This window comes from Vibrio sp. E14, assembly GCF_020515785.1.
Lineage (GTDB): Bacteria > Pseudomonadota > Gammaproteobacteria > Enterobacterales > Vibrionaceae > Vibrio > Vibrio diabolicus.
In genome coordinates this window covers 458,936-516,606 of the sequence record NZ_JAHPJI010000004.1, presented here as the reverse complement: position 1 = coordinate 516,606, position 57,671 = coordinate 458,936, and the positions used below count along the sequence as shown (strand labels likewise).

Genomic DNA, 57,671 nt, shown 5'->3' with positions numbered 1-57,671 from the left:
GTTTTCATGGTTCTTCCTTAAGCAATTGTTTTCAAAAATAAGCTTACCACTAATTATTGGCGTTTGCCGCTTAGCTTGCAGATTAAACCACTGACGCCTCGAATCAGCCGCTCACTACTGCAATCAACCATTCGCCATTTTTAAAAACCGCTCAAGCAGTATATCGACCACTCAGTGCTCTATTCGACCACTCATCTACTAACCGAATGCATTTAACACAAGTGACGCATAACATGCATCCTGAGATTAAAAAATTACCCTACCCAACTAAGACCAAGGACAATTGCTATGATGTGGTTTCTAACCTGTGTCGCAGCCCTAATCGGCGGATACTTCATCTACGGCGCTTTCGTCGAGAAGATTTTCGGCATCAATGAAAAACGCCAAACGCCTGCTCACACCAAATCGGACGGTGTTGACTTCGTTCCAATGTCAACAAAGAAAGTTTATCTAGTTCAGCTACTTAACATCGCTGGTGTTGGTCCAATTTTCGGCCCAATCATGGGTGCACTATACGGTCCAGCGGCAATGCTTTGGATTGTTGTCGGTTGTATTTTTGCTGGCGCAGTACACGATTACTTCTCAGGCATGCTTTCAGTGCGTAACGGCGGCGCATCTGTACCTACTATCACAGGTCGCTACCTAGGTAATGGCGCAAAACACTTTATGAATATTTTTGCCATTGTCCTACTGCTTCTTGTTGGCGTAGTGTTCGTTTCTGCTCCTGCAGGCATGATTACTAACCTCATCAATGATCAAACAAGCTTGAGCGTAAGCATGACTACTATGGTTATCGCTATCTTCGCTTACTACATCATTGCGACGATTGTTCCTGTCGATAAAATCATTGGCCGCTTCTACCCACTGTTTGGCGCCCTACTCATCTTTATGTCTGTTGGCCTAATGACAGCCGTTGCTTTCTCTAGCGAACACACAGTAATGGGTGACTTCCAAGTTTCGGACATGTTCTCTAACCTCAACCCAAATGACATGCCGTTATGGCCTGCATTGTTCATCACTATTGCATGTGGCGCTATCTCTGGCTTCCACGCGACTCAGTCTCCACTGATGGCGCGTTGTATGGAAAACGAGAAAAACGGTCGTTTCGTTTTCTACGGAGCAATGATTGGTGAAGGTGTTATCGCGCTAATCTGGTGTGCTATCGCTCTGTCTTTCTTCGGCTCTCTAGACGCACTATCAGAAGCTGTGAAAAACGGTGGTCCTGGTAACGTGGTATACAGCGCATCATTTGGTCTGCTTGGTGTGTTCGGTGGTATCCTTGCGTTCTTAGGTGTGGTAATCCTACCAATTACGTCTGGCGATACAGCGTTCCGTTCAAGCCGTCTGATCCTTGCTGAATACTTCAACATGGAACAAAAGACGCTACGTAACCGCCTACTGATGGCACTTCCACTGTTCGTTATCGGCGGTATCTTAACTCAAGTAGACTTCGGCATTATCTGGCGCTACTTCGGTTTTGCTAACCAAACAACAGCAGTAATGATGCTTTGGACTGCGTCCGCTTACCTACTACGTCACAACAAGCTGCACTGGATTACCACTATCCCTGCTATCTTCATGACCACGGTATGTGTCACGTTCATCTTAAACAACAGCTCGCTAGGTTTTGGCCTGCCAATGCAACTATCAACTATCGTCGGTATTGTGTTTGCCCTAGCAGTGACTGGTTACGTTATCAAAACCTCTAAGGGTAAAGGTGAAACTGAACTGGCTGACGAAGAGAAACCACAAGCCGTATCAGAAACAGCGTAATACTCGTCGCATCCGAGTGACTAAGATAAGAGCCTGCCAATTGCAGGCTCTTTTTGTTTTATACCCAAGTCACTTTAAGATTCAGAACTCGGAGCGCAGCGCCATGTATTAAGCTGTCTTTATTTATCTGAGCCAAGCATCTTGAAGTGACTTAGGTATACAATAACAACATTGATTCTAGGTTAGGTTCACTATGGAACTGGTCGTTTCCCTTTTACAACAGATGTGTGTTTACTTAGTTTTGGCTTACATGCTAAGTAAAACGCCAATCATCTTACCTTTGCTGAGTATTTCTTCGCGCTTAAGCCACCGCCTAATTTGTTACGTACTTTTCTCTGGCTTTTGTATTCTCGGCACCTATTTCGGTCTGCATATCAACGACGCTATTGCCAATACTCGAGCGATCGGCGCGGTCATGGGCGGGCTGTTTGGTGGACCTGTTGTAGGTTTCGCCGTCGGATTTACTGGTGGCATCCATCGATACTCTCTTGGTGGCTTTACTGACCTCGCCTGCGCAATTTCAACCACCGCCGAGGGTGTAATTGGTGGCTTGCTCCACGTTTATCTTATCAAGCGAAATAAAGGCGCATTGCTGTTTAATCCAAGCGTTGTATTCAGCGTCACGTTTGTTGCAGAAGTGGTGCAAATGATTTTGCTGCTCGCCGTCGCGAAACCTTTTGATCAAGCCTATGAACTGGTGTCCGCCATTGCAGCACCTATGATCATCGCAAACTCATTTGGTGCGGCGTTGTTCATGAGTATCCTGCAAGACAGAAAAGCGATCTTTGAAAAGTTTTCTGCGACGTTTTCGCGTCGAGCACTCACCATTGCTGATCGCTCAGTGGGAATTCTAAGCAACGGCTTCAACACCGAAAACGCAGAGAAAATAGCACGTATTATTTACGAAGAAACAAAAGTGGGCGCTGTCGCGATTACCGACCAAGAAAAAATCTTAGCGTTTGTGGGCATTGGCGATGATCACCATAAACCGAACACGCCGATTTCATCGCAAAGCACATTAGACTCCATGGAGAAAAACGACATCATTTATCTTGATGGCGCAGAACGTCCATACCAATGTTCCATCGCAAAAGACTGCAAACTTGGCTCCGCGCTGATCATCCCACTACGTGCGGGAAAAGAGGTCATTGGTACCATAAAGCTGTATGAACCGAAGCGTAAATTGTTCTCCACGGCCAACATGTCAATGGCGGAAGGGATAGCTCAGCTTCTCTCTAGCCAAATCCTGTATGGCGATTACCAACAACAACAAGCCTTACTCGCTCAAGCAGAAATCAAACTGCTTCACGCTCAGGTGAATCCACACTTTTTGTTTAATGCACTCAATACTATTAGTGCGATTACTCGTCGTGATCCTGACAAAGCGCGCGAGCTAATCCAAAATTTATCGCACTTCTTCCGCAGCAATTTAAAGCAGAACATTAATACCGTGACGCTAAAGGAAGAGCTTGCACATGTGAACTCGTACTTGAGCATCGAAAAAGCTCGTTTTACGGACCGCTTAGAGGTTGAAATCGATATTCAACCTGAATTGCTGGACATCAAATTGCCAAGCTTTACACTCCAGCCTTTGGTTGAGAATGCCATTAAACACGGCATTTCAAACATGCTTGAAGGTGGTAAAGTTCATATATACAGCGAAGCACACCCACAAGGTCATTTGATTACCGTCGAAGACAATGCAGGCAGTTTTGAACCGCCAAAAGAAAACCACTCCGGGCTAGGTTTAGAAATTGTCGACAAACGTCTCACTAATCAATTTGGGCGTGATGCATCGCTAAAAATTACGTGCGAGCCACATCAATTTACTAAAATGAGCTTTATCATTCCCCCAAAATCATAAAAGCACTCTGAAGCAATAAAGGTAATGTTGGATGTTAACCGCACTCGTCATTGATGATGAACAGTTTGCTCGTGAAGAGCTGACAGAGTTATTGGATGAAACAGGCCAAGTTGAAGTGGTGGGCAATGCCTCAAACGCGATCCTTGGTCTAAAAAAAATCAATGAGCTCAAACCTGATGTGGTGTTTCTCGATATCCAAATGCCTCAAGTTACTGGGATTGAACTACTTGGAATGCTTGATCCAGAAACCATGCCTTATGTGGTTTTTGTCACGGCTTACGACCAGTATGCAATTCAAGCATTTGAAGACAATGCCTTTGATTACTTGCTCAAACCTGTCGACCCATGCCGTTTAACCAAAACGGTCAAACGGCTAAATAAAGTCATTAGTCAATCCGCCCTAACTCAACAGCTGTCTGCTATTACGCCCGATACTTTAGATCAGATTCCGTGCATCGGGCACAACCGTATCGTTATCATGGCCACCGACACGGTAGAATGTGCATACAGTGACATCAGCGGCGTGCATGTACGCTCCACCAGCCAAGCCGCGAGCACTCAACTGACATTAAAAACGCTAGAAGAGAAAACCCCACTGGTACGCTGTCATCGCCAATACTTAGTCAGCATTAAGGCCATCAGCGAAATCAAATTACTCGAAAACGGATTAGCAGAAATCATCACCAAAACTGGCTTTGAGATACCAGTAAGCCGCCGCTACCTTAAAGTGCTCAAAGAGATGCTGGGCATTAGCCACTAACACAAAAAGTTCACACATCACCGCTGAGTTTCCGCTAGCGTATAAATAAGACGCTCCGAAAAGACGAGGCGATGATGTATAAAGTTTTGTTCATATGTAAGCACAATGCTGGACGAAGTGTGCTCGCTGAGTCGATCGCAACCCATATCCTGCCAGCAGATTTTAGTGTCGCCAGCGGTGGGTCTCATCCCACAGGCACAGTTCACCCGGTGGTGCAAAAATATTTAGATGACCACCAACTTCCCATTCCACATATCCACACCCACTCATGGGAAGAGCGAACTCAGTTTCTTCCTGACATCGTGATTATTCTCTGTGACTCTTTACATCAAGAGGCAGCTCCTCAATGGCTTGCGGGGGGCGTTCGAGTAAACTGGCAAGTCGATGCCTTTCCGACTGAAGGTTCTGATGAAGAGGTGTACGCACATTGCGAAAGGGTTGCTCAGTCGCTTGAGCGAAGAATCACGAAGATGTCCGATATGATTATCGATGGTTTAGGGAAAGACCAAATTCGTGATTACCTAAATGAACTGAGAGAGATGTAAAAAAGGCGACCCACTGGTCGCCTTTTGAATATTCGATAAATGGAGATTAATCCACTTGCTTGATTTGCAGTTCTTTGGGTACTTCAAAGAACATATTCTCTTCACGACCAAGCACTTCATCGACCGCTTCGGCACCGACGAGTTCTTTGATTCGCTCTAGAATCTGATTAACGAGCTCTTCCGGAGCAGATGCCCCCGCAGTCACGCCGACCTTTGTTTTGCCTTCGAACCACTCTGGTTTGATATCTTCCGGACAGTCGGTTAAGTAGCCAGGTGTCCCTAGCTTTTCAGCTAGCTCTTTAAGACGTGTAGAGTTTGATGAGTTTCTAGAACCCACCACAACCATCACATCTACGTCACCCGCTAATTCACGTACGGCATCTTGGCGGTTTTGTGTCGCGTAACAGATATCGTCTTTACGTGGTCCTTGGATATCTGGGAAGACGCGGCGTAGCTCTTCGATAACATCGGCAGTTTCATCTACAGAAAGTGTCGTTTGGCTTACGTAATGAAGATCTGATGGATCTTTCACAATCGACTTCAGTTTCTCAACGTCGGCAGGGGTTTCAACCAAGTACATACCACCCGTTTCACTCGCGTACTGCCCCATTGTGCCTTCCACTTCAGGGTGACCTGCGTGACCAATCAGAACCACTTCCATATTGCGGCGGCTTGCTCGCGCTACTTCCATATGCACTTTGGTTACCAAAGGACACGTTGCGTCAAATACGGTCAAATCTCGCTGCTTGGCTTCCTGACGAACCGCCTGCGATACACCATGAGCAGAAAAAATCACAATGTTGTTGTCTGGCACTTCATGCAGCTCTTCAACGAAGATAGCACCACGTTGTTTTAGCCCTTCAACCACAAAACGGTTATGCACCACCTCATGACGAACATAAATCGGTGGCTGATACATCTCTAGCGCACGCTCTACGATGCTAATCGCACGGTCTACACCAGCACAAAAGCCGCGTGGGTTAGCTAATAGGATTTTCATTTCATTGCTCATGGAAATTATCTTTATTGGGTTCGCTATTCTACTGACAAAATTTCAACTTCGAAAGTCACGTCTTGTCCCGCTAGAGGATGGTTGAAGTCCACAGTGACTGAATCGCCAGCAATCTCTGTAATAATGCCCGGGATTTCCATACCATCAGGACCACTGAACGCCATGATTGTACCCACTTCTACTTCTGCATCACCTACAAACTTAGTGCGATCCATATGGTGTACATGGTCTGGGTTTGGCATGCCAAACGCGTCTTCTGCTTTTAACTCAATCGCTTTTTGGGCGCCTGTTTCTAAACCCATCAAGCACTGCTCAAAGTTTTCACTCAAGCTGCCATCACCCATAACAAATTTCGCTGGTTTACCCATGTTATGAGTACTATCCGCAACCGATCCGTCTTTCATTTTAATCGTAAAGTGAAGGGTTACTACAGATGCATTGGTTATTGTTGTCACGTTACTGCTTCCTTGTTCTTGGGTTATTACGCTGTCAGCTTGGTCTTTTTATACATTGATGTGCTGATTGGCGCTCCAACATAATAAAAAGCGTCGCCCGAATCAACGGGCGACGCTTAGGGTTATTCAACTTTTCGCAATATACACTGCCACTACTTAGGCTTTCGCCTCGTCTTTCTTTCGAAAGCCGTCAAGAATAATCATCGCGGCACCAATACAGATCGCCATGTCTGCAAGGTTGAACGCTGGCCAGTGATAATTACCCCAGAAAAAGTCCAAATAATCCACGACAAACCCATGTATTACTCGGTCGAATACGTTGCCTACTGCGCCACCAATAATCATGGCATAAGCAATATTATTCCATTTCTCTTTCGCTGGTAGTTTGCTCATCCAGTAAGTCAAAAGACCTGTAACGATAAAAGCAATACCTGTAAATAACCAACGTTGCCAGCCCGCTTGATCACTCAAAAAGCTAAAAGCAGCACCATAATTATGCACGTACAAAAGATTAAAGAATGGCAAAATTTCTATGCGGTTTGCCCAGCCATATCCCATGTTGTTCATTACAACATACTTAATGCCAATATCAGCTAAAAAGATAACCACCGCTAACCATAACCAGCGAATACCAGATTGCTTTAAAGACAGTGCTTTTTCACTCATTACTTTACCTACAAACAGCCCCAGTAAATACTGGGGCTGTTAATTTTAAAAAAAGTTCAGTCGTTCTAGGTAATTACGCGAATTTACGTACTTCACCTTCGCCTTCTACGTTAGACACACAACGACCACAGATTTTCTCGTGACCTTCAATTGTGCCTACGTCTGGCGTGTGGTGCCAACAACGATCACACTTCTCGCCTTCAGCTGCTGCTACTTCAACAAACAAGCCTTCGATATCCGTGGCTTGTGCTGCATCAGTCTTCTCACCTAGAGGCTTAACTTTCGCCGCAGAGGTTAGTAGAACAAAGCGCAGTTCATCTTCAAGTTTGTTGATCTTCGCCGCTAAAGCGTCATCAGCAAATAGAGTCACTTCAGCTTGTAGTGCACCACCGATGGTTTTCTCTTTACGCGCATCTTCTAGAAGTTTGTTTACTGCACCACGAACCGCTTGGATCTCAGCCCAGAATTCATTGTTCAGCTCTTCACCTTCAGCAAGGCCGAATAGACCGTCGAACCACTCACCAGTGAATACGAACTTGTCGCGCTGACCTGGCATTTCGTTCCAGATTTCATCGGCAGTGAACGACATGATTGGCGCCATCCAACGAACTAGCGCTTCTACGATGTAGTAAAGTGCAGTCTGACAGCTACGTTGAGCGTTGCCGCCACGTTTTGCTGTGTACTGACGGTCTTTAATTACGTCTAGGTAGAAAGAGCCCATTTCGATCGAACAGAATTGCATTAGACGCTGAGTCACACCGTGTGTGTTGTACTCTTCGTATGCTTTAACAATCTCTTCTTGTGCTGCTAGCGCACGACCAACTGCCCAGCGATCTAGCGCAACCATCTCTTCAACAGGAACGATGTCTGTTTCAGGGTTGAAGCCGCTTAGGTTAGCAAGGAAGAAACGCGCTGTGTTACGGATACGACGGTAAGCATCTGCGCTACGTTTTAGGATTTCATCAGAAACCGCAACTTCACCAGTGTAGTCTGTTGAAGCAACCCATAGACGAAGAATGTCAGCACCTAGCTTGTTAGTTACGTCTTTTGGCGCAACCACGTTACCGATAGATTTAGACATCTTACGACCCTGACCATCAACCACGAAACCGTGTGTCAGTACTTGTTTGTAAGGCGCTTCGTCTTTCATCGCGATAGATGAAATTAGAGAAGACTGGAACCAACCACGGTGTTGGTCAGAACCTTCTAGGTATAGGTCTGCACTGTTGCCGTTGTACTCTTCACGAGCATCAACAACGGAGAAGTGAGTGACACCTGAATCGAACCATACGTCTAGCGTATCTAGTACTTTTTCGTATTGGTTAGCGTCAGCACCTAGTAGTTCAGCGGCATCTACATCCCACCATGCTTGGATGCCTTTCTCTTCAACCAGCTTAGCGACTTTCTCGATCAGCTCTAGCGTGTTTGGATGAAGTTCTGCTGTTTCTTTATGAACAAACAGAGCAATTGGCACACCCCAAGTACGTTGACGAGAGATACACCACTCCGGGCGACCTTCGATCATACCTTCGATGCGGCTTTGACCCCACTCAGGCATCCACTCTACGTTCTTGATTGACTCTAATGCTTTAGCACGTAGGCCAGCTTGGTCCATAGAAACGAACCATTGAGGTGTAGCACGGAAGATGATTGGAGTCTTATGACGCCAACAGTGTGGGTAGCTGTGCTCGTAAGCGTGGTGGTGTAGTAGTGCACCTTTTTCTTTCAGTACTTCTACTACGGCATCGTTCGCTTTAAATACGTGCTGACCAGCAAATAGCTCAGTGTCTGGAAGGTAAACACCGTTTGAGCCAACTGGGTTCGCTACTTCTAGGTTGTACTTGTTACCAACCGCAAAGTCTTCTTGACCGTGACCAGGTGCAGTGTGAACAACGCCAGTACCTGAATCAGTCGTAACGTGATCACCCAGGATCGCCGGTACAGTGAAATCGTAGAATGGGTGTTGGAATTGAGAAAGCTCAAGCTCCGCACCTTTAGCAAAGCCAAGGTTGTGGAAGTGCTCGATACCCGCACGGTCCATAACGTCTTTCGCTAGTTCAGCTGCAACGATGATACGTTCAGGTTGCTCGCCTTCGACTTGGATAAGTACATACTCAAGGTCATCACGTAGACACACAGCACGGTTCGCGGGAAGCGTCCAAGGAGTTGTCGTCCAGATGACAATAGAGATATCGCCTTTACCTTCATGACCTTCAGTCAGCTCAAACTTAGACAACAGTGCCGCTTCGTCAGCCGCTTTAAAACGAACGTCGATAGATGGCGATACTTTATCTTTGTATTCTACTTCCGCTTCAGCAAGAGCAGAACCACAGTCTGTACACCAGTGAACAGGTTTGAAACCTTTTAGCAGGTGACCATTACTTGCGATCTTACCTAGAGCACGAATAATGTTCGCTTCAGTTGCGAAATCCATAGTGCGGTATGGCTTGTCCCACTCACCCATGATACCAAGGCGTTTGAAGCTCTCTTTCTGACCTTCAACCTGACCTGCTGCGTATTCACGACATTTCTCGCGGAATTCTGCTGCCGTCACTTTTTGGCCTGGCTTGCCTACTTTCTTCTCTACCATCAATTCGATAGGTAGACCGTGGCAGTCCCAGCCTGGGATGTAAGGTGCGTCAAAACCTGAAAGTGTTTTGGATTTAATAATAATGTCTTTAAGAATCTTGTTTAGTGCGTGACCAATATGAATGTCACCATTTGCGTAAGGAGGGCCATCGTGCAATACGAATGACTTTTTGCCTTTCTTAGCTTTACGGATTTCACCGTAAAGATCTTCTTTGTACCAACGCTTAAGCATTTCTGGCTCACGATTGGCCAGATTGCCGCGCATTGGAAACCCTGTTTCAGGTAAGTTCAGGGTATCTTTATACTCACTCATCGATTCTTAATTCCGTTATATTGGGCGAAAATTAGACATTATGTTGAACGGTGGAATAAACCGCTCAACGCTTAAGCTGACGCAGCCACACCCTTGCTGCTTCAGCATCCAATTCGATTTGTTGTTTAAGTGCTTCAAACGACTCAAACTTTTGCTCATCTCGAAGTTTATGCAAAAGTTCCACTTCTAGTTGCTTGCCATATAAATTGGCATGAAAGTCGAATAAGTGTACTTCTAACTGCTGGCGAACGCCATTGACAGTCGGTCTTTGACCAATATTAGCGACACCACCAATTGGCTTATTTCCTAAGCCAAGCGCTTGAACAACATAGACTCCGGAGACCGGAGAAACACAGCGTTTCAAAGGAATATTCGCAGTAGGAAAACCTATCGTTCTTCCCAGCTTTCTTCCGTGAGAAACACGACCGCTGATGCTGTAGTTTCTTCCCAGCATCTGTTGCGCGGAATGCAAATCGTCACGCGCCAGCGCTTGACGGATAGCCGTACTGCTGACACGTAATTGTTGTAAACAAAAGCTCTGGGTACTCACGACATCAAAACCGTACTTTTCCCCTGCTTCCTGCAGCATTGCAAAGTTACCTGTACGGCCTTTGCCAAAGCAGAAATCATCACCAACGACAAGAAACTTAACACCCAAACGCTCGACCAACAAGTCACGGATAAATTCTTCCGCGGTTAAACTTGCAAAATGACGATTGAAATTGACGCAGAGCAAGCGATCAATATCGAGCTTACTCAATTGCACGAACTTATCGCGTAATCGCGTCAACCGTGCAGGTGCCTTATCTTTGGCAAACAGCTCCATCGGCTGAGGTTCAAAGGTCATCACAACAGAAGGCAATGATAGCCTGTCCGCTTGCTCAGACACTTGCTGCAATACTTGTTGATGACCTTTATGGACACCATCGAAATTGCCAATAGTCAGCACACAACCATGATGTCGCGGGGTGATATTGTGAATGCCTCTAATCAGTTCCATTGGATACTGCTTTCTGCCTCTGTTTTTACTTTACACTGTGTGAAACTGACGGATTATATACTAATCACCCTTAGTCTGTCCCAGCTTTTAGGTCTTTTAAGCGTGCACCCGTTAAAAATAGAACCACTAGGTAAACCACGGCTCCTAGACCGATCAACATTCCTAGTACACCGCTGCGGTGAGCAAAGCTCCAATCGAGCCACACTGACATGTCTTCCAATTGCCATAAGATCGCAGCCACCATCGCCGCACCTGCAATAACCAAACGTATAATAAAGAAGACGGTTCGTTTGGTGATTTGGTACACCCCTGCGATATGTAGACCACGATACAGCAATGCCATATTCACAAACGCCGAGAGTGCCGTCGCGATAGCCAAACCAACGTAACCATAAAAGTACGCAAAAATTGCGTTAAATACCATGTTGGTCACCATCGCAATGATGCCGTACTTTACTGGCGTTTTAGTATCTTGACGCGAGTAATAACCTGGCGCGAGCACCTTAATCAACATGAAGTTCAACAAACCTGAAGCGTAGGCAAAAAGCGATAATGATGCTTGATGTACGTCTTGAGGAGAAAATTCACCTCGCATAAACAGAACCATCAGCATAGGTTTTGCCAGTACCATCAGACCAAGCATTGCAGGAAGGCCAAGCAAGATCACCATGCGCACCCCCCAATCCATGGTTTGCGCGAAGCCTTCACTTTGTGCGTCAACGTGTTTACGTGAAAGCGCGGGTAAAATCACAGTCGCAATCGCAATACCAAACAGGCCTAAAGGAAATTCCAATAAGCGGTCTGAGTAATACAGCCAGCTGATCGAACCGGTTTGCAAAAAACTGGCGATGAACGTATCAAACAACAGGTTAATCTGACTGACCGATACACCAAATAAAGCGGGGATCATCAAAGTACGGATTTTTACCACACCCGGATCGCGCCAGCCCCATTTTGGCTTAACCATGACGCCAGCTTTAATAAGGAAGGGAATTTGGAATAAGAACTGGACCAAACCACCTAAGAAAACACCAATGGAAAGCCCTATTTCTGGCATTTCCATTTGCGGCGAGATAAACCACGCCGCCAAAATAATCATCACATTGAGGAAAACAGGGGTAAAGGAGGAGACAGCAAATTTACCTAATGTATTGAGGATAGCGCCCGATAGAGCGACGAAGGTAATGAACCATAAATAGGGAAAGGTGATTTTGAGCATCACGCTAGCAAGCTCAAACTTTGCTGCAGCCGGGCCACCATGCATCCAGTCAAGGAACCAACCAAAACCAAACACTGCAGTGACCACGCCGGAGCCTAGGACACCTAAAATGGTAACAATAGAGACTATCACCCCTAACGTACCCGCCGCACGAGCAATGAGCTCCCGAGTTTTATCCATGTCGCCTTGAGCATGGCTTTCCGTTAAAACAGGTACAAACGCTTGGGAAAAAGCACCTTCAGCAAACAAACGTCGTAAAAAATTAGGAATTTTATTGGCGAAGAAAAAGACATCTGCGCTTGCTCCTGCCCCCATTAAATTTGCCACTACAACATCACGAACTAGGCCAAGAACGCGGGAAATAAATGTCATAGCACTGACGATCATGCCAGACTTGAGTAGTCGTTTACTCACTGTAACCTCGGAATATCACCATAAGACAGCTAACCCTATACTGTTTCTCTGACAAGTGCTGTAAATAGACGTCAAAAATCTATCCGCGGGTTGTAAGGAATAAGTGTGCCTTTCGCGGATAATTATTAGCATTGGTATAAAAATGCTGTTAGAATCCCCGCCATCTTAACCGCGATAACCTCTCTTACCAAAATTTGTTTTGGCTTAGATCGGTTTTTGCACAAATCATTTGACATTTAAGCGCAAATGAGGGATATTCCTCGCCCTTAAATTGTCACAGAACTAAGTTTTTGGGAGTTAGACCCTTGGCAAATAGTAAATCTGCTAAGAAGCGCGCTATCCAAGCTGAGAAACGTCGTCAGCACAATGCTAGCCGTCGCTCAATGATGCGTACTTACATGAAGAAAACTGTTGCTGCTATCGAAGCAGGCGACAAAGAAGCTGCAACTGCTGCATTCGCTGTAGTTACACCTATCCTAGACCGCATGGCAACTAAAGGCCTTATTCACAAGAATAAAGCAGCTCGCCATAAGTCTCGTTTCGCTGCACAAATCAAAGCTCTTTAATAGAGTCCTGGTTTTACAGTGAAGAAAAAACCGACCTTGCGTCGGTTTTTTTATATCTACAAAATTTTCTTAATAAAAAAGCTGGCAATGCCAGCTTTTCTTTTTTCTGCACGCCTATTCAAAGGCGTCAGCTTATTACCTTATAAAGCTCAAACTGGAAAGCACCAATAAAACACTTGAGAACAAAGCAAATTGGTCGATGCGCAGCAACTCTACCATCAAAAGTTTAACGCCACTCTCAAATATTCCAACGAGTTAGATTCACAGCCTAAAATGAACGATATATTAGGTATATGTAATTAACGCTAAGCGCTTTCAGCACAATAAAGACTATGCAGTGTTTTTATTAACGCTTTCACTTCATCACTCTTTAATGTGTAGTACACGGTTTGTGCTTCTTTCCTTGTCGTGACTAGCTCATCACGGCGAAGCCAAGCAAGATGCTGAGATAATGCCGACTGGCTTAGCTCTAACTTTGCACACAGCTCTCCCACGGACAGCTCTTGGTTATGCAGCATACAAAGGATTTGTAGGCGTCTCTCGTTTGCCATCGCTTTGAGCAACACGACGGCTTTTGCGGAGTTCTGCTCCATTTCTTGTAGATTCATGTGTTGGACCTCTAGCTACAACTTACTTATTCCAACCCTGGCCAGCTTGTTGTGTTGCACTGATTTATATATCTAAGAAAATCAAGATACACTTCCAGAGTCTTCATTATTAGAACCTCTAATTTAGTTGTTAGTGATACACCAATATTATCCACCAAAGTGGAGAATTGATGCGCCATCAATAATTAATAGTTTTGCTCACTAAAACAAGTATCTTGAGTTACTTAGGTATTATTTAGAATTATATTTTTATTGATAGTAATCTATTTATTTGCGCAACGATACGGGTTTACTCAAACATTTGACTGAAATCAGCATCACAAACATTTTTTACCGCTGGGTGTTGGATCATTCGTTCCGCAAAAATCACGTAGTACTCTTCTTTTAACCCATCGACATGACCAATTAGCTGTAGATTTCGGTCGTCCTCAATCTCCGACATGTATACGGTCGGCGCTAAGAAAATCACATCATCGTGATACCGTGCGAAAGCCTTCATCAACGCAACATCATCAAATTCTCCCAACACATTAGGCTGAAGACCTTGACGATCAAACCACTGAATAACCTTACGCCCCATTGCTGTTCGGCTTGCAGGAATCAAAAGCTTTTTCTGTTCCAGAATCTCAGGGAAACGCACATTTTCAATTTCAGAAGAGGCGAAAAAGCTCATGCTGCTCTCACCTAGCTTTTTGCTATAAAGGCCAGGGCTTTGAGTTGAGTCAACGGGACAATCCGAGAGGATCATATCCAGCTTGTGCTGAGACAGTCGTTCAAGTAGCAATTCGTGGGTTGACTCATAACAGCGTAAATGAATACTGTTATCTTCCGGGACAGTCGTCATTAGTACTTTACTGACCAAGCGCTTAGATAACGCATCGGCTACGCCAACTTCAAACAGAATGTTCGAGTGCTGACTGTAATTGACGATATCTAACATCTCATAACTCAAACCAAACATTCGGTCGGCGTACTTAAAAACAAGTTGCCCTAACTCAGTTGGCTCAACTGTACGACCATTTCGTTTGGTTAACTTTCCTTTCATGCGTTCTTCAAGCGCTTTAATCTGCCCTGTCACGGTTTGCGGTGTCAGGAAAAGCGCATCGGCCGCTTTAGTTACAGAGCCCTGTTTGCACACCATCCAGAAATAATATAGATGGTTGTAGTTTAGATGTGACATGATCAAGTCCCGAAAAGAAAGTGATGCTTTTTATACCAAATGTGACAGAGACAAACAATAAACTCGACAAAACCATACAATACATTACAAAAACATAAGTTTTACCGAATATATAAAATTAACACTGTCATAAAAGTTGAACTGAGGCGCATTTTCTTTCTAAAGAAAACGCAAAAACCACACAAAACAAAAGTCAAATTTATTCATTAAATTCAAAGAGTTAAAAACCATCAACTTTCCCTACTCACACCACTATCAAAAAGAACAATAAAAATTACTCACAGCAAGGAATCTGTAATATTACTGAAATATTTGTTCTCTAACATCGCCCGCAGTTTCAACTACAGACCGAAAAATGAACTGAAAGGTCAACGGAGAAAATTATGATGAACCAAGCTACTTCAACAGTGGCGCCAATTTCGAGCACTGCTCGTTGGTTACGCTGGGCTAACTTGGCATTCATGTTGTATCTGCTTCTTCTAGCAGTATCTATGGTTGGTAGTGGCTTCAAATGGGCAACTGGCGATCAAGCTAAGGTGCTATTTGAGTTTGCCGCTCACCCTGTTGCAGGTCTAATGATCGGCTTGGTGGCAACAGCCTTAATTCAGTCCTCAAGTACTGTAACGTCTATTATTGTAGGTTTAGTTGCAGGTGGCTTACCAGTAGAAACCGCGATTCCGATGGTGATGGGTGCCAATATTGGTACCACAGTGACTAATACGCTTGTTTCTCTTGGTCACGTACGTTGTAAAGAAGAGTTCAAACGTGCATTTGCAAGCGCAACTATTCACGACTTCTTCAACTTACTTGCTGTTGCTATTTTCCTTCCGTTGGAAATGATGTTCGGCATTTTAGAGAAAGTTTCTCATTGGCTTGTTTCTCCACTACTTGCTACTGGCGATATGAGCATTAAAGGCTTCAACTTCATTAAGCCAATAACAAAACCAGTTGTGGGTGCAATTAAAGAGCCACTTTCAACATTCGGTGATACTGTTGGTGGCATCATGCTTATCGTTTTGGGTATTGCGACAATCTTCGTTGCAATTACGGTAATGGGTAAGCTAATGAAGAGCCTAATGGTTGGCCGCGCACGTGAAATTTTGAAAAACGCGATTGGTCGTGGCCCTATTCACGGTATTGTATCGGGTTCAATCGTGACTGTGTTGGTACAATCTTCATCAACAACAACTAGCTTGATGGTTCCACTTGTGGGTACAGGCGTTCTTAAAGTTCGTGATATTTACCCATTCACGCTAGGTGCAAACATTGGTACTTGTATTACGGCGCTACTAGCAGCAACAGCCGTATCGGGTGAGTTTGCGGTATTCGCGCTTCAAATCGCTCTGGTACACCTAGTATTTAATATCATGGCAACGCTGTTTATCTTTGGTATTCCGTTCCTACGTGAAATTCCAGTGAAAGGCGCTGAGATGATTTCTGAAATGGCTATCAAGAACAAAGCTGTTGTCGGTGGCTACCTAATGTCTGTATTCGTTATTTTACCAGGCGCGATCTTAGCCCTAACGACATAACAATAACTTACATACCATCGCTTATTGTTTAGGCTCCACATTGTGGGGCCTTTTTTGCGTTAATGACGCTGTTCAAATTCGTTGTCTGGTGATAATTTGAGCCATACCAGCATACTTATGCTGGGCTACCTCATTTGGAGTCGACAACATGACGCAGCTTAATGGCACTATTTCTGATCAGCTACTCGCAATAGACGAAAACCTAACTCAACTGGTTGCTGATATTGATATCCTCAGTAGCGTGAATCCTCTCAATTATGCTCAGGAAAGAGAGCGCTTTATTAAGAACAAATACTCTCAAGAGCCTAACTTCCAATACTCAACTACCAATATAGATACTCACAGCGCAAAGCGACGTCTGTATGAACTGCCTTTAGAAAATATTCAAGACACCCAATTACAAAAGCTGTACGCGGATGTGATTCAGTCTTACGCAGATAAATTGGATCAAGTGAATACTATCGGTACACAAGAGTTTCTTTATAACTCCTTGCGCTATTACGGAGAGCCGAGCGCCAAAGATATTGCCAACGCCCATTTCATTTTACACCTTCCCACGGAAGAAGAGAGCAAACCGCAGCATGATAGCCGCGCGATAGCACACTTCATGCAAAACTTTGCTCAACGTAATGGATATGAGTGTGAAATACAGGTGTTGGATGGGATGTTAGCAAACGCACTCGTTTCGGGATCTCGAGTCAAAATTAACCACGCAGCATACATCACGACCGATGAGTTAGAGGCTCTCGCACATCATGAAATGGGTGTACACCTTCTTACTACGCTTAACGGTCGTCAACAACCGCTAAAGGTCCTGAGCTTAGGGTGCCCAGCTAATACAAACACCCAAGAAGGGCTGGCTATATTGTGTGAATATCTGTCAGGACATTTCAGTATCAAACGCCTAAGAACCTTAGCCTTACGAGTCCTGGCGGTAGAGTCGATGATCAAGGATCGCGATTTCCGCCATACGTTCATGCTATTAAAAGAACAGTATAAAACGTCTGACCTTCAAGCATTTACGACGACTGCTCGTGTGTATCGAGGAGGCGGTTTGACGAAGGATTACTTGTACCTTAGGGGGTTCCGAGAGGTGCTCAATGCCTACGATAAACTGGGCAATGACTTTTCATTGTTGCTATGTGGGAAAACAGAACTGAAGTATTTTGAGCTTATCCGCTCATTAGTGAGGAAGCAAATATTCACCCAACCCAAGTTTATTAGCCCGGCACTGTCTGCACCGAAGCAGACCAACCCTATTCACCGCTATATTGTCAGTGCACTCAAGTAATATCTTCAAAGTACGAAAAAGCAAAAAAGCTCCATTTGGAGCTTTTTTCATATCTTGAAGAACAATACTGGTTACACTGAGAATGGGTAACGAATAGGGTCGTGATGCTCGTATCCTTCAACCCAAAAGTCATCCAGTGTGACCCATGTTTCCAGATCTTCTAGAGATTTAATCTCTGGATTGATGTGGAACGTCGGCGCTTTTAATGGTTCACGTTTCAACTGAACATCACGCATCAGTTCAAGCTGATCTTCATAAATGTGCGCATTCACAATCTTATGAAATGCCTGACCAGGTTTCTTGCCCGTGATTTGCGCCATGATCGCCAAGAACACGTAAACTTGAACCATATTGAAGTTTAAGCCAAGCGGTACATCACACGAACGCTGAGTACTGTTCAGGTAAAGCGTATCATCTAGCAATGAAAAATGGTGGCTATACATGCAAGGACGCAAGCACCCCATGTGGAATTCACCCGGGTTGTAGAAGTTCAAGATTTCACCGCGATCATCAACACCACGCGTTAAGTCATCCACTATCTTGCGTAATTGGTCAACATGCCCGCCATCAGGCTTCGCCCATGCGCGCCCTTGGACGCCGTAGACACGGCCCATGTCGTCTTCACCTTTACGGTATGGATTATTTAACCAAGCATCATTTAGGTTGGCATTGGCATCCCAGGTTTTCGTGCCCAGATTACGAAAATCTTCCGCATTATCGTAACCACGAATGTACCCTAGTAGCTCTGCAACGGCCGCTTTCCAAAAACTTTTACGTGTGGTTACCAACGGAAATTGATTGTTCGCAACATCGTAGGTTAAATCCGCGTTGATTACGGTCAGGCAGCGCTTGCCTGTACGCTCATTTTCAACCCAAACACCTTGGTCAACGATGCGTTGACACAAATATAAATACTGTTTCACACCAATACCTTACTTCGTCTTTTGTGGTAACTCGTCTTTGTAATGACCACGTTTGTATGCCCAAACCATCATTAGGACACCGATAACCACCATTGGCAGGGATAGAATCTGTCCCATGGAAATAAAGCCACCGAATAAACCCAAATGAGCGTCTGGTTCGCGCACGTACTCAACTAGGAAGCGGAATGTACCATATCCAGCTAAAAATAGCCCTGAAACAGAACCTAGAGGACGAGGTTTCTTGATGAACCAATTCAAGATGAAGAAAAGTACGATACCTTCAAGCGCCATTTCATAAAGCTGCGATGGATGACGTGGCAGTGGACCACCATTTGGGAAAACGATCGCCCAAGGCACATCCGTTACTCGGCCCCACAATTCGCTGTTCATGAAGTTACCTAAACGCCCCATACCCAAACCAAATGGCACAAGCGGCGCGATAAAGTCGGCAACGCCGAAGAACGTTCGCCCGTTTTTGTGTGCATACCAGAACATCGCGGTAATCACACCCAGTAAGCCACCGTGGAAAGACATACCACCGGTCCACACTTTAAACAAATACAAAGGGTCAGCCAGGAAAAGCTCAAAATTGTAGAAAAGCACGTAGCCAACACGGCCACCAATCACCACGCCAAGGAAGCCTGCGAACAACAAATCAGAAACCTGTTCTCGTGTCCAACCACTTCCCGACTTATCCGCACGTCGGTTCGCCAACCATAGGGCGAACATAAAGCCCACAAGGTACATCAAACCGTACCAACGAACCGAAACAGGACCAATAGAGATTAAAACCGGATCAATATTGGGAAATTCAATATATCCCTGAGACATAAATCATTCTCTTCTTATCACAACAAAATAAATATACCCAAGTAACCTCTAGATGCTTGGTTCAGCGAGAATGACTTGGGTACAAACTTAGAGCAGCATGGTCGCTGCTACAAACATTAAGAACACCGCGAATATCTTTTTTAATACCGCAGTTGGAAGGTTAGTTGCCAGCTTCGCACCCACTTTTGTTGTGAGCATCGAGGCCATGGCAATAGCTAATAATGCTGGAAGATAAACATAGCCAATACTGTATGAAGGTAAGCCTTCCACTTTATAGCCATGTAAGATGAAACCGATCATACCAGAAATAGCAATCACGCAACCACAAACGGAAGATGAACCCACCGCTTTACGCATTTCTATCCCGTGTTTATTTAAAAATGGGACCGATAGTGAACCACCACCAATACCAGCAAGGCTTGATACAACGCCAATCCCCGTGCCATACGCAACGGTCACCGGGCTGCTCGGCATAGGTTTACTGCTCGTAACTTTAATGGAACGGAACATTTGTACTGACAGGCAAAGAACAATGACACCAAATACTTTCGGCAAGTAGTGCGTAGGGATCCACTCAGCAATATTGGCACCGACAAAACCACCTATAACCACACCTGGCATCAACCATTTTACGACGAACATATCGACATTGCCGAGCTTAAGGTGATTCATCGCCGATGAGCCTGACGTGACAATAATACTCGCTAACGAAGTGGCTAGGGCCATGTGCATACTCATTTCTGGAGAGATTCCAGCAAGAGGAAGCAAATACAACAAGGCAGGAACAACAATCAAACCACCACCGATACCGAGTAACCCCGCCATCACACCCACAAAAGCGCCTAGCGCCAACAATAACAAAAATAAAGAGACGGTCACGATTTCCTACTTTTTACCTGCACGGATAAAGCCCGCAAAACCCTGTTGGATGAAGAAGTCATGCATCATTTGATGAATGTCCTCCCCGTAGGACTTTGTCATTGCTTGCTCCGCTAATTTTTCTAATTCTTCTTGTTGGCTATGACGAATCAAATATTTCACCTTAGCCACGTTGGAGGTGTTCATACTCAAACTGGTATACCCTAACCCAAGTAAGAGAAGAGCGCCAAATGGGTCGCCAGCTAACTCACCACAAATACACACTGGCACCTGATACTTATCGCACACGTCATGGATTTGCTTAAGCGCTAACAGTACCGCAGGATGCATAGATTCATAGACATCCGCGACGCGCGAATTGTTCCTATCAACTGCTAATAAATACTGGGTTAAATCGTTTGTCCCGACAGAAACAAAATCAACACGGTGAGCAATCGTTGGCAATAAATACACCATTGATGGCACTTCGATCATGACCCCAACTTGTGGAAACTGAATTCTATCATCAAGCAACACGGCTTCGCTGTGAGCTTGATTAATCAAGCTAATGGCATCGTCTAACTCTTTTACCCCTGACACCATTGGCAATAAAATACTTAAGTTTCCGCTTTCTGCACTCGCTCTTAACATTGCACGCAGCTGGATCAAGAAAATGTCTGGATGATCCAATGTAAAACGAATGCCACGCCAGCCTAGAAACGGATTATCTTCTTCGATGGGCAAATACGGCAAAGGTTTGTCACCACCAATATCCAAAGTGCGCATCACCACTCGTTGATTCGGATAACTGTTGAGTATCGCTTGGTATTGATGATACTGCTCATCTTCGGACGGAAAGTGATGTTGAAGTAAAAATGCAATCTCAGTTCGGTACAACCCAACACCATCAACTCCTGTATTGATGGCAATATTACTGTCTGCACTGAGCCCCGCATTGAGCATAATTTCGATGTGGTGATTGTCTTGCGTAACCGCTGGGAGTGCGAGGTCCTTGTTTACCATTGCAAACAATTCTGACTCTTCACTCACTAAGCTGCGATACTCTCGCAATAATTGACGGTTTGGCTCTAGGAAGATCTCGCCCGTATAACCATCCACTATCCCGAGTTTGCCATTGACCACATCCGGGTTAATGTTGGCGCCCATGACAGCGGGAACTCCAAGTGCGCGAGACAAAATAGCCGCATGAGAGTTCGCGCCACCTTCTAGTGACACGACGGCTAACAAAAATTCTTTAGGTACAGACGCGAGCAAGGTGGCAGTGAGTTCATTCGCCACCAAAATAATGGGGCGATCAATTGCAGAATTTTCTTGCTCACTGTTATGCAGAAAATAGAGCAGCCTTTGCCCTAACTCTCGGATGTCTTGCGCTCTCTCGCGCATGTAGACATCCGACATTCTGGCAAATCGATTCGAGTATGACTCTACCACTTGGCGTAACGCCCAATCTGCCCTGTCTCCTTTTTCAATTTGCTTCTTCAAATCACCACGAAGCATCGGATCATTCAGTAAGTGAGTAAACAGATCGAAGATCGCCAGCGCATCTTTGTTGATTTCACTGTCCAGTTTTTTCCGCATACGGCGAAAGTCATTTAACGCTCGCTCTATCGCCACCAGCAATGTCTCGTGCTCACGTTCCTTATCTAACGTGGACGATGGGAAAACATCCGATAAACTCGGTTGGGTATTGTCGAACCAAAACTCTCCAATCGCGACACCAGTAGATGCAGGCAAACCTTTTAATACCGTGGGTTTAGATGCCAACTGCCAATGCCCAAGATTCTGCGCATGCGCAATAAGCACTGCTAGCTGAGCGGACAACGTTACAAGAAAAGACTCTTCCATTTCACTGAACAAGCGAGGTGTTTTTTGCTGGATCACCAACACACCTAAAACTTGTTTTCGATGAATGATTGGAGTGGCTAAAAAGGAGTGGTAAATCTGTTCGCCGAGTTGAGGGAAGAATTTAAACTCGGGATGTTTTGAGGCTTCGGCAAGGTTGAGTGGCTCTGCGCTTCGTTTAACCAACCCAACCAAGCCTTCATTGAAGTTGATATGAATACTATCACCTTCAAAAATAAGGCCTTGAGTTGCCATTAACTCAAGGCGCTGCATTTCTTCATTAGCAAGATAGATAGTACAGCACTCAGTGCGAAGGGCAGCACAAGTCTCTTTCACCAATATATCGAGTGCCAGATGCACATCATCGACCCTGGAGACTTTCTCAACTATTTCCCTTAGCTGACTGAGCATGATTATCCTCTACGTTGCTTTTTTCTTTTCCCTTTCGCTTTTCTCTCTCGAAAAGGCATGGCTAAGGATGCAAATTCTTTCATCGCTCGTCGATAAACATCTCGCTTGAAAGAAACAACTTGCCTAACTGGATACCAGTAACTCACCCAGCGCCAACCATCAAATTCAGGGGATTTTCCGCGTTGCATATTAATACGAGATTCATCGCATTCTAATCTCAGCAGAAACCATTTCTGTTTTTGGCCGATACAAACAGGCTTGGAGTCCCAACGCACCAATCGTTTTGGTAGCTTATATCTTAACCAATGACGACTTGTTGCAATGATCTTAACGTCTTTTTTCGTTAAACCGACTTCTTCATATAACTCCCTGAACATGGCTTGTTCAGGAGTTTCACCTTCGTCAATTCCACCTTGTGGGAATTGCCATGAGTGTTGCCCGTATCGTTTAGCCCAGAAGACCTGACCATGGTTATTACATATCACAATACCAACATTAAGTCGGTAACCATCGCCATCTATCACTGGCTAACCTCTATGAATAAATTTTTTATTACCGTGATTTTTCCACATATCCCCATTACTAGCAAACTTACTGATGTGATATGAGCAAGATTTATTACCTTTTCACCATATTTGGATATCTTTTAATCACATCATACCTTATCAACACAAGAGTGAGACATTGCCCACATTTATTCACCTTTTCTGTGAATAACTTTGTGAAGAATTCAATTCAAATGAGTAATTCAGTTCAATCCCATCAAAAGCAAAACAAATAAAGAAACAAGAAAATAAACATAAAACATTGATAGAAAAGTATTTATTTTTAAAAATAACGATAAATCGATCTTCAGTTTCTTGATGATCTTTTCACCAAACTCAGATCGGTCAAAGATCCACCAACAGGCTATTTATCCACACTCACCTGCTATTCGTTTAGATGATTACAACAAAATCAACCCCAAAAATGCATTTCAACCCCTGTTTATTCATACAGACCCCGTCAGGATCTTATCAATACCTCCTCCATCTGTGGATAAGTTATGAATTGATCGTTCTTACACCGCCTCGGTGAAATCTTAAACAGTAGATTTGGCCGGAGTTTGATAAACTATATTTTTTGTAATACCACCTTGTGACTATGAAACCAGAACCACAAACAGAAGCAGAGCTATTGGAACGCGCTCATGATATGGCAGGACTTAGCTTTGCAGAGCTGGCCGCCGAGGCGAATATGATTGTTCCTGAAAACTTAAAACGTGATAAAGGTTGGGTGGGTCAATTACTCGAATGGCATTTGGGCGCTCCGGCTGGCAGTAAACCTCAACAAGATTTCGCTAAGCTAGGGATCGAGCTGAAAAGTATTCCGATCAGTCACTCTGGCAAACCTTTAGAAACAACCTTTGTTTCTGTGGCTCCCCTGACTGGTGTTCATGGTCTTACATGGGAAACAAGCCATGTACGCAACAAGCTGTCTCGTGTGCTTTGGGTACCAGTGGAAGGGGAACGAGAAATTCCACTTGCAGAAAGACGTGTTGGTAGCCCACTGATTTGGTCACCAGACGACGACGAAGAGCGTATTTTACGAAACGACTGGGAAGAGCTAATGGAGATGATCGTCTTGGGGAAATTTGATCAAATTTCCGCCAGACACGGAGAAGCACTGCATCTTCGCCCTAAAGCCGCGAATGCAAAAGCCCTCACCGAAGCATATAGCTCAAATGGCAAACCGATAAAAACTCTGCCCCGAGGTTTTTACCTCAGAACACAGTTTACTGAACAGATCTTACTCAAGCACTACATCAGCACGCCATCTGAGTAATGTTGTTTCCGCCATTTAGTGCGTCACGAGCGATAACTCGATATCACAGTACGAGGCTGCCTCTTCAGTGCCACATTCGTCATATGCATTGTGCAGCCTTAAGTACGCTTTATCTACCCCTAACCTCAGCAGCTCTTCTTTCACCAAATCTAGCGAACCGAAATGTATCGGATCTTCACCGTCTTTAATTGGCTCAAGTTGATGCTTGTACTCCACTGCTAGCAAATAGTCAGAGACATCAGAACACCCAATCACAAATACTTTGGGAGTTTTATAAGTATCTTTATGGGGACCGTGTAACCACATGTCCAATTGATGCTTCTGCATAACGTACCTCCTTCACACGATTATTTAAGTGTAGTTAGGCTATGTATAGCTTTCGAGTTTGGTCTTCCTTTATACGTAAATCATTTGCGATAGCGGTTAAAAATCCCCTATATTGGAATCACTTATTTAGTCGGTAACTCTTCAAGGACGTGATATGCAATACACAAAACTACCGCACTCATCACTTGAGATCAGTAAAATCTGCCTCGGAACCATGACGTTTGGCGAGCAAAATACAGAAAAGGACGCCTTTGAACAGCTCGACTTTGCCCTTGATCATGGGGTGAATTTCATTGATACCGCAGAGATGTACCCTGTACCTCCCAAAGCGGAAACGCAAGGACTCACCGAGCAATACATCGGTAATTGGTTAGCAAAGAGCGGCAAACGTGAAAAAGTTGTGCTGGCAACAAAAGTGGCTGGCCCTCGCGGCGTCCCTCACATCCGAGACAACATGAGCCTTAATCGTCGCCACATCCATACAGCAATTGATGACAGCCTTAACCGCCTGCAAACGGATTATGTCGATTTATACCAATTACATTGGCCTCAACGTCAAACTAACTGCTTTGGTCAACTCAACTACCCTTACCCAGACAAGCAAGAAGAAGTCACATTAATTGAAACCTTGGAAGCGCTGACTGAGCTAGTGAATGCAGGCAAAGTACGCTACATCGGTGTATCAAACGAAACGCCGTGGGGTGTGATGTCGCTACTGCGTTTGGCAGAGAAACACGATTTGCCAAGAATTGTCTCCATTCAAAACCCATATAACTTATTGAACCGCAGCTTCGAAGTGGGCTTGTCTGAAATCAGCCACTATGAAGGTGTCCAGCTACTGGCCTACTCTCCACTGGCATTTGGCTGCCTAAGCGGCAAATACTTGAATGGTGAGAGACCAGAGGGTGCTCGATGCACGAAGTGGGAGCGTTTTGCGCGCTACTTTACTCCTCAGGGGATAAAAGCGACCGAAGCTTACGTCAATTTAGCCCAAGAGCATGGTTTGGATCCTGTACAAATGGCACTTGCATTTGTCAATCAGCGCCCATTTGTAGCATCTAATATTATCGGCGCGACCAACCTCAACCAATTAAAAGCCAACATCGACAGTATCGATCTAAAACTAAGCGATGAGCTCCTTACTGAGATTCAAGCAATTGGTACAACCTACTCGAACCCTTGCCCTTAACAGTAAAGCTCCCCTCAAACGAAAACAGCTGACCTTCAAGGTCAGCTGTTTATCAAATGAAGTATGACTTCATATCGCACGTTAAGCGTGTTGAATGACTCGATAGCAACTCAGTCAGTCCAACACGCTAACGATTACGTCATTATTCGCGACGTTAAAACTCGACGAAGGTGACGAACTCGACGTTCAACTTTTACTGCATCCGGAACATTGGCGCGTGTGGAACGACCATCGCTATCTAAACCAATATCCCTCAATAGATGAACATTCGTCCATGGAACATCATGAGCAGTGCGGCGTATGGTTCGCTGCCATTGCTTTTCTTCGCGTTTAAGATCTGCTTTCAATAGCAAAGTTGCCAGTTGTAGGTAAATAGAGTGACGCATAATATTTTCTCCGATTATCGATGTATTCGACTGGGAAAAATAGTGCGTAAAATGAACAGAGGCGCTCTGTTGATACTAAGCCGCTACTTTTCCGCAGCCTAGTAATAAATAAGATAGGTTACGGATTAATTTTTATCTTGTGAGCCAGTAGTATTGGTATCATCCGACTTAAGAGTCATCGGAGCGATAGGCATACGATCAGCGCAAGCAGTGGTGTTAACAACGTAATGTTTCATCTTGCGCCTCCTAGCTAAAAATTAATCCGTTTATGAAAGGTATAACTCATTGAGTTACGGTTAAATTGTAAGCTTTGATGAATATATATCAAACATTTTTTGTCTTTTTGATTAAAAACAAATCAATACACCGCAATTCAGTTTCATATACTTTTCTATATAACATATTCACCTAGGGAATATATGAAATTACGGATTTTATAAATCAAACTGAATACAAAAACAAAAAGAGCGGCTTTGTAGCCACTCCTTCACTGATATTCATTCACCAATTTAACTTCAGAAAGAACAAATTACATGGCTTGATCGGAAATCAAATTATGTTTGTTCAGTAGTCGATACATGGTCGCGCGTGAAACACCAAGCTCCTTCGCCGCATTCGAAACTTGACCAGAATGAGATTCCAAAACAACCAGTAACGCGTCACGCTCACTCTTCTCACGAATCGATTTCAAACTACGCTTTGAGTCATTACGCTGAGGCAAATCTAGGTGATGCTCTTCAATCATTACGCTGTCAGACATCAGAACCGCTCGTTTCACTTGATTCATCAACTCACGTACGTTACCTGGCCAGAAATAACGTGTCAGTGCCTTGAGTGCATCCTCAGAAAAGCTTTTTGCTTGCGAGTTATACTCTTTAGAAAACTCTTGTAAGTAGTAGCGCGCTAACAAAGAAATATCGCTCGCGCGCTCTTTTAAGCTCGGGACATTAATGCGTAATACGTTAATGTAGTGGTAAAGCTCTTCATTAAAATCTCCGTCAATCAAAGCTTTTTCAACATCTGACGAGTTAGCAGCAAGAATGCGTACGTTAACCGCTTTTACGCCATCTTTGGTATCAATGGTGCCTTCTTGCAAGAATCTCAGCAGATTCATTTGTTGCTCTTTTGAGATGGTAAGAATGTCATTAAACAACACGGTGCCGCCATCTGCTTGTTCGAGCATACATGCTTCCATATCTTCATCGGCGTTAATACCAAATACTTCCGCCTGGAAACGTTGCTCATTGAGCGCGCGACAGTTAATTGCCATAAACGGTTTATGAGAACGTGAAGAGACTTTGTGGATAGCGCGAGCAACCGCTTCTTTACCTGTACCACTTTCCCCAGAAATCAGAATACTGACGTCCGTCGGACCGATTCGCTTTACTTGATCGCGTAAACGCTTCATCGGGATAGATTCACCGATCAGCCCCATGTCTAAGCTGCTACCAAAACTAGGCCAAACTTTTTTCTCCAACTTGAGCATACCAAGCTGGTGACCAATCGTGCTTAAAAGCTGGGCATCCGGGATTGGCGCAGTGAAAAAGTCTATACAAAAGTTAACAATGAACTGGCATATGGTATCAGTGCCAAGCTGAGATTCACGAATAAACGCTAACCAACGCACGTGTTTGTGAGAACTGACTAAGTTCGCCAAACCGTTCAAGCTGAATTCGTCATGGCTGAGATCGACAATACCGATACATGGACCAATATCCTCTAACAACGTATTAGCTTTGCGTAAGTCACCCACTTGGTGACACTTCCAGCCCACTTGCTCAAGTACTGATAACCAAGGCTCATAAGTACCGCCAACTACCACAAGCGATCCCGGGATGGAATCCATCTTAAACTGCCCAGCCATTCTCTAACCCTTTTTCATTGTTAATAGAAATTTTGCGCCACAAACCTATCTTTGCGAGCGGGTAACATTATCGAGACTCCGCGCCCCCACGTCTGTCTCAGTATTAAGACTATGCAATAGATTGAGATTTGGCGAATGTTTATTTGCATATCCTATTAAAAAGCAAATGCAACAACTTGAACTTATTTAACTAAAAGGCATAAAAAAACCACCCGAAGGTGGTTTTTTTGATCATCCTGCCAAATTACGCTTGTGGGCGCATTGCTGGGAATAGGATCACGTCACGGATAGTGTGCGTGTTAGTCAGTAGCATAACCAGACGGTCGATACCGATACCTTGGCCTGCCGTTGGTGGTAGGCCGTGCTCTAGTGCAGTGATGTAATCTGCATCGTAGAACATAGCTTCGTCATCACCAGACTCTTTAGCTTCAACCTGTGCTTTAAAGCGCGCGTCTTGATCTTCTGCATCGTTAAGCTCTGAGAAGCCATTCGCCACTTCACGACCGCCGATGAAAAATTCAAAGCGGTCTGTAAAGAACGGGTTGTCATCGCTACGGCGAGCCAGTGGAGAGATGTCCGCTGGGTAGCCAGTGATGAACGTTGGCTGCATTAGCTTAGGTTCTGCTGTTTCACCGAAGATTTCTTCTAGAAGCTGACCACACGTCCAGAAGTCTTCTACTTCAACATGTACTGATTTCGCGATAGAAACCATCAGTTCACGGTTTTGTAGATCTTCTTCGGTTAGCGCTTGGATTTGCGCGTGATCTGGGTTGTACTGCTTGATTGCTTCAAACATGCTCATACGAGTGTAAGTGCCACCAAATTCAACCGTTTCATCACCGTAAGGCATTGATGTTGAACCTAGAACTTCTTGCGCTACCGAGCTTAGTAGTTCTTCAGTAAAGTCCATCAGATCTTTGTAATCCGCGTACGCCATGTAGAATTCCATCATAGTGAATTCAGGGTTATGACGTGGAGAAAGACCTTCGTTACGGAAGTTACGGTTAATTTCGAATACGCGATCGAAGCCACCAACCACTAGACGCTTCAGGTATAGCTCAGGTGCAATACGTAGGTACATTGGCATGTCTAGCGCGTTATGATGCGTGATGAATGGGCGTGCACTTGCACCACCAGGGATCACGTGCATCATCGGCGTTTCTACTTCCATGAACTGTTTTGAGATCATGAAGTTACGAATTGCAGACATTACTTTAGAACGTACAATAAATGCTTTACGTGAATCTTCGTTCACAATCAGATCAACGTAACGCTGACGGTAACGCATTTCTTGGTCAGTAAGACCGTGGAACTTCTCAGGAAGTGGACGAAGTGCTTTAGTTAGCAACTCGTATTCTTCCATGTTCACGTATAGGTCACCCTTACCAGATTTGTGCAGCGCACCTTTAACACCGATGATGTCACCGATATCAAGACCTTGGTATTTCTCTTTTAGCTCTTTTTGTACGTCTTTAGCAGCGTAAGCTTGGATACGGCCAGATGTTTCTTGAATTACTAGGAATGGACCACGCTTAGCCATAATACGGCCAGCAATTGCAACCACGTGGTTAAGCTCTTCTAGCTCTTCCTTCGTCTTTTCACCGAACTCTTTTTGAAGGTCGCCCGCTAGTGCGTCACGACGGAAGTCGTTTGGATGGCCGTTTGCTTTGCAGCTCTTTCGGATTTCATCCAGTTTAGCGCGGCGTTCAGCAATCAGCTTATTTTCTTCTAGTACAGTTTCGTTTTGAACAGCATCAGTCATTTTCGATGTATCCTGTTTTTGTCGGTGAAAAGCTTTATAGGCCTGATTTCAGGCTAGCTTCAATAAATTTGTCCAGATCGCCATCAAGAACCGCTTGAGTATTACGGTTTTCAATGCCCGTACGGAGGTCCTTAATACGTGAGTCATCCAATACGTAAGAACGGATCTGGCTACCCCAGCCAATGTCAGACTTAGCGTCTTCATTGGCTTGTTTTTCCGCGTTTTGCTTTTGCAATTCAAGCTCAAATAGCTTCGCTCGAAGCTGTTTCATTGCCTGATCTTTGTTCTTATGTTGAGAACGGTCATTCTGACACTGAACCACGGTGTTCGTTGGTACGTGCGTAATACGTACTGCAGATTCCGTGGTGTTGACGTGCTGACCACCTGCGCCTGACGCACGGTAAACGTCGATACGTAGGTCAGAAGGATTAATGTCGATGTCGATGTTTTCATCAATCTCTGGATAGATGAACGCAGACGCAAATGACGTATGGCGACGGCCGCCTGAATCGAACGGAGATTTACGAACAAGACGATGAACGCCCGTTTCAGTGCGCAACCAACCGTACGCATACTCACCAGAGATACGAACTGTTGCCGACTTAAGACCCGCGACCTCACCTTCAGAGACTTCAATCACTTCAGCTTTGAAGCCCTTCGCCTCTGCCCAGCGTAGGTACATACGCAGCAGCATGTTGGTCCAGTCTTGTGCTTCCGTACCACCAGAGCCAGCTTGCAAATCGATGTAGCAATCTGAACTATCATGGTCACCCGAGAACATACGACGGAATTCAAGCTTTTCTAGCTTCTCTTCCAACTCAGCAAGTTCTGGTTCGATTTCGTCAAATGTTTCTTGATCTTCTTCTTCTACAGCCAGCTCAAGAAGACCTTCTACGTCCTCTACACCTTGCTCTAGTTGATCAATAGTTTCAACAACCGCTTCTAGCGATGCACGTTCTTTACCCAGTGCTTGTGCACGTTCAGGTTCATTCCATACATCAGGTTGTTCAAGCTCTGCGTTGACTTCTTCTAGACGCTCTTTCTTCGCGTCATAGTCAAAGATACCCCCTCAGGACATTTGTGCGCTGAGACACGTCCTGCAGACGGTTTTTAATTGGATTGATTTCAAACATGTTTACTCAACATTTTAGAATAGAATTTAACCGAGAAATTCTACTGAAAAATGTGACCGAGATACAGGAAAATTTCGGATGAGAAATCAGATTGCGGTTAGAGAGAGCACGGTCATAAAATTTCACACCCTCTTAGGGGCAACCGTACTCTATAAGAAAGGTTAATCTAGATATTACTTAGCTTCGATATGATCGATCATCAATTGCAGTGATTGATTCCCACGAAATTCATTCACATCCAATTTGTAAGCTAAACGTACCGTTTTAACTGATGCATCCGGCCAGCGACGCAAATCGACATTAAATGCAATGCCGTCGATCATCACATTGGTAGGATGACCTTTGTAAAGCGGCTCTAACATCAATTTAAGATGCTTCTCACCCACCAGCTTTTGATGCAACACTTTAAACTCACCATCAAAGATTGGTTCAGGGAAGGCTTGTCCAAAAGGGCCACCAGACCGTAGCTGTTCAGCGACATGCATAGAGAATTCTTCAGGCTTAAGTTCACCATCTGACATGATCACGCCTTTTAGCGCCGCTTCATCGAGTTCCTTTTTTACCACTTCATCAAATAAACGGCTGAAACGTTCGAAATCCTGCTCTTTAATTGTTAAGCCTGCCGCCATCGCGTGACCACCAAATTTGATGATCAAACCTGGGTTTTGCGTGTCGATGAAATCCAACGCATCACGCATGTGTAACCCCGGAATAGAACGACACGAGCCCTTAATTGTCCCTTCTCCGCCATCAGCAAATGCGATGACTGGACGGTGAAACTTCTCTTTGATGCGCGAGGCCAAAATACCAATCACACCTTGGTGCCAATCACGTTGGAACAAGGCTAATCCGTAAGGAAGCTCACTGCCTTCACCAAACTGAAGACGTTCGCAGAAAGCCATCGCTTCTTGCTTCATGCCTTCTTCAATCTCTTTACGAGTTTGGTTCAAACCATCCAGTTCACTTGCCATACGACGAGCGGCGTGAATGTTGTTACACATCAACAGTTCAACACCAAATGACATGTCATCAAGGCGACCAGCAGCATTGATACGAGGACCTAAAGCAAAACCAAAATCGGACGCCACTAAACGACGCGCATCACGCTTCGCGACCTCAATCAATGCTTGAATGCCAGGGCGCGCTTTGCCCGCACGAATACGTTGCAAGCCTTGGTGTACAAGAATGCGGTTGTTTTCATCCAATGGAACGACGTCGGCGACGGTACCCAGTGCAACAAGGTCAATCAGTTCCATCAACTTAGGCTCTTGCATCCCCTGTTCTGCAAACCAATTGTGTTTTCGCATATGAACGCATAGTGCCATCATGAGATAAAACGCGACCCCGACACCAGCGAGCGCTTTAGACGGAAAATGACAGCTCTCAAGGTTTGGGTTCACCATTGCATCCACATCAGGCAACACTTGTCCTGGCAAGTGGTGATCGGTAACGAGCACGGTAATGCCGTTTTCTTTTGCATAACGCACGCCTTCGATTGATGACACACCGTTATCTACCGTCATGATCATCTCAGCGCCAAGCTCTAATGCCTGGTCAACGACTTCTGGGCTTAACCCATAACCGTCTTCAAAACGATTCGGTACTAGGTAGTCCACATTGTGACTACCAAGCATACGCAGCGCGAGCACCGACAATGCAGAGCTCGTCGCGCCATCAGCGTCAAAATCACCGACAACGATGATGCGTTTTTGTTCTTTTATTGCCTGAAACAAAAGCTCGACAGCTTGCTCAATCCCCCCGAGTTTTTGGTAAGAATGCAAACCACGAGCTGACGTTTCTAGTTGCGCAGGATCCGTAATCCCACGGTTGATGTAGATACGTTTGAGAATCGGAGGAATGGAATCAGGAAGAAGGGAAAGATCAGGTTCAGGACGTCGTTGAATTTCTATCATGCTTGAAAAGAGCCGGCGACTTTGCCGGCTCTGCTCCTAAAGGATTATTGTTGCTTTAAACGTTTCAATAGCTCTGCAGGTGGTAGGTAACCGCCAACCATTTCGCCATTCGGTAAGAAGATCGCTGGCGTACCAGAAATTCCCAATTGGCGACCTAAATTGTAATGTGATTGAATGGTTTCTTTACACTGTTTTAAGTCTTTCGCAGGGTTATCAAACGTACGATTCACTTTCGCATTGTGCATTGCCGACTTTGGATCTTCAGCACACCAAATCGTCGCCATTTGTTCTGCCACTGGGCCAGTAGCACCTTGGCGAGGGTAAGCCATGTAGCGCACTGTAATGCCTAGATCGTTATAGCCTTGCATTTGGCTGTGCAGACGCACACAGTAACCACAAGTGATATCAGTAAATACCGTCACAGCATATTTTTCATCGTCGGCTTTGTATTCAATCATGCTATCGGAGAACTGCGCGATTTTCTCCGCATTAAGCGGCGCTTGGCGCTCTGCAATGACATCTTTGTAACTACCATCGTCATTGATGGCATAAAGCGTACCAGCGATAAAATGGCTACCATCATTTGAAGCAAACAAGATCCCGCCATTAGTTTGTATTTCCAATAAACCAGCAACTTCTGATGGCTGAATATCAACGATAGATAAACCAAGCTTTGAGAACTTAGTTTTTAATGCCGCTTCATCAAAACTGCTTTGCGCAGCTGGTGCCACTTGCTGTGCAGGAGTGTCCGTTTTAGCCTGACTTTCTTCTGCACCACAAGCGGTAACAAAAAATGGTAAAGTCAGCAGAGTTAGTCGGCGTAATACGCTCATGAAATTCACCTTAATATAAAATCGTTTTTCCAAGAAGACATGGATGAATCTAACCATTGTTATGCTCTTGGGTGGTGTTGACTGTGGATCTGCTTCAATCGTTCAGTCGCCACGTGAGTATAAATTTGCGTGGTCGATAAGTCACTATGTCCTAATAGCATCTGTACGACCCTGAGATCTGCGCCATAGTTCAATAAATGCGTGGCAAAGGCATGACGCAGTACGTGCGGCGACAGCTGTTCAGTGTCAATCCCTGCTATCAAAGCATAGTACTTAATACGGTGCCAAAACGTCTGACGAGTCATTTGCCTTGCGCGTTTGCTAGGAAAAACAATATCAGATGATGTATCACCAAGTAACGCAGGGCGCCCTTGTTGAATAAACGTCTCGATCCAATCTACCGCGTTCTCCCCCATTGGCACTAAGCGCTCTTTACCGCCTTTACCTGTGACACGTACAACACCTTGACGCAAACTTATGTTTTCCATAGTTAAACTGACCAATTCCGTCACACGCAAACCAGTCGCATACAGCAGTTCCAGCATCGCTTTATCCCGCAATTCCACAGGATCATTCGGGTCTGGCGCTTCGAGCAAGGCGTCCACTTGCTCTTCACTAATATCTTTGGGCAAGCGTTGTGGCAGTTTAGGACTGACCAAGAGCGCACTCGGATCATCAGCACGTACTTTCTCACGATGCAGATATTGGAATAAACGGCGAATTGCCGACAACATACGCGCACGGGACGTCTGCTTGTAATCCAAGTCTACAAGGTAGCTTTGGTATTCTTGCAAGCCAGACAAACTAATGAAATCAAGACGGTAGCGATGTTTCTCCATCCACGTGAGCAGCTTCATCAAATCATTTCTATAGGAAGCCAGCGTGTTCTCTGATAGCCCACGCTCCATCCACATCGCATCTAAGAATTGCTCAACAAGCGAAAAATCTTGTTGATTGACAGGCTGTTGTGCCGTCATGAACGCTTCCTTATCTGTTTATATTTACAGTATTTAGATTAAGGCACCTGCCGATCCAATACCATAAAAAAATCATCCCGCTTAGGATATTCGCTGCAATCTTCCTCAATTTATGGTTAGAATCTTCCACAACAGCAACACAAATAACGATGAATATAATGAAAATCGGACTCTTTTACGGCTCAACAACCTGCTACACCGAAATGGCAGCAGAGAAAATTCGTACCATTATTGGTGAAGACCTTGTCGACATTCACAATGTGAAAGAGACACCGTTATCACTAATGGCAGACTACGACTTACTACTCCTTGGCATCTCAACTTGGGACTTTGGTGAAATTCAAGAAGATTGGAATGCGATTTGGCAAGACATCGCAACAACACCATTAAAAGGTAAAGTTGTCGCTCTGTTTGGTCTAGGTGACCAAGAAGGCTACGGTGACTGGTATTTGGACGCGATGGGCTTACTTCACGATGAATTACAAGCGACTGGCGCAACCTTTATCGGTTACTGGCCAAATGAAGGCTACGAATTTGAAGCATCGAAAGCACTGATTGAAGATGGCAGTAAGTTTGTTGGACTAGCGTTAGATGAAGACTCGCAGTACGAACTGAGTGATGAGCGCATCGAAAAATGGTGTGAACAAGTTCTTGTGGAATTCCACGACACACTTTAATAGTGTGAACGCTTCAAAGATAAAAAATAAAAAGCCCGATGAAGTAATTCATCGGGCTTTTTAATATCTTGATAGTGCGAAGTTATTACGCTGTTTCTTGTGCTAGCTCTGGACGAGGTTTCGCGATGAAGAACATGCACACAATAGCCGCAAATGTTGGAAGCACCCAACCCATGCCCACTTCGAATAGTGGCAACATGTTAAACGCAGAAACATCAACACCCGATACTTTTGCCGCATCAACCAACGCAAACAGCAGAGATACAAGCAGCACCGCGCGGTAAGCAAAACGTGGATTTGGCAGTTTGCTGCGTACAAATGTTAGTGCAACCAACGCAATCGCCACAGGGTACAGCGCAAACAATACTGGCACTGACAGAGAAATCAGTTGTGCAAGGCCGACATTCGCAACCAACGCACAAACAGACCCGTTAATCAGTACCCATTGCTTGTATGACAGTGGCGTTTTTGAGCTGAAGAAGTCTGAACACGCAGAAATCAAGCCAATAGCCGTTGTCAAACACGCTAGTAATACAATGACAGACAGAACGATTTGACCGTATGGACCAAACAGCGCTTGAACGTATTGGCTAAGTACCAGACCACCGTTATCTGCACCAGCAGCAACAGTTGCACTCGTCGCGCCCAAGTAGAATAGTGAGATGTAAACAAACGCAAGACCGGCAGCGGCAATACAACCTGCATAGATCAGATACTTAGTGGTTGCAGAACGCTCAGTAATGCCTTTACCGCGCAGTGCATCAACCATCAGCATGCCAAACATCAATGACGCGAACGTATCCATTGTGTTGTAGCCTTCTAGGAAGCCTTTGGTCAGTGGTTGCGTTAAGTACTCACCGTGCGCGCCCAGCATGTCACCTTGAGGATCAATAAATACCGCCACAGCAAGAATGATCAAACCGACAAACAGCGCTGGAGTCAGCACTTTGCCAATCAAGTCGATAAGACGGCCTTGGAACCATGAGAACATCATCGCCGCAATAAAGAAGATCACTGAAAATGCAGTGAGATGCGTTTGTGACGCTTCAAGGAAGAAAGGTTTCACCGCCATCTCGTAAGCCACTAGGCCAGTACGAGGCGCAGCAAACGCAGGACCGATGATGATGAAGATCAACGCAGCCATAATAACCGCTGCTTTTTTCGGAAGGTCTTGCGTTAAGTGATCCCAAGAACCACCAGCAACAGCAATAGCAACGATAGTAATAAGAGGTAGACCTACCGCTGTTAGCAAGAAACCAAACATCGCTGGCATTAAGTTTTCACCGGCTAGCTGACCCGCTAGAGGTGGAAAGATGATATTGCCCGCACCTAAAAAGAACGCAAATAGCATAAAGCCTACTGCGATAATATCTGTTAGTTTTAACGTCTGCTTCACAGATAACCCTTGTCTTTTAATTAATGAATGTTGTGTATGCTTAGACCACTTTTTGTATACCTAAAGTCAATAAGTACACGTGGTTCAATCTATAAAATTTTCGCCGCATAATGACGAAAGACTCATCATTTGGCAACCTTTAAGAAAAAAACACCATATTAATTTAGTTTTCAAACTTAAAAGCAGTGGATATAACCAGATCTAAATAACAGACCAGTTCTTTATCTCGATCAATTAACAATACAATTTAATAACCAACAAAACAACAATCTATACAATTAAGAAACAATAGAGAAATTCACTTAATTATTGAGCAAAAATAAAACAATCATGAAGAGCAAAAAACTGAAAACTAAAGGCTTCAATTTTAAGAAATTTTGTATTGAGGGCGGTGAGAGTGGTATGCCCGTCAGCACTGATGGGGTAATGCTTGGTGCTTGGATTCAAAGCCCGAACAACGCTCAAATTCTCGATATTGGCACTGGCACAGGGTTGCTTGCCCTGATGTGTGCCCAACGCTTTACAGAAGCTCAAATAACCGCGGTCGATATTGAATTAACAGCCATTGAAGCTGCGCAAAAAAATGTAGTTCAGTCGCCTTGGTCAGATCGTGTTAGTGTGCATCATTCCGACATACTAGACTTTACGCCGACGCATCCATTCCAACGCATCATTTGTAATCCGCCCTACTTCAACAGCGGCGAGCAATCGAAACACAGTCAACGTGCAACCGCGAGGCACACTGATACGCTACGCCACAACGCATTGCTACAACGTTGCTATCAGTTGCTTGATGAACAAGGGAAAGCTAATTTTGTGTTACCAATCACCGAAGGCGAACGGTTTATTGAACTAGCATTACACCAAGGTTGGCATCTATCGCGAGTCTGTCGTGTACAGCCATCAGAAAAGAAACTGGTACATAGACTGTTATTTGAATTGGCGAAGCAGCCTTGCGATACTCAAGAATCACATTTAATAATTCATTCGCATGACGGTTACAGTGACGATTTCGTCCAATTAACCCGCGAGTTTTATCTTAAGATGTGAAATAACATGTGATCCTTATCACCAATCACTTTATAATGTGCGACCTTTTTGTATTCTATGCTGTTGTGGCGAACCATTAACCAAGCTTTGCTTGTGGAGAACTCATTGTGATCAGAACCTTTGCTGAACTTGATCTAGACCAAAACCTACTTGAAGCCATTGAAGAGATGGGTTACGAACGCCCAACAAAAATTCAGGCAGAAGCGATTCCACAAGCGTTGGATGGTCGTGACATTCTAGCGTCAGCGCCAACAGGTACTGGTAAAACGGCAGCCTTCGTTCTGCCAGCATTGCAATACTTGCAAGACTTCCCTCGTCGTAAGCCTGGACCTGCGCGTATTTTGATCCTAACGCCGACGCGCGAATTGGCGATGCAAATCGCTGATCAAGCACGAGCTTTGGCAAAAAACACTAAACTGAACATTTTCACCATCACAGGTGGTGTTCAATACCAAGAGCACGCCGATATCCTTGCGACAACACAAGACATTGTGGTTGCAACGCCTGGCCGTTTAAAAGAATACATTGATGCAGAGCGTTTTGATTGCCGTGCGATTGAATGGTTAATTCTGGATGAAGCAGACCGTATGCTAGACATGGGTTTTGCTCCTACTGTCGATCGTCTATCTAACGAGTGCCGCTGGCGTAAACAAACCCTTCTGTTCTCAGCAACTTTAGAAGGTAAAGGCGTAGAGGGCTTTACCGCTGATCTGTTGAATGACCCAGCAGAGATTGATGCAAAATCGCCACTGCGTGAACGTAAGAAGATTGCTCAGTGGTACCACCGTGCTGATGATGCAGAACACAAGCTTGAATTACTAAAACACATTATTACTCAGCAAGCAGAGCGCACCATTGTCTTCTTGAAGACACGTGAGCGTTTGGCAGAGCTACGAGCGCAGCTTGAGAGCGCACAGATTCCATGTTCTTGGATTCAAGGTGAAATGCCTCAAGATCGTCGTAACAATGCGATTTCTCGCTTCCGCGATGGTACTGTAAACGTGCTGCTCGCAACGGACGTTGCTGCGCGTGGTATCGACCTTCCGGATGTGTCACACGTTATTAACTACGACATGCCACGCACGGCTGATGTCTACCTTCACCGTATTGGCCGTACGGCTCGTGCGGGTAAGAAAGGTAATGCTATCTCAATCGTAGAAGCACACGACCAACCAATGATGGATCGCGTTGCACGTTACGTGAAAGAAGACATCAAAGAGCGTTTCGTGAAAGAGATGCGTCCGAAACACAAAAAACCTGTGTTTAAGAAGAAAAAGAAAAAAGAAGACAAGAAGAAGCCAGCGAAAAAGAAAACCGCTAAGAAGAAGTAATCTTGTTGGGGCGAAATAGCCTAAGCTAAAACATAACAAAGGGTTGGCACTGCCAACCCTTTTTCGTTTGTGTTTATTGAGATTAACGTAGACTACGTCTCAATCAGTTTTAGTTTTGCTCTTCGCGTTTAAATACTAACTCTGTTGGTGTCGATTCATCTTCAACAAAGTAGTAACCCGCCGTATCAAACTTAGTCAGGTCTGCCACGCTCTCAATACGGTTTTCGATGATGTAACGCGCCATCATGCCGCGCGCTTTCTTCGCGTAGAAGCTGATGACCTTGTATTGGCCATTCTTACAATCTTTGAATACTGGCGTGATCACTTGCGCATCTAAGTTCTTTGGCTTCACCGCTTTAAAGTATTCATTTGATGCAAGGTTGATAAGCACATTATCACCTTGAGCAGAAATCGCTTCGTTAAGCTTATCCGTAATCACATTGCCCCAAAACTGGTACAAGTTTGTGCCCTTGTCGTTTGCAAGCTTGGTACCCATCTCAAGACGGTATGGCTGCATCAAATCGAGTGGTTTTAGTAAACCATAGAGGCCAGACAACATGCGCAAATGATCTTGGGCATACTCGAAGTCCGCATCAGATAAGGTTTCGGCGTCTAGTCCTGTGTAAACATCACCTTTAAACGCTAGGATCGCTTGTCGTGAGTTTTCTGTGGTAAACGTTTCACTCCACTCTTGAAATCGCCCGACATTCAAATCGGCAATCTTGTCGCTCACTTTCATTAAAGAGGCAACATCAGCAGGAGTCAGTTTGCGGCAAACATCGATAAGCTCTTTTGAGTATTCGACCAACTCAGGTTGAGTAAATTTTTCTGTCGCTAACGGAGACTCGTAATCAAGAGTCTTCGCTGGAGAAACTACGATAAGCATGACTTTCCCTTCTCTAATTTTGTTTTTTAATAGGGTACAAAAAAAGCCATGCATTGTCTGCATGGCTTTTTACATCGTACTAATAGCTTTCAACTATGAGTGATAGCTCACTTAGTCTTTTTTATCGTTGTACCAAATGCCTTCTTCAAGCTGAGATTTCAGCTCAGGGAAATCATTCGCATCAAACGTTGGTACTTTACCTTCACCAAGTTGGCGGTTGTAATCTTTTGCTAGCTTAATCACGATGCCAGATAGCAAGATGATTGCCACCAAGTTGACTATCGCCATCAGCCCCATCGAAACATCAGCAAGTGACCATACGACTGGGAGCGAAGCAAGTGCACCAAACATCACCATACCAAGAACAACAACGCGGAAAATGCTTAGGCCCGCCTTATGGTTGTGCTCTAGGAAGATTAGGTTCGTTTCAGCGTACGAGTAGTTCGCGATGATTGATGTAAATGCAAAGAAGAAGATTGCCACGGCAACAAAGATGCCACCCCAATCACCAACTTGCGAGCTCAATGCACGTTGAGTTAGCTCAATACCCGTCACTTCTGTTGCTTGACCGACATACTCACCTGACATCAGGATGATAGCCACTGTCGCTGAACAGATAACGATCGTATCCATAAATACACCTAGCATCTGAACATAACCTTGAGATGCAGGGTGTGGTGGGTAAGGCGTTGCTGAAGCCGCCGCGTTTGGCGCAGAACCCATACCCGCTTCGTTCGAGAATAGACCGCGTTTAATACCGTTAATCATTGCCTGTGCAATCGCGTAGCCAAGACCACCAGCCGCCGCTTCTTGCAGACCAAATGCGCTCTTAAAGATAAGCATTAATACATCAGGTAGCTTCTCTAGATTAGAGAACATGATGAACAGTGCTAGAGCCAAGTAAAGCAGCGCCATGATCGGAACGATCATCTCTGCGACTTTTGCGATACGCTTGATACCACCGAAAATTACAATCGCAGACAGTACTACAACCGCGATACCAACGTACAGGTCACTCCAACCAAATGCGGTGCTCATTGCATTTGCAATTGAGTTAGCTTGTACGGCGTTGAATACCAAACCAAAAGCGATGATTAGGAAAACTGAGAACAATACGCCCATCCAACGCATGCCCAGGCCTTTTTCCATGTAGTAGGCAGGACCACCACGGTAGTTGCCATCATCATCTTTGGTTTTGTATAGCTGCGCCAGAGTACTCTCTGCAAACGACGTTGCCATACCAAGCATTGCGATCAGCCACATCCAGAAGATCGCGCCAGGACCACCTGCAGTCAATGCAACTGCAACGCCCGCCATGTTACCTGTACCAACACGTGCAGCAAGACTAGTACAAAGCGCTTGGAAAGAAGAAATACCAGCTTTGTCTGCTTTACGACTGTTCTTAAGAACAGAGAACATGTGGCCGAAATGGCGGAACTGAATGAACCCTAATCGAACGGTGAAGTAAATACCAACACCAACAAGAAGATAAACCAGAATCGAACCCCAAAGGAGATCGTTCATCAAATTGATTAAGTCTGTCATGTGTACCTCAAAGTGAGTTGCGCCGGTCTATGCGTCCAAGCCATCCACCAAATTGCCTGCTAAGTGTCAAAGTGTGCTTAGCTTTTTAAGTAATGTTTATGGGCAATCTAGAATCGTAAACGTCGCTTCATGCATCCATTTTACGTACCAGCGTATTTTTTGACGGGCGGATAATGCAACCTAGGAGCGCAAAAATCAATATGCAACTATGATAATAACATTGTTATTTTTCACTATAAAGTCACCAAAAAATAACATAAATGGAAGACTTAACACCCATAAACCGCAACATTTCAATTACCAAATGCCAACATAAATAATTATCGCCCACCAAACAGAACGGAGCCCCATATAATTAAGACCAAGCTAGTATTCACAAGGTGTTACATAAATTTGCTCTAGTGCCTTACCATCTAATTGAACACTATTTCATCAAACTGGTTTTATGCAACTTTGACCTTTGCACTGTCTCCCCACTCGCCAAATCGAATTAACATTGAAAATCTCTCTATTTAATCGTTTTCTTGAGATCGTTTGTGCATTTTTTAGCCACCACATTGCCATGAAAAGTGTGATTTTGAGAATATTTTTGCACGAAAATGTCATGCTACCGACACAAATGCGAAATATATCATGGTTATTCTCACGGCTATTGTGGTACTTAAAAAACTCCACAAGGACTGGTTACAACAGTTTAGCTTAAGAAAGGTAAAGGTGGCTTATGGAAGGCTTTCAACTAGATGACATTTTTAATCTGGATACTACCTCAACAACCAAATCTCGTGCCAAACCAGTAAAGCGAAAGTGGCGTGAAATAGAAGAGATGAACGACAGGCGCAATTTGCTTAAAGAGCTACGCGAACTTGATGCCTGTACCGACTACAACTTGGAAGACATTAAACTCTAATTCAAACAAAAGGCACCTTAAGGGTGCCTTTTGTTTTTGTTTACAGTAACCGTAAACGACTTGAGTTTAAGCGCCAGGATTTGAGTATGAGTACCGTTATTACTCAATAGGAATTTTCCTGTCTTTTGGTTGAGAAGCGCAAAAGATAAATTTGCGTCCAATTCTCAATAAATAAGAAATGCAGCTAACAAACCCGAGTGATACTTTCGCTCACTCAGGTTTCATCGCACACACTTAAACATACTCAGCATCACTTTGACGCACACGTTCAGCTAACTGTTTATAACGATCGGCGATGGTGTCACCAAAAACTGGGTCATCTTCACTGACGCTCCATAAGCTTTCAACATGCTGCCAATCCTCGGTAGTGAACAGCTCCTCAATGAGAGGCAGGATTTTTCGTTCCTCTAACTCCAAGTGGCGTCTTTGTGATTCAATGAAATCCTCTAGGTGGGCCACAAACATGTCTTGAGGCACAACAGCATCCTGCAGGATCATCTCTATCAAGGAAGCAAACTCTTTGGTTTTACTTGCTAGCTCTTGGTGTTCTTTCTCTAAGTTTTCCATGGTCTGTTGCTTACCATAGTGCTCCAGAAAGTGGTGATAGAGAATATCTTCTTTCGGATGGTGAACTTTTTCTGAATGATTAGAGAGGTAATCAACTATCTCGCTTACTAATGCGTAGTTGATCGCACGTTCTTCTTTTATCTCATTAAGTTTATGGCGCAGTATCGCCAACAGACGAACCATATAGCCGTGTTCGCGTCGAATTCTTTCGATCATCATAGCGTCTCTCCTTAACACCTACTTTTAATAAGTGTACATGAGAAATTTGCCATCAGCCTCGAGCGTGCTCAAAAAAACAGCGATAATGGCAGCATTATCGCTGTCTCTTCTTTTATACAGTTAATGGCAAATGCCAGTTGATTGGTGCTTTTCCTTGCGAGGCAAGTAACTGGTTTGCTTGAGAGAAATGCTTACAACCAAAAAAACCTCGGTGTGCTGAGAGTGGTGATGGATGTGGTGCGGCTAACACATGATGTTTATTGCGATCAATAAAGCGCCCTTTCTTCTGAGCGTGAGAGCCCCACAATAAAAACACCACGCCTTCCTGATGCTGGTTTATCGCTTCAATCACTCGGTCAGTGAACGTTTCCCACCCCGTTTTTGAATGTGAATGCGCTTTACCTTGCTCAACCGTCAATACCGTATTGAGCAGCAATACACCTTGCTCTGCCCAGCTTTGTAAGAATCCATGCTGAGGGATTTGGAACCCTTCAATATCTTGAGCCAGCTCTTTATACATATTAACGAGTGATGGTGGCGTTTTGATTCCAGGAAGAACGGAAAAGCACAAGCCATGCGCCTGATTTGGACCATGGTATGGGTCCTGCCCCAGAATCACTACTTTAACATCGTTAAACTCGGTAAAACGAAACGCATTAAAGACATCTTTCGCTGGCGGAAAAATCGCTTTGCCTGCGGCGCGTTCTGCTTCTACAAAATTCAAAGTGTCTACAAAGTAGCTCTGTTTTTTCTCTTCGCCGATCACATCGTGCCAAGTGGGTGACTGATTCATGGAAAGTTCCTGTCCTAAATTTTGCTTCTATTCTAACGAGCGAAACCCAAACAAACAAAAACTTACCACGAACTTGAGAACAGTAATAAAAGACTAATGCTTCTGTGGCGTTCGAAAATGTCCCTGTCCTGTAATGTGACGATTAGGCATCGGCAAACGAAGCACGCGGCGGCTATATGCGTAAGAAGCAAAAGAGAGTGGTCGAGACATAGTGGCATCCTTCTTTCTTAATTCAAATTGACTTAAGTGACTAAGAAAGAAAAGTGCCAACTCTGTGATCACATCATTGGTTATCTATCGCCGCTAGATGAAACTGACGCAGTGCGTTGATTTCTTGCTGCCAGATGTCCGGATCAATTGTTTCTAAAATCAGAGGGATACCATCAAATCGAGGGTCTTTCGCGATGTACTCAAAGCAATCCCACCCGATCTCTCCTTTGCCTAATGAGTGGTGGCGATCCACTTTGCTGGCAAACTCAACTTTTGAATCATTTAGATGCATTGCTCTTAAATAGTGCATCCCAACAATACGGTCGAATTCCGCAAAGGTATGCTCACAATCCTCTTTAGTACGCAGATCGTAACCGGCAGTAAACGTGTGGCAAGTATCGAGACATACACCAACACGTTCTTTGTCTTCCACTTGATCGATGATTTCAGCAAGATGCTCAAACTTCCAACCTAGGTTTGTACCCTGACCAGCCGTATTCTCGATTACCGCGATCACATTCGGCACCGCTTTGTGCGCAAGATTGATCGACTCAGCGATCGTCGCTAAGCACTCCTGTTCCGAGACTTTCTTTAAGTGGCTCCCAGGGTGAAAGTTCAGCAACGTTAAACCCAATTGATTACAACGCTCCATCTCATCGATGAATGCAGCGCGTGACTTATCCAACTTATCCGCTTCTGGTGCACCTAAGTTAATTAGATAAGAGTCATGGGGAAGAATATGTTCTGCGCCGAAACCCAGCATTTTACAGTTCGCTTTAAACGCACTGATGGTTTTTGCTTCTAAAGGCTTCGCCACCCACTGGCGTTGGTTTTTTGTAAATAGTGCAAACGCATTCGCCCCAATTTCGCGAGCTCTCAACGGCGCTTGATCGACCCCACCAGCAGCAGAGACATGTGCACCAATGAGTTTATTCCCAAGCTTGTTTTTCATGTTTGTCATTTAATCACTTTAGACTTTCAGTATTGCTACCTAAATACAGATAGTTGCGTTAATCAGTTTAAACTTTAAGCTCAATTTGTAGTAAATTTACAACAAAATGAGTTATTAAATATTTTTTATATTATCAAATAAATTGTAATTAGTTTGTTTTCAAAGGTTTTATTGATTTAACTCAACAAAATCACCTTAATAAAAATAATGTTTTTGGTTGTTTTTTGACTTAAATCAATATTAAAATAGTGGATATTAGCTATATAATACTCAGCTCAACGAAAATTCGAAAATTAACACCAATAATCACCACGTAAGTGGTCTAGGAGATAGTGATGATCCAAGGTATCCAAATTACAAAAGCGGCAAACGACGACCTACTAAACTCTATCTGGCTATTAGATAGCGAAAAAAATGAAGCTCGTTGTGTTGCTGCAACTGCTGGCTACGAAGCAGACCAAGTTATCGCAATCAGCGATCTAGGTGAATACGAAAGCCGTGAAGTAGCAATCGAAACAGCTCCTCGCATCGAAGGCGGTCAACACCTAAACGTGAACGTGCTTAAACGCGAAACACTAGAAGATGCAGTTGCACACCCAGAGAAATACCCACAGCTAACAATCCGTGTTTCTGGTTACGCAGTACGTTTCAACTCGCTAACTCCAGAGCAACAACGTGATGTCATCGCTCGTACTTTTACTGAGACGTTATAATCTCAATAAAATCGACTTACTCACATTTAAAAAGCTTGGTCTCAATGGCCAAGCTTTTTTTGTTTTTCCATGCATCTAACCGTTCTGTTCCTTTACGGAGCATTTCTCTGTGACGGATCCTTCTTAAACACTTCAGCCAGTGAGGTTGGGTCAAGCCTTTCTCTTTGTTGTGAAGCGCCTTCTGCCCACCAAATGAGTTGATGTATTGTGCGATTCATATAGCTGTCCCACTGCGTCTGCTGCAATTCATCCGCAACGACACCCTGTTCGTCAAACACTTCTTGCGCTTTCGGAATGTGAATCATCGCCGAGACAGGTAGACATCCAAGTTCAGATAAGAAGGTACGCATCGACACTGCAGCTCGAACACCACCCCATTGTCCAGCAGAATAGGTCACGATAGCACTTGGCTTATAAGAAAACAGCGAACTGCCAAAGTGATTAAGCATATTTGCCAAGGCAGGACTCATCGAATGGTTGTATTCCGGGCTAACCATCACATACCCATCGGCCTGTTTGATTTTGTCTGCCAGCTCACTTAGGTGCTCCGGCACTTTAGAGCGGTGATAAGCAAACTCGGGCTTAAACACATCGCCAAAGTCATAGTCCAATGGGTCAATGATTTCGACGGTATGTTGCGAATACTGATTCTTAAACAACGTTTCACATGCTCTACTCACTCGCATGCCCAAGCGAGCTGGTCGTGGCGGTGTGCTGTCTCTTACCGAGCCTAGAAAAATCAAAAAATGCATGCTTCTATTTCCATCTTTAAGTTCGTTTCTCAATCATAAAGAGAGTCGAGACTTACCGACAATAAAAAAGGCGAATGATTGCTCATTCACCTTTCGTCGTTCATCATTTTAATAATTACTGTACGCGGCGCAGTACTTGTTTCAATGCCTCAAAGTCTGCGTCTAGCTCTTCCGATAGCAGTTCCATCGCCGCGTGCTTCGCTAGCGGTGCAGGAAGCTCGATGTCAGATTGCAAAATGTCATCCACCACTTCTTTGAACTTCGCTGGGTGCGCAGTACATAGGAACAGACCGGTTTCACCTTCTTGCAGTTGCTCTTCAAGAACGCGGTAAGCAATCGCACCGTGCGGTTCACATAGGTAGCCCAATGAGTACAGGTCTTTCACAGATTGTGCGCTTTGCTCATCTGAAACCGCGCCTTTACCTAGTGTCTCTAGGCCCCACTCTTTCACTCGGCAGAGCTCTTCGATACGCGGCCAGTTGTTCGGTTGACTCACGTCCATCGCGTTCGATGTCGTTGCAACCGTTGGTTTTGGCTCCCACTTACCTGTTTCTAGGTAGCGCGGAACCGTGTCATTAGCGTTAGTTGCAGCGATAAAGCGTTTGATCGGCAGACCCAGCGCTTTTGCCAGTAGACCAGCAGTTAGGTTACCAAAGTTACCACTTGGTACAGACACTACTAGGTTTTCACGCTCTTGTTTGCTCATTTGCGCGGCTGCTTCAAAGTAGTAACAGATTTGCGCCATCAAACGGCTGATGTTGATTGAGTTTGCAGAGTTCAGGCCGATCTCTTCACGCAGTGCAGAGTCATCAAAAGCTTGCTTAACCAGAGCCTGGCACGCATCGAAGTCGCCATCGATCGCGACAGTGTGAATGTTCTTGCCTAGCGTACAGAATAGCTTCTCTTGCAGTGGGCTGATCTTGCCTTTCGGGTAAAGAATCACAACGTTGATGTCTTCCATACCATAGAAAGCGTGCGCAACGGCTGCGCCAGTATCGCCAGAAGTCGCAGTCAGAATGGTGATCTTGCCACCGTCCGATACCGCCGCAAGAGATTGCGCCATAAAGCGACCGCCAAAATCTTTAAATGCCAGCGTTGGACCATGGAAAAGCTCTAACGCGTAAACACCGTCTTTGACTTGATTGATTGGCGCAGGGAATTGGAACGCTGCGTCCACAAGCGCGTTGACTTGCTCTTCCGCCAGCTCATCACCGATAAACGCTGATAAAATCTTAGTGCTACGAGAAACAAAGTCTTCTGCCAGTAGCGCATCAACGTCTTCAAACTTTGGTAATTCCGATGGGAAAAATAGACCTTGGTTACGGCCTAACCCTTGGCGAACGGCTTGGCCAAAGGAAACTTGTTCATCATTTTCTTTTATATTGTAAAGCTTCATAGCTCACTTCCTGTTACTTTCGAACCCTGCTTATCTAGACGACAAACGTGGATGAATCCTTCTTCGTTTTGTACGTAGTTCTGTTCTAACCAGCGAGCAACTCGCTCAGCGACATCTTTCTCTTTGCAAATACTGAACAGTGTTGGACCACTGCCAGAAATACCGGTTGCTAACGCACCTGCTGATGCAGCGTATTGACGTGCATTCGCAAAGCCCGGAAGCAGTTTCTCACGATACGGTTCTGCGATCACGTCTTTGATCATTTTTGCAGCAAGTTCTGGCTGACCAGAATGACACGCATGAATAAAGCCCGCAAGGTGACGACCATGAGCGATGATATCTTGTCGGCGGTATTGAGATGGTAGGATCTCACGCGCTTCTGCTGTTGATACTTTGATTCCCGGATACGCCATGACCCAGTACCAATCATCAAAACAAGGCACTTCTTGACTGATGATACCAAGCTCTTCAAGCATCAACTGGACACCACCAAGGTAACACGGCGCGACGTTATCGTAGTGAATACCACCAGAGATTTTGCCTTCCATTTCCCCCATCAGTGCTAGCAGCTCAGTCTCATTCAGCGGTTGACCATGGAATCGGTTTAAGGCATCCAGCGCCGCCACGATAGAACATGCACTTGAGCCTAAACCTGAGCCTATTGGCATGTTCTTTTCTAGCGTCATTTCAAGTGGTTTTAGCTCAACACCTTTTTTATCTAGCTCGCGAGAAAACACCAGCCAACAATCGTAAACGATGTTTTCTTTTGGCTCTGTAGGCAACTTAGAGACAAAATTACCCGCAGTTTTCAGACTGAATGGCTCAGTCCCTGCCTTAACTTGCACTCTGTCACCTAGCAAGGTCCCATCCACTGGGGACACCGCCGCCCCCAATACATCAAAACCAACACTTACATTACCAATTGATGCTGGGGCATAAACCACTACATCCATATCACTTGAACTCATTCTTGTTATACCCCTAGTTTCCAACCTAAAGTACGCATCACGTCAGAGAATACACCCGCAGCAGTTACCTCTGTACCTGCGCCATAGCCACGCAACACAAGTGGGATTGGCTGGTAGTAACGGCTGTAAAATGCCAGTGCGTTTTCACCGTCTTTGATTTTATACATCGGATCGTTTTCATCCACCGCAGCGATGCTTACTGTGCACTTGCCCTCGTTAATTTCACCAACATAACGTAGTACTTTGCCTTCTTCTGCTGCTTTAGCCGATAACTCTTTGAAGTAAGCGTCTGCTTCTGGGAGACGCGCCATAAACTCATCAACACTGCCTGAATCATCAAAGCCTGGCGGTAGCGCTTGGTCAACAACAACGTCTTCAAGCTCTAATGACATGCCCGCTTCACGAGCTAGGATCAACAGCTTACGCGCGACATCCATACCAGACAGATCATCACGAGGATCTGGTTCAGTAAAGCCATTTTCTTTTGCGATATTCGTCGCTTCACTTAAGCTCATTCCTTCATCTAACTTACCGAAGATATAAGAAAGAGAACCCGAAAGAATACCGCTGAAGCGCTCCAGTTCATCGCCTGCAGAAATTAGGTTTTGCAAGTTTTCAATAACCGGTAGGCCTGCACCTACGGTTGTTTCATACATCAATTTACGACGGGAGCTACGAGCCACATCGCGAAGCTGATGGTAGTACGCCATGCTTGCTGTGTTTGCTTTTTTGTTTGGTGTTACAACATGAAAACCTGCCGCTAGAAAGTCGGCGTATTGTTTAGCAATGTCTTCACTGGACGTACAATCAACCAATACTGGGTTGATAATATGATTGCGTTGTACCAAAGAAATCAGACGCGCTAGGCTGAACTCTTCTGTGGCTGCTGACATACGATCACGCCAGTGCTCAAGCGGTAAGCCTTCGCTATCAAGCAAAAGACCTTTGCTGTTTGCTAAGCCACAAACTCGAATCACAATGCCTTTCTCAGCCAGTTTGACTTGTTGGCGCTCGATCTGTTCCACAAGCTCGCCACCCACACCACCAACACCAACAACGAACACATCGAGGAAGTGTTTCGAGTTGAATAGGTTTTCGTGACACGCTTTGATCGCTTCAGAAATTTTGTCTTCTGGAATAACGGCAGAAATCGCACGTTCTGATGAGCCTTGTGCTATCGCTACGATATTCACGTTCACTTCAGCTAGAGAAGAGAAGAAGCGAGAAGCCACACCACGCGATGTGCGCATACCGTCACCAACAAGCGTAATGATTGAAACATTATCAATAAACTCGACCGGTTCTAGTAAGCCATCTTTCAGTTCTAGCTCGAACGCATCTGCCAGCACTTGCTGCGCTTTCGCTTTATCTTCAGCCTCAATACAGAAGCTGATGCTGTATTCAGAAGAAGACTGAGTGATCAGAACAATAGATACACCAGCAGACGACATCGCACCGAATACACGGCTCGCCATGCCTACCATGCCTTTCATACCAGGGCCTGATACGTTAACCATGGTTAGGTCGTTAAGTGTTGTAATACCTTTGATCGCAAGATTATCTTCACCAGTATCTTGGCCGATAAGAGTACCTGCACCTTGAGGGTTAAAGCTGTTTTTGATCAGACATGGAATATGGAATTGAGCAATAGGGGCGATGGTTTTCGGGTGCAGAACGGAAGCACCAAAATAAGAAAGCTCCATCGCTTCTTGGTAGCTTAGTGATTTAAGCAGGCGAGCATCTTCGACTAAACGTGGGTCACAGTTGTATACACCATCAACGTCGGTCCAGATTTCACAACAGTCTGCGCGTAAGCAAGCTGCAAGAACCGCTGCCGAGTAGTCAGAGCCATTACGACCAAGCGTGACAAGCTCTCCTTTTTCGTTGCCAGCTGTAAAGCCCGGCATAATGTTCACATGACCCTGAGGAAGGGGTTTTTGACGGAAGTTTTGCGTTGAAATATCCACATCAACCATAGCTTCAAGATGATCACCTTGGGCATACAGATACTCGACAGGATCGATCAAGCTCGCTTGTTGTCCCTTCGCCTCCAAGACAGCTTTCATCAACTGAATGGAAACACGCTCACCTTTACTAATAATGCGCGCATTTACGTTGTTTGGGCACATACCTAATAGATTGATGCCGTGAACAAATTGACGTAATTGAGATAGCGAGGTTTTCACTTGGTTATCGAAAGCTGAACCATCAATATTGGGGAGTACTGCTTGGATTTGAGTGAAGAGCGTTTTAAACGATTCATCCAACTCTTTGATTTGCAGCTCTGCTTCACCATTGCGCAACGCGCCTTCAATGACCGCAACCAACTTATTTGTTGTTTTACCTGGGGCTGAAAGAACAACCGCCACTTCTTCTTGTTGAGCGTTGTTGGCAATGATGTCTGCCGCTCTTAAAAAGCGATCTGCATCAGCTAGTGATGAACCGCCAAACTTCAATACTCGCATCCCTTCCTCCGGTATATCTTCTCAAACTTGTCTAAATTCTGGATAAAAAAGCATAAAAAAAGGCCTGTATCTTGTTGGATACAGGCCTTTTTTGTGAATTTCTTTCGCTCAGCAGCCTGCCCCAACATGTGTCGTGTCGGTAATAATAATGGTCGTGGTCATTACTACTAGGCTGTTAGATGGCATAAATAAATATTCAACGTTAATTGTGTTTGCTTAACTCTACGTTTACCGAGTTTCCGATTCATAGTCAACAAAAAATTGTTTGTTTTTCAGTCTTACAGCGATTTCTGCTAAGCAATCTTATTGATATTTAAAGCTAATTGGATGTTATTGCTCGTTTGGAAATCTGTCGCTTATTTTTGTAGGGGGCTCATCCCATCGTCATCAGTCTCACTTTTTACTCCATAACTAGTCTGATCTTCGTCATAAAGCGTAAGATCAAATTATGAAAGGGAGTTGTTGACACTTAACAACAACTTAACTGTGACCTATGTTCACAGAATCGAATTATTTAGAAAATAGGTGAGCTAGCTTTCATATTCTATGCTTTAATAGTGAGAAGCTTTGGGCACATACTAATAAAAAAGTTGACACAAGGAGTGGTGAGCATGAAAAGAGGGCTTTTTCTGTTGCTTTTTTTTGTGCCTGGCGTTTGTCTAGCAAACGAGCTTCCGCCTCTTCCAGGCAAAACATCCCCTTCTCCTCATAAACTATTTATTTCCAGCGACAGCTATCAATCTGACAGTTTCGATGTTTGGAATATCGACACGGGTTATGCGTACGAACTTTTTGACTCAGTAGACGTTTACGTCGGTGCACGAGTCAACAACTCTCCAACCCAAAACCAGAGCGGTTTTTTGAGTGGGATCAGCTATCACTTCAATGATCGTGTCACACTAAAAAGTACGGTTCGCTCTTACAAGAATGAGACTGCGGAAGGTATTCGACAAGAAGACAGCAGCCTCGCAGCTGAAGTCTCAAGTCGCGTAAAAATCACCGATAAACTGGATCTTCACGCGACTCTTGATTACCAAGATTGGCAACAAGGTATTGAGGTAGGTTTAGGCTTTCGTTTTTAGAAATCTAATTTTTGCTTTGAAATCAACACACCATTCCAATCAGCGTACACATAATGCTTCGGCTGCACGATTTGGTTTTGCATCGTTAAGGTCACATTGACCTCTCCCATACCTCGCTTCTCTGTCTTAAACGGATTGGTACCAAGTGCTTGCACGCCAATGTCCATCTGAGATATTTGTGCTACGTCGCGTATTGCACCATAGACAATAATGCCTTCCCACCCATTTTCTATTCCGAGTATTGCTAATTGATCGCCAAGCAATGCTTTCTGACACGAACCATGTCCGTCAACAATCAATACTTTCCCCGTTCCATCTTCGCCCAGTACTTCACGTACTTTTGAGTTGTCGTGGTAGCAACGCACTGTGACAATTTCTCCGTAAAAAGCGGTGCGTTGACCAAAGTTCTGCAGTGGCAAAGTAAGCAGGGTAACTTGGTCTTCAAATTGGTCACAAATATCGGGTGTAATGTCTCTCATATTTCCTCCGTGAATTTTCTCACCCAAGCAGTGCTTCGGTGAGTAGTATCCTTTCCTATACGAGTCGAGGCTTAAGGGAGCCTAACTTATGCAACACTTTCGGCTGTGAGCACGCAATAAGGTAAAGTTGATCATCAATGACGTAGTAAATCGCGTTTTGTTGAAAGTCATTCGCCAATGCGACCGCCGCCTCCGGTGATAACTCGACGGCAAAGCTTTCCTCATACCATGTAAAAGAGCTGTCACCTACTGTGATAGGCGCGTAATTAACGTGCTGTAGCAGTATTTCTAATGCTTGATTGCTTATGCAGTTCTCTTCTTTGGACCGCAAATTACTGTATGGGTTCCAAGCGGTTATCACAGCGTAGTTTGAAACGCACCACTCGGCCTCGAATCTGAAAAAAGATTCTGAATAAGCATTCCATAACGATGCGTCTATGTTCGTATTACTTTTTTCTATCATAAGTCTTAAACGATTAATAACAGTTACATTTCATCAATTGATATAAATCAACAAACTGAATGGAATTAACATTTGAGCATTGTTAGCATGCTGTTAACAATATAAAATCCGCTCCATATCTTAGGGTGTTTACGTTTCAGGCCCCACAGAAAGCAGGAAATGAAAGGTAAACAAGCCCTTTAGAATAAACGTCGCCATTGGATACTGGTGAGTTGGCAAAATTCCATGGAGGGCGGATAACTGAAAGAAGTGTTTTTTTGATCAACTTGATTTATTATCAAAATCACATTACCTGTATGTTATATTTTTGCCTAGAATTTATTCTATTAGCACAATTTTGTCACAAATTTAGGTACCGCCAATGCAAACCCCGCAGATTCTTATCGTTGAAGATGAGCAAGTAACTCGTAACACTCTTAAGAGTATTTTTGAAGCAGAGGGATACGCTGTTTTTGAAGCCAGTGACGGTGAAGAGATGCACCAAGTGTTGTCTGACAACTCAGTCAACTTGGTTATTATGGACATTAATCTTCCAGGCAAGAATGGCCTTCTGTTAGCGCGTGAACTACGCGAACAAGCGAACATTGCTTTAATGTTCCTGACAGGCCGTGACAATGAAGTGGACAAGATCCTAGGTCTTGAGATTGGTGCAGATGACTACATCACTAAACCATTCAACCCACGTGAACTGACTATTCGTGCTCGCAACCTACTTAGCCGCTCAATGAGCTCTAACGCGGTGCAAGAAGAGAAACGCTCAGTAGAAAAGTATGAATTCAATGGTTGGGTACTGGACATCAACAGCCGCTCTCTAGTAAGCCCTGCTGGTGATAGCTACAAGCTCCCTCGCTCTGAGTTCCGAGCTCTACTGCACTTCTGTGAGAACCCAGGTAAGATTCAAACTCGTGCCGATCTTCTTAAGAAGATGACTGGCCGTGAACTTAAGCCGCATGACCGCACTGTAGACGTAACGATTCGTCGTATTCGTAAACACTTTGAGTCTGTTTCAGGTACTCCTGAAATCATCGCGACTATCCACGGCGAAGGTTACCGCTTCTGTGGCGATCTAGAAGACTAATTGAATCGCTAATACGCAAAGGGCTTGCTCACTGAGCAAGCCCTTTTATTTTGGGGTTAGCAATTAGCGAACAATCACTGAGTCTAATAAACCTTGTTAATCTTCACGTACTTTTCCACTAACCAGCGCTGTTTACCTGCGTCGTCTAAAAGTACCGCGATATCAACCGATTTTTCTGTGTCCGCGTCTACCTGAGACGTGAAGGCTACTTCCCATTGGCTCTCACTATGAGTTCGAGTTTCTAAAGAGTCTTCATCCACCCACCACTCTTTTTCCCCTTGCTTGATGATAAGCGCTTCGGCAGTCAGGTTGGCTGGGAGTAACTGGTCTCCTTCAAGGTAAAGTGATCCTTGAATGCTTTGCTCTTGCACTTCCCCAACGGTCGGCATCAGGTTCACCCATAAGTTACTTTTGAGCTCGACATTCACCTGGTTAATCGTAATCTGACTGTTTTGTTGCCAGTTCACACTTGGAACGGAACTGCAGCCTGCCATCAATGCTATAACCAACGCCAACGGTGCGATTTTTTTCATGTTATTTCCTTTGTTCCAACCAACTTTTGAGGACTTGAATATCGTTTTGGTATTCATTTTTGATCTCTTCAACCCAGTCTGAAATGTTTTCCCACCATGCTGGCATATCGGGAGATTGCGCTTTCTGCGCCACACTTTGGATACGTTTGAGGCCAATCGAACCTGCAGCGCCTTTAATTTTATGCGCTTCAGAAACAATCCCATCTTGATCTTTTGCCGTCATGTTTGAGTCTAAGACATCAATATAGTCTGGCATCATGTCTTCAAACATTTTTATGCTGTCGTAGACCGGCTTGGCACCAACAATGTCGACGTAAGACTCTAACATATCCATATCGAGCAAGTGTGTCTCAATCACAGGAGAAGGAGTCGGCTCTTCCACTGTTTCTGGAATGCTCTCAGGTTGCTCTTGCGGCTCTACCTGATGCGCGAAGAACTTATCAATTACAGACTGAATGGCATTCACAGCAAGCGGTTTGCTGATGGCATCATCCATACCGTTATCTAAATATTCACGACGATCTTTCATCACATTAGCTGTTAGGGCGACCAATGGAGGCAGATTGTTATAATGCTCGCGATAATAATTTGCGACATCAAAGCCCGTCATATCAGGCAGCTGAATATCCAACAACGCCAAGTCATATTTTTCTGGCACAAAGTTCACGAGCGCTTCTTGTCCCGTCATCGCCACGGTAACGGAGTGCCCTAAGCTCTCAAGCAACGATTTGGCCACGGTGACGTTAAGCTCAATGTCTTCGACCATAAAGATGTTGAGATGCACATTATCGCGTTTTGCATCAATGACAGGTTCTTCGAGTTCCACAATAGGAACGTGAATCGATACGGTAAAAGTACTACCAAAACCCTCTTCACTAGCGACAGTAATGTCACCATCCATCATATTGATCAGCTGTTTTGACACCGCCAGGCCTATACCAGTCCCGACAGCATGTAGGTTGTCTTTACCTGATTTCACTTGGTAATACATGGCAAAGATTTTATCGAGCTCGTCTTCTGGTATGCCAATACCCGTGTCTTCCACCTCCATAATAATGGTCGCAAAATCGTCTTCGACATCCGCGCTCACCGTCATCACAACGCCACCTTCTTTGGTAAACTTCATTGCGTTGCTGACCAAGTTCCAAATTACTTGACGTAAACGGGTCGCATCCACTTCAATTGCTTTTGGTAAATCACTCAAACGTTCTAAGTCAAAGCGCAGCCCTTTTTGCTCCGCCATCAAAGCAGAGATGCTTTCAATCTCAGCGACGAAGTCTTCGAAGTTAAGTGGCGCAGGTAATAGTTCTAGCTTGCGGCGATCAAACTTATCCATATCGATAATATCGTTGAAGATGTTACCTAGCGTAATCGCACTCACATTGATGGTCTGCATGTGTTTGCGCTGCTCTTCTGTCAACGGACTATCGAGAAGCATGCGACTTAAACCCACAATGCCATTTAGTGGCGTTCGCAGTTCATGACTGATGGTTGAGATGAAAGTAGTTTTATCACGGCTTGCTTTCTCTAACGACTCTTCATGACGTTTACGTTCAGTGATATCACGGCCAAAACCTACCAATCCAAGGTGACGACCATCTTTGCTGTAAAACGGCACTTTACGCAGTTCAAAGTAGTGCTTGCGTCCATCAGGATACTCTAGCCACTGCTCGTAAGTGATGGCTTGATTATCGGCGAAGACCTTTTGGTCAGTATCAACGATGTGCTCAGCGATTTCTTTGCTATACACATCCCAAGGGCTTAATCCGACTAACTGGTGCTCTTTCTTGCCCGTTAGCTCTTCCATTGCCCGGTTACAACCGGAGAACACACCATCGGCATTGCGGTAGTAAATTAAGTCTGGCGAGGCATCAATAAATGAACGCAGTAGTGCAGTGCGTTCCGCAAGCTCTAACTGAGTACGCTCTCGTTGGAACACCTCGTTTTCGAGATCTTGCATCGCCTCTTCTCGAGCTTCTTCTGCTTTAATGCGCTCTTCAATTTCTTGGTTGAGCTTTTCGATGTTTTGTTGCAGTTGATAATTCAGTTCTTGGTCTCGCGAGCGCATGTCTTTCAGTTTGGACACCAACTTGGTTAAACGCTGGCGAGACTCTTCTAGCTGATCAACAACAACAGAAAGAAAATAAACCGCCCAAGGTGTAATCAAGAGACCAAAAAACACCGAACGGACAATGTCGATATCGTCGACTCGCCCCTTGAGAGCTAAAGTAATCCCCACCTGCACCACAACGGCTAATGCCACCAGCGCAAGGGCCAGCAAAATCGAGAAACGAACAATCCCCAGTTTGACTAGCAAGTCGACATAAT

The 57,671-nt window shown here is 44.6% G+C and carries 53 protein-coding genes and 1 other annotated feature (2 of these 54 running past the window's edge); of the genes, 16 read left to right on the top strand and 37 right to left on the bottom strand.

All coding sequences use genetic code 11. From position 1 onward, the window contains the following. Positions 1 to 8, bottom strand: partial view of a DUF2799 domain-containing protein gene (locus LIX84_RS14510; protein WP_226421586.1) — the 5' portion only. Its footprint begins 334 nt before the window's first position; only the first 8 of its 342 coding nucleotides appear in the window; it begins with the start codon at positions 6 to 8; its stop codon lies off the left edge, out of view. A gap of 280 nt (positions 9 to 288) precedes the next feature. On the opposite strand from LIX84_RS14510, the gene LIX84_RS14505 reads away from it, so the two are divergent. The 4 genes from LIX84_RS14505 (at position 289) to LIX84_RS14490 (ending at position 4,942) form a co-directional block, all read left to right on the top strand. Continuing rightward, complete coding sequence (locus LIX84_RS14505; RefSeq protein WP_005381914.1) at positions 289 to 1,773, top strand: carbon starvation CstA family protein; 1,485 nt, start codon at positions 289 to 291, stop codon at positions 1,771 to 1,773. Positions 1,774 to 1,966: 193 nt separating this feature from the next. Continuing rightward, complete coding sequence (locus LIX84_RS14500) at positions 1,967 to 3,637, top strand: sensor histidine kinase (RefSeq protein WP_005397519.1); 1,671 nt, start codon at positions 1,967 to 1,969, stop codon at positions 3,635 to 3,637. 31 nt (positions 3,638 to 3,668) lie between these two features. After that, a complete protein-coding gene (btsR, locus tag LIX84_RS14495; RefSeq protein ID WP_006743107.1) occupies positions 3,669 to 4,397 on the top strand; it encodes a two-component system response regulator BtsR in 729 nt (242 codons plus the stop codon). A gap of 71 nt (positions 4,398 to 4,468) precedes the next feature. After that, positions 4,469 to 4,942 carry an arsenate-mycothiol transferase ArsC gene (locus LIX84_RS14490; RefSeq protein WP_193447659.1) on the top strand — a complete coding sequence of 158 codons (474 nt, stop codon included), beginning with the start codon at positions 4,469 to 4,471 and terminating at the stop codon, positions 4,940 to 4,942. A gap of 46 nt (positions 4,943 to 4,988) precedes the next feature. Here LIX84_RS14490 and ispH read toward each other — a convergent pair whose 3' ends face one another. From ispH to murJ, 6 genes are all read right to left on the bottom strand, one after another. Beyond that, positions 4,989 to 5,954, bottom strand: a complete 966-nt coding sequence (ispH, locus tag LIX84_RS14485; protein WP_226421585.1) for a 4-hydroxy-3-methylbut-2-enyl diphosphate reductase — start codon at positions 5,952 to 5,954, stop codon at positions 4,989 to 4,991. A gap of 23 nt (positions 5,955 to 5,977) precedes the next feature. After that, a complete protein-coding gene (gene fkpB / locus LIX84_RS14480; RefSeq protein WP_226421584.1) occupies positions 5,978 to 6,409 on the bottom strand; it encodes an FKBP-type peptidyl-prolyl cis-trans isomerase in 432 nt (143 codons plus the stop codon). Between the two features lie 156 nt (positions 6,410 to 6,565). Then, positions 6,566 to 7,075 carry a signal peptidase II gene (gene lspA / locus LIX84_RS14475; RefSeq protein WP_005397302.1) on the bottom strand — a complete coding sequence of 170 codons (510 nt, stop codon included), beginning with the start codon at positions 7,073 to 7,075 and terminating at the stop codon, positions 6,566 to 6,568. A gap of 73 nt (positions 7,076 to 7,148) precedes the next feature. Beyond that, complete coding sequence (gene ileS, locus LIX84_RS14470) at positions 7,149 to 9,977, bottom strand: isoleucine--tRNA ligase (protein ID WP_226421583.1); 2,829 nt, start codon at positions 9,975 to 9,977, stop codon at positions 7,149 to 7,151. A 64-nt stretch (positions 9,978 to 10,041) separates the two neighbouring features. Beyond that, complete coding sequence (gene ribF / locus LIX84_RS14465; protein ID WP_046873948.1) at positions 10,042 to 10,977, bottom strand: bifunctional riboflavin kinase/FAD synthetase; 936 nt, start codon at positions 10,975 to 10,977, stop codon at positions 10,042 to 10,044. 70 nt (positions 10,978 to 11,047) lie between these two features. After that, positions 11,048 to 12,610: a murein biosynthesis integral membrane protein MurJ gene (gene murJ / locus LIX84_RS14460; protein WP_046873949.1), complete on the bottom strand. Its 1,563-nt coding sequence runs from the start codon at positions 12,608 to 12,610 to the stop codon at positions 11,048 to 11,050. A gap of 305 nt (positions 12,611 to 12,915) precedes the next feature. On the opposite strand from murJ, the gene rpsT reads away from it, so the two are divergent. After that, positions 12,916 to 13,176, top strand: coding sequence for a 30S ribosomal protein S20 (gene rpsT / locus LIX84_RS14455; RefSeq protein WP_005381938.1), 261 nt, complete (start codon positions 12,916 to 12,918; stop codon positions 13,174 to 13,176). 305 nt (positions 13,177 to 13,481) lie between these two features. Here the strand turns inward: rpsT and LIX84_RS14450 are convergent, their stop codons facing one another. Together LIX84_RS14450 and nhaR are read right to left on the bottom strand one after the other, a co-directional pair. Continuing rightward, complete coding sequence (locus LIX84_RS14450) at positions 13,482 to 13,784, bottom strand: ArsR/SmtB family transcription factor (RefSeq protein ID WP_005397309.1); 303 nt, start codon at positions 13,782 to 13,784, stop codon at positions 13,482 to 13,484. 289 nt (positions 13,785 to 14,073) lie between these two features. Then, the gene (nhaR, locus tag LIX84_RS14445; RefSeq protein ID WP_005381942.1) at positions 14,074 to 14,964 is read right to left on the bottom strand and encodes a transcriptional activator NhaR; all 891 of its coding nucleotides are present in this window, start codon (positions 14,962 to 14,964) and stop codon (positions 14,074 to 14,076) included. Between the two features lie 386 nt (positions 14,965 to 15,350). Between nhaR and LIX84_RS14440 the strand changes: the two genes are divergently transcribed. Beyond that, positions 15,351 to 16,496: a Na/Pi symporter gene (locus tag LIX84_RS14440; protein WP_031780616.1), complete on the top strand. Its 1,146-nt coding sequence runs from the start codon at positions 15,351 to 15,353 to the stop codon at positions 16,494 to 16,496. A gap of 148 nt (positions 16,497 to 16,644) precedes the next feature. Continuing rightward, entirely contained in the window at positions 16,645 to 17,787 is a 1,143-nt protein-coding gene (locus LIX84_RS14435) for a flavohemoglobin expression-modulating QEGLA motif protein (RefSeq protein ID WP_226421582.1), read from the top strand. Positions 17,788 to 17,858: 71 nt separating this feature from the next. Here LIX84_RS14435 and LIX84_RS14430 read toward each other — a convergent pair whose 3' ends face one another. The 5 genes from LIX84_RS14430 to rppH form a co-directional block, all read right to left on the bottom strand. Continuing rightward, positions 17,859 to 18,710 carry a thymidylate synthase gene (locus tag LIX84_RS14430; protein WP_226421581.1) on the bottom strand — a complete coding sequence of 284 codons (852 nt, stop codon included), beginning with the start codon at positions 18,708 to 18,710 and terminating at the stop codon, positions 17,859 to 17,861. A gap of 9 nt (positions 18,711 to 18,719) precedes the next feature. Next, the gene (gene lgt, locus LIX84_RS14425; protein ID WP_005385964.1) at positions 18,720 to 19,541 is read right to left on the bottom strand and encodes a prolipoprotein diacylglyceryl transferase; all 822 of its coding nucleotides are present in this window, start codon (positions 19,539 to 19,541) and stop codon (positions 18,720 to 18,722) included. Positions 19,542 to 19,628: 87 nt separating this feature from the next. Further along, positions 19,629 to 20,420, bottom strand: coding sequence for a sulfite exporter TauE/SafE family protein (locus LIX84_RS14420; RefSeq protein WP_006743341.1), 792 nt, complete (start codon positions 20,418 to 20,420; stop codon positions 19,629 to 19,631). Between the two features lie 6 nt (positions 20,421 to 20,426). Next, positions 20,427 to 22,673: a phosphoenolpyruvate--protein phosphotransferase gene (gene ptsP, locus LIX84_RS14415; protein ID WP_047009107.1), complete on the bottom strand. Its 2,247-nt coding sequence runs from the start codon at positions 22,671 to 22,673 to the stop codon at positions 20,427 to 20,429. 2 nt (positions 22,674 to 22,675) lie between these two features. Further along, the gene (rppH, locus tag LIX84_RS14410; protein WP_005381953.1) at positions 22,676 to 23,197 is read right to left on the bottom strand and encodes an RNA pyrophosphohydrolase; all 522 of its coding nucleotides are present in this window, start codon (positions 23,195 to 23,197) and stop codon (positions 22,676 to 22,678) included. Between the two features lie 619 nt (positions 23,198 to 23,816). Between rppH and mutH the strand changes: the two genes are divergently transcribed. After that, the gene (gene mutH / locus LIX84_RS14405) at positions 23,817 to 24,497 is read left to right on the top strand and encodes a DNA mismatch repair endonuclease MutH (protein WP_005397318.1); all 681 of its coding nucleotides are present in this window, start codon (positions 23,817 to 23,819) and stop codon (positions 24,495 to 24,497) included. Between the two features lie 15 nt (positions 24,498 to 24,512). Here the strand turns inward: mutH and LIX84_RS14400 are convergent, their stop codons facing one another. Then, positions 24,513 to 24,824, bottom strand: a complete 312-nt coding sequence (locus tag LIX84_RS14400; RefSeq protein ID WP_005397320.1) for a DUF6482 family protein — start codon at positions 24,822 to 24,824, stop codon at positions 24,513 to 24,515. Positions 24,825 to 24,978: 154 nt separating this feature from the next. On the opposite strand from LIX84_RS14400, the gene LIX84_RS14395 reads away from it, so the two are divergent. Beyond that, complete coding sequence (locus LIX84_RS14395; RefSeq protein ID WP_226421580.1) at positions 24,979 to 26,013, top strand: NADP(H)-dependent aldo-keto reductase; 1,035 nt, start codon at positions 24,979 to 24,981, stop codon at positions 26,011 to 26,013. A gap of 134 nt (positions 26,014 to 26,147) precedes the next feature. Here the strand turns inward: LIX84_RS14395 and LIX84_RS14390 are convergent, their stop codons facing one another. The 7 genes from LIX84_RS14390 to xerD form a co-directional block, all read right to left on the bottom strand. Then, a complete protein-coding gene (locus tag LIX84_RS14390; RefSeq protein WP_005397324.1) occupies positions 26,148 to 26,399 on the bottom strand; it encodes a hypothetical protein in 252 nt (83 codons plus the stop codon). Positions 26,400 to 26,928: 529 nt separating this feature from the next. Beyond that, entirely contained in the window at positions 26,929 to 28,263 is a 1,335-nt protein-coding gene (vpsR, locus tag LIX84_RS14385; RefSeq protein WP_046873964.1) for a cyclic-di-GMP-binding transcriptional regulator VpsR, read from the bottom strand. 244 nt (positions 28,264 to 28,507) lie between these two features. Then, entirely contained in the window at positions 28,508 to 30,025 is a 1,518-nt protein-coding gene (gene lysS / locus LIX84_RS14380) for a lysine--tRNA ligase (RefSeq protein WP_005397328.1), read from the bottom strand. Between the two features lie 34 nt (positions 30,026 to 30,059). Beyond that, a protein-coding gene (prfB, locus tag LIX84_RS14375; RefSeq protein ID WP_100068604.1) for a peptide chain release factor 2 occupies positions 30,060 to 31,158 on the bottom strand; the annotation gives its coding sequence in 2 pieces (ribosomal slippage) (positions 30,060 to 31,082 and positions 31,084 to 31,158; 1,098 coding nt in all). A gap of 173 nt (positions 31,159 to 31,331) precedes the next feature. Beyond that, positions 31,332 to 33,071: a single-stranded-DNA-specific exonuclease RecJ gene (gene recJ / locus LIX84_RS14370; protein ID WP_006742673.1), complete on the bottom strand. Its 1,740-nt coding sequence runs from the start codon at positions 33,069 to 33,071 to the stop codon at positions 31,332 to 31,334. A 44-nt stretch (positions 33,072 to 33,115) separates the two neighbouring features. Further along, a complete protein-coding gene (dsbC, locus tag LIX84_RS14365; protein WP_012842135.1) occupies positions 33,116 to 33,904 on the bottom strand; it encodes a bifunctional protein-disulfide isomerase/oxidoreductase DsbC in 789 nt (262 codons plus the stop codon). 59 nt (positions 33,905 to 33,963) lie between these two features. Further along, positions 33,964 to 34,881 carry a site-specific tyrosine recombinase XerD gene (gene xerD / locus LIX84_RS14360; protein ID WP_005397336.1) on the bottom strand — a complete coding sequence of 306 codons (918 nt, stop codon included), beginning with the start codon at positions 34,879 to 34,881 and terminating at the stop codon, positions 33,964 to 33,966. 158 nt (positions 34,882 to 35,039) lie between these two features. On the opposite strand from xerD, the gene fldB reads away from it, so the two are divergent. After that, positions 35,040 to 35,558, top strand: coding sequence for a flavodoxin FldB (fldB, locus tag LIX84_RS14355; RefSeq protein WP_085343980.1), 519 nt, complete (start codon positions 35,040 to 35,042; stop codon positions 35,556 to 35,558). 85 nt (positions 35,559 to 35,643) lie between these two features. Here fldB and brnQ read toward each other — a convergent pair whose 3' ends face one another. Beyond that, a complete protein-coding gene (gene brnQ, locus LIX84_RS14350) occupies positions 35,644 to 36,954 on the bottom strand; it encodes a branched-chain amino acid transport system II carrier protein (RefSeq protein ID WP_006742676.1) in 1,311 nt (436 codons plus the stop codon). A 330-nt stretch (positions 36,955 to 37,284) separates the two neighbouring features. Here brnQ and LIX84_RS14345 point away from each other — a divergent pair, with 330 nt between their 5' ends. Beyond that, complete coding sequence (locus LIX84_RS14345) at positions 37,285 to 38,004, top strand: tRNA1(Val) (adenine(37)-N6)-methyltransferase (RefSeq protein ID WP_182036166.1); 720 nt, start codon at positions 37,285 to 37,287, stop codon at positions 38,002 to 38,004. A gap of 107 nt (positions 38,005 to 38,111) precedes the next feature. Then, the gene (gene srmB, locus LIX84_RS14340) at positions 38,112 to 39,335 is read left to right on the top strand and encodes an ATP-dependent RNA helicase SrmB (protein WP_005396291.1); all 1,224 of its coding nucleotides are present in this window, start codon (positions 38,112 to 38,114) and stop codon (positions 39,333 to 39,335) included. Positions 39,336 to 39,444: 109 nt separating this feature from the next. On the opposite strand, the gene yaaA is transcribed toward srmB, so the two are convergent. Both yaaA and LIX84_RS14330 read right to left on the bottom strand, forming a co-directional pair. After that, on the bottom strand, positions 39,445 to 40,221 hold the full coding sequence (gene yaaA / locus LIX84_RS14335) for a peroxide stress protein YaaA (RefSeq protein ID WP_104969076.1): 777 nt from the start codon (positions 40,219 to 40,221) through the stop codon (positions 39,445 to 39,447). Between the two features lie 111 nt (positions 40,222 to 40,332). Beyond that, complete coding sequence (locus tag LIX84_RS14330) at positions 40,333 to 41,766, bottom strand: alanine/glycine:cation symporter family protein (protein ID WP_005396293.1); 1,434 nt, start codon at positions 41,764 to 41,766, stop codon at positions 40,333 to 40,335. Between the two features lie 721 nt (positions 41,767 to 42,487). Here LIX84_RS14330 and LIX84_RS14325 point away from each other — a divergent pair. Next, on the top strand, positions 42,488 to 42,673 hold the full coding sequence (locus LIX84_RS14325; RefSeq protein WP_005396294.1) for a DUF3545 family protein: 186 nt from the start codon (positions 42,488 to 42,490) through the stop codon (positions 42,671 to 42,673). Positions 42,674 to 42,907: 234 nt separating this feature from the next. On the opposite strand, the gene LIX84_RS14320 is transcribed toward LIX84_RS14325, so the two are convergent. From LIX84_RS14320 to nfo, 3 genes are all read right to left on the bottom strand, one after another. Beyond that, positions 42,908 to 43,459 (bottom strand): hemerythrin domain-containing protein, encoded by a 552-nt coding sequence (locus LIX84_RS14320; RefSeq protein WP_005396296.1) that lies wholly within the window; start codon positions 43,457 to 43,459, stop codon positions 42,908 to 42,910. A gap of 112 nt (positions 43,460 to 43,571) precedes the next feature. Next, the gene (gene ung / locus LIX84_RS14315) at positions 43,572 to 44,252 is read right to left on the bottom strand and encodes a uracil-DNA glycosylase (RefSeq protein WP_005396298.1); all 681 of its coding nucleotides are present in this window, start codon (positions 44,250 to 44,252) and stop codon (positions 43,572 to 43,574) included. 283 nt (positions 44,253 to 44,535) lie between these two features. Continuing rightward, positions 44,536 to 45,423: a deoxyribonuclease IV gene (nfo, locus tag LIX84_RS14310; RefSeq protein ID WP_046873969.1), complete on the bottom strand. Its 888-nt coding sequence runs from the start codon at positions 45,421 to 45,423 to the stop codon at positions 44,536 to 44,538. 326 nt (positions 45,424 to 45,749) lie between these two features. Here nfo and grcA point away from each other — a divergent pair, with 326 nt between their 5' ends. Further along, the gene (gene grcA / locus LIX84_RS14305) at positions 45,750 to 46,127 is read left to right on the top strand and encodes an autonomous glycyl radical cofactor GrcA (RefSeq protein ID WP_005381814.1); all 378 of its coding nucleotides are present in this window, start codon (positions 45,750 to 45,752) and stop codon (positions 46,125 to 46,127) included. A gap of 92 nt (positions 46,128 to 46,219) precedes the next feature. Here grcA and LIX84_RS14300 read toward each other — a convergent pair whose 3' ends face one another. From LIX84_RS14300 to thrL, 5 genes are all read right to left on the bottom strand, one after another. Continuing rightward, positions 46,220 to 46,879 carry an NADPH-dependent FMN reductase gene (locus LIX84_RS14300; RefSeq protein WP_226421579.1) on the bottom strand — a complete coding sequence of 220 codons (660 nt, stop codon included), beginning with the start codon at positions 46,877 to 46,879 and terminating at the stop codon, positions 46,220 to 46,222. Positions 46,880 to 46,994: 115 nt separating this feature from the next. Next, positions 46,995 to 48,275 carry a threonine synthase gene (thrC, locus tag LIX84_RS14295; protein ID WP_226421578.1) on the bottom strand — a complete coding sequence of 427 codons (1,281 nt, stop codon included), beginning with the start codon at positions 48,273 to 48,275 and terminating at the stop codon, positions 46,995 to 46,997. Continuing rightward, complete coding sequence (gene thrB / locus LIX84_RS14290; protein ID WP_226421598.1) at positions 48,272 to 49,228, bottom strand: homoserine kinase; 957 nt, start codon at positions 49,226 to 49,228, stop codon at positions 48,272 to 48,274. The genes thrC and thrB overlap by 4 nt, the downstream gene beginning before the upstream one ends. 20 nt (positions 49,229 to 49,248) lie before the next feature. Further along, positions 49,249 to 51,708: a bifunctional aspartate kinase/homoserine dehydrogenase I gene (gene thrA / locus LIX84_RS14285; RefSeq protein ID WP_226421577.1), complete on the bottom strand. Its 2,460-nt coding sequence runs from the start codon at positions 51,706 to 51,708 to the stop codon at positions 49,249 to 49,251. Between the two features lie 53 nt (positions 51,709 to 51,761). Then, positions 51,762 to 51,881, bottom strand: a sequence feature (Thr leader region). Next, positions 51,817 to 51,894: a thr operon leader peptide gene (thrL, locus tag LIX84_RS14280; RefSeq protein ID WP_074192076.1), complete on the bottom strand. Its 78-nt coding sequence runs from the start codon at positions 51,892 to 51,894 to the stop codon at positions 51,817 to 51,819. Its footprint overlaps the feature before it by 65 nt. Positions 51,895 to 52,319: 425 nt before the next feature. Between thrL and LIX84_RS14275 the strand changes: the two genes are divergently transcribed. Then, positions 52,320 to 52,790: a ribonuclease regulator gene (locus LIX84_RS14275; protein ID WP_065645163.1), complete on the top strand. Its 471-nt coding sequence runs from the start codon at positions 52,320 to 52,322 to the stop codon at positions 52,788 to 52,790. Here the strand turns inward: LIX84_RS14275 and LIX84_RS14270 are convergent. Both LIX84_RS14270 and LIX84_RS14265 read right to left on the bottom strand, forming a co-directional pair. Beyond that, complete coding sequence (locus LIX84_RS14270) at positions 52,787 to 53,269, bottom strand: putative 4-hydroxy-4-methyl-2-oxoglutarate aldolase (protein WP_005396309.1); 483 nt, start codon at positions 53,267 to 53,269, stop codon at positions 52,787 to 52,789. The two genes, LIX84_RS14275 and LIX84_RS14270, sit on opposite strands and share 4 nt — an antisense overlap. A 55-nt stretch (positions 53,270 to 53,324) precedes the next feature. Further along, positions 53,325 to 53,732, bottom strand: coding sequence for a DUF3293 domain-containing protein (locus LIX84_RS14265; protein WP_226421576.1), 408 nt, complete (start codon positions 53,730 to 53,732; stop codon positions 53,325 to 53,327). 361 nt (positions 53,733 to 54,093) lie between these two features. Here LIX84_RS14265 and arcA point away from each other — a divergent pair, with 361 nt between their 5' ends. Further along, a complete protein-coding gene (gene arcA / locus LIX84_RS14260) occupies positions 54,094 to 54,810 on the top strand; it encodes a two-component system response regulator ArcA (RefSeq protein WP_005381824.1) in 717 nt (238 codons plus the stop codon). An 83-nt stretch (positions 54,811 to 54,893) separates the two neighbouring features. Here arcA and LIX84_RS14255 read toward each other — a convergent pair whose 3' ends face one another. After that, on the bottom strand, positions 54,894 to 55,343 hold the full coding sequence (locus LIX84_RS14255; RefSeq protein WP_006742686.1) for a hypothetical protein: 450 nt from the start codon (positions 55,341 to 55,343) through the stop codon (positions 54,894 to 54,896). Position 55,344: 1 nt separating this feature from the next. Next, on the bottom strand, positions 55,345 to 57,671 hold the 3' portion of the coding sequence (gene arcB / locus LIX84_RS14250) for an aerobic respiration two-component sensor histidine kinase ArcB (protein WP_005396314.1). The gene runs 28 nt beyond the window's last position; 2,327 of the gene's 2,355 nt are visible here — the last part of the coding sequence; the start codon falls outside the window, past its right edge — the gene reads right to left on this strand; its stop codon occupies positions 55,345 to 55,347.

Coding starts and splice junctions, on each gene's coding strand:
- LIX84_RS14440 (WP_031780616.1), top strand. CDS start 15,351: ATGAACCAAGCTACTTCAACAGTGGCGCCAATTTCGAGCACTGCTCGT.
- LIX84_RS14270 (WP_005396309.1), bottom strand. CDS start 53,269: ATGAGAGACATTACACCCGATATTTGTGACCAATTTGAAGACCAAGTT.
- xerD (WP_005397336.1), bottom strand. CDS start 34,881: ATGACGGCACAACAGCCTGTCAATCAACAAGATTTTTCGCTTGTTGAG.
- LIX84_RS14490 (WP_193447659.1), top strand. CDS start 4,469: ATGATGTATAAAGTTTTGTTCATATGTAAGCACAATGCTGGACGAAGT.
- LIX84_RS14255 (WP_006742686.1), bottom strand. CDS start 55,343: ATGAAAAAAATCGCACCGTTGGCGTTGGTTATAGCATTGATGGCAGGC.
- thrA (WP_226421577.1), bottom strand. CDS start 51,708: ATGCGAGTATTGAAGTTTGGCGGTTCATCACTAGCTGATGCAGATCGC.
- LIX84_RS14275 (WP_065645163.1), top strand. CDS start 52,320: ATGAAAAGAGGGCTTTTTCTGTTGCTTTTTTTTGTGCCTGGCGTTTGT.
- vpsR (WP_046873964.1), bottom strand. CDS start 28,263: ATGGCTGGGCAGTTTAAGATGGATTCCATCCCGGGATCGCTTGTGGTA.
- LIX84_RS14300 (WP_226421579.1), bottom strand. CDS start 46,879: ATGCATTTTTTGATTTTTCTAGGCTCGGTAAGAGACAGCACACCGCCA.
- ileS (WP_226421583.1), bottom strand. CDS start 9,977: ATGAGTGAGTATAAAGATACCCTGAACTTACCTGAAACAGGGTTTCCA.
- ptsP (WP_047009107.1), bottom strand. CDS start 22,673: ATGCTCAGTCAGCTAAGGGAAATAGTTGAGAAAGTCTCCAGGGTCGAT.
- LIX84_RS14400 (WP_005397320.1), bottom strand. CDS start 24,824: ATGCAGAAGCATCAATTGGACATGTGGTTACACGGTCCCCATAAAGAT.
- ribF (WP_046873948.1), bottom strand. CDS start 10,977: ATGGAACTGATTAGAGGCATTCACAATATCACCCCGCGACATCATGGT.
- btsR (WP_006743107.1), top strand. CDS start 3,669: ATGTTAACCGCACTCGTCATTGATGATGAACAGTTTGCTCGTGAAGAG.
- yaaA (WP_104969076.1), bottom strand. CDS start 40,221: ATGCTTATCGTAGTTTCTCCAGCGAAGACTCTTGATTACGAGTCTCCG.
- LIX84_RS14345 (WP_182036166.1), top strand. CDS start 37,285: ATGAAGAGCAAAAAACTGAAAACTAAAGGCTTCAATTTTAAGAAATTT.
- LIX84_RS14320 (WP_005396296.1), bottom strand. CDS start 43,459: ATGATGATCGAAAGAATTCGACGCGAACACGGCTATATGGTTCGTCTG.
- thrL (WP_074192076.1), bottom strand. CDS start 51,894: ATGCCATCTAACAGCCTAGTAGTAATGACCACGACCATTATTATTACC.
- nfo (WP_046873969.1), bottom strand. CDS start 45,423: ATGACAAACATGAAAAACAAGCTTGGGAATAAACTCATTGGTGCACAT.
- LIX84_RS14450 (WP_005397309.1), bottom strand. CDS start 13,784: ATGAATCTACAAGAAATGGAGCAGAACTCCGCAAAAGCCGTCGTGTTG.
- LIX84_RS14330 (WP_005396293.1), bottom strand. CDS start 41,766: ATGACAGACTTAATCAATTTGATGAACGATCTCCTTTGGGGTTCGATT.
- grcA (WP_005381814.1), top strand. CDS start 45,750: ATGATCCAAGGTATCCAAATTACAAAAGCGGCAAACGACGACCTACTA.
- LIX84_RS14505 (WP_005381914.1), top strand. CDS start 289: ATGATGTGGTTTCTAACCTGTGTCGCAGCCCTAATCGGCGGATACTTC.
- LIX84_RS14265 (WP_226421576.1), bottom strand. CDS start 53,732: ATGATAGAAAAAAGTAATACGAACATAGACGCATCGTTATGGAATGCT.
- LIX84_RS14325 (WP_005396294.1), top strand. CDS start 42,488: ATGGAAGGCTTTCAACTAGATGACATTTTTAATCTGGATACTACCTCA.
- thrB (WP_226421598.1), bottom strand. CDS start 49,228: ATGGATGTAGTGGTTTATGCCCCAGCATCAATTGGTAATGTAAGTGTT.
- LIX84_RS14500 (WP_005397519.1), top strand. CDS start 1,967: ATGGAACTGGTCGTTTCCCTTTTACAACAGATGTGTGTTTACTTAGTT.
- recJ (WP_006742673.1), bottom strand. CDS start 33,071: ATGATAGAAATTCAACGACGTCCTGAACCTGATCTTTCCCTTCTTCCT.
- nhaR (WP_005381942.1), bottom strand. CDS start 14,964: ATGTCACATCTAAACTACAACCATCTATATTATTTCTGGATGGTGTGC.
- LIX84_RS14435 (WP_226421582.1), top strand. CDS start 16,645: ATGACGCAGCTTAATGGCACTATTTCTGATCAGCTACTCGCAATAGAC.
- ispH (WP_226421585.1), bottom strand. CDS start 5,954: ATGAGCAATGAAATGAAAATCCTATTAGCTAACCCACGCGGCTTTTGT.
- lspA (WP_005397302.1), bottom strand. CDS start 7,075: ATGAGTGAAAAAGCACTGTCTTTAAAGCAATCTGGTATTCGCTGGTTA.
- ung (WP_005396298.1), bottom strand. CDS start 44,252: ATGAATCAGTCACCCACTTGGCACGATGTGATCGGCGAAGAGAAAAAA.
- lgt (WP_005385964.1), bottom strand. CDS start 19,541: ATGTCTCAGGGATATATTGAATTTCCCAATATTGATCCGGTTTTAATC.
- LIX84_RS14390 (WP_005397324.1), bottom strand. CDS start 26,399: ATGCGTCACTCTATTTACCTACAACTGGCAACTTTGCTATTGAAAGCA.
- dsbC (WP_012842135.1), bottom strand. CDS start 33,904: ATGAGCGTATTACGCCGACTAACTCTGCTGACTTTACCATTTTTTGTT.
- LIX84_RS14395 (WP_226421580.1), top strand. CDS start 24,979: ATGCAATACACAAAACTACCGCACTCATCACTTGAGATCAGTAAAATC.
- mutH (WP_005397318.1), top strand. CDS start 23,817: ATGAAACCAGAACCACAAACAGAAGCAGAGCTATTGGAACGCGCTCAT.
- arcA (WP_005381824.1), top strand. CDS start 54,094: ATGCAAACCCCGCAGATTCTTATCGTTGAAGATGAGCAAGTAACTCGT.
- thrC (WP_226421578.1), bottom strand. CDS start 48,275: ATGAAGCTTTACAATATAAAAGAAAATGATGAACAAGTTTCCTTTGGC.
- lysS (WP_005397328.1), bottom strand. CDS start 30,025: ATGACTGATGCTGTTCAAAACGAAACTGTACTAGAAGAAAATAAGCTG.
- fldB (WP_085343980.1), top strand. CDS start 35,040: ATGAAAATCGGACTCTTTTACGGCTCAACAACCTGCTACACCGAAATG.